Origin of the sequence: Bradyrhizobium niftali, from assembly GCF_004571025.1 — a bacterium.
Lineage (GTDB): Bacteria > Pseudomonadota > Alphaproteobacteria > Rhizobiales > Xanthobacteraceae > Bradyrhizobium > Bradyrhizobium niftali.
The window spans coordinates 111,522-167,101 of the sequence record NZ_SPQT01000009.1 but is presented as its reverse complement, the minus strand read 5'-3'; the positions used below and the strand labels follow the sequence as shown (position 1 = coordinate 167,101).

54 protein-coding genes, 1 tRNA gene and 2 pseudogenes (2 of these 57 cut by a window edge) are annotated in these 55,580 nt (G+C 64.7%); 33 read left to right on the top strand and 24 right to left on the bottom strand.

Annotated features, from left to right (window positions below; translation table 11 throughout):
• The 3 genes from E4K65_RS18190 to E4K65_RS18180 all read left to right on the top strand — a co-directional run.
• Positions 1–331, top strand: the 3' portion of a protein-coding gene (locus E4K65_RS18190) for a beta-1-3, beta-1-6-glucan biosynthesis protein (protein ID WP_135175334.1). It extends 266 nt beyond the left edge of the window; only the last 331 of its 597 coding nucleotides appear in the window; its start codon lies beyond the left edge, outside the window; the stop codon is at positions 329–331.
• Positions 332–549: 218 nt separating this feature from the next.
• Positions 550–3,219, top strand: coding sequence for a glycosyltransferase (locus E4K65_RS18185; RefSeq protein WP_135175333.1), 2,670 nt, complete (start codon positions 550–552; stop codon positions 3,217–3,219).
• Positions 3,220–3,545: 326 nt separating this feature from the next.
• Positions 3,546–3,621: transfer RNA gene (locus E4K65_RS18180), tRNA-Lys, on the top strand.
• Positions 3,622–4,058: 437 nt separating this feature from the next.
• Here E4K65_RS18180 and E4K65_RS18175 read toward each other — a convergent pair.
• Positions 4,059–4,727 (bottom strand): hypothetical protein, encoded by a 669-nt coding sequence (locus tag E4K65_RS18175; protein ID WP_167770929.1) that lies wholly within the window; start codon positions 4,725–4,727, stop codon positions 4,059–4,061.
• Between the two features lie 274 nt (positions 4,728–5,001).
• On the opposite strand from E4K65_RS18175, the gene E4K65_RS47320 reads away from it, so the two are divergent.
• The 3 genes from E4K65_RS47320 to E4K65_RS18165 all read left to right on the top strand — a co-directional run bounded on the left by E4K65_RS47320 (position 5,002) and on the right by E4K65_RS18165 (position 5,960).
• On the top strand, positions 5,002–5,172 hold the full coding sequence (locus E4K65_RS47320; protein WP_167770913.1) for a hypothetical protein: 171 nt from the start codon (positions 5,002–5,004) through the stop codon (positions 5,170–5,172).
• A 126-nt stretch (positions 5,173–5,298) separates the two neighbouring features.
• Positions 5,299–5,541, top strand: coding sequence for a hypothetical protein (locus E4K65_RS18170; RefSeq protein WP_135175332.1), 243 nt, complete (start codon positions 5,299–5,301; stop codon positions 5,539–5,541).
• Between the two features lie 158 nt (positions 5,542–5,699).
• A complete protein-coding gene (locus tag E4K65_RS18165; protein WP_135175331.1) occupies positions 5,700–5,960 on the top strand; it encodes a DUF3551 domain-containing protein in 261 nt (86 codons plus the stop codon).
• A 543-nt stretch (positions 5,961–6,503) separates the two neighbouring features.
• On the opposite strand, the gene E4K65_RS18160 is transcribed toward E4K65_RS18165, so the two are convergent.
• Positions 6,504–9,608, bottom strand: a complete 3,105-nt coding sequence (locus tag E4K65_RS18160) for a DEAD/DEAH box helicase (protein WP_167770928.1) — start codon at positions 9,606–9,608, stop codon at positions 6,504–6,506.
• A gap of 583 nt (positions 9,609–10,191) precedes the next feature.
• Between E4K65_RS18160 and E4K65_RS48745 the strand changes: the two are divergent.
• A pseudogene (locus tag E4K65_RS48745) lies at positions 10,192–10,433 on the top strand (hypothetical protein).
• Between the two features lie 311 nt (positions 10,434–10,744).
• Positions 10,745–10,921 carry a hypothetical protein gene (locus tag E4K65_RS50035; protein ID WP_430649032.1) on the top strand — a complete coding sequence of 59 codons (177 nt, stop codon included), beginning with the start codon at positions 10,745–10,747 and terminating at the stop codon, positions 10,919–10,921.
• Positions 10,922–11,072: 151 nt separating this feature from the next.
• On the opposite strand, the gene E4K65_RS18140 is transcribed toward E4K65_RS50035, so the two are convergent.
• The 3 genes from E4K65_RS18140 to E4K65_RS18130 all read right to left on the bottom strand — a co-directional run bounded on the left by E4K65_RS18140 (position 11,073) and on the right by E4K65_RS18130 (position 13,603).
• Positions 11,073–11,462, bottom strand: a complete 390-nt coding sequence (locus E4K65_RS18140) for an NUDIX hydrolase (RefSeq protein WP_027542915.1) — start codon at positions 11,460–11,462, stop codon at positions 11,073–11,075.
• A gap of 145 nt (positions 11,463–11,607) precedes the next feature.
• A complete protein-coding gene (locus tag E4K65_RS18135) occupies positions 11,608–12,705 on the bottom strand; it encodes an AI-2E family transporter (protein ID WP_135175329.1) in 1,098 nt (365 codons plus the stop codon).
• Between the two features lie 178 nt (positions 12,706–12,883).
• Entirely contained in the window at positions 12,884–13,603 is a 720-nt protein-coding gene (locus tag E4K65_RS18130) for an outer membrane protein (RefSeq protein WP_167770912.1), read from the bottom strand.
• A 260-nt stretch (positions 13,604–13,863) separates the two neighbouring features.
• On the opposite strand from E4K65_RS18130, the gene E4K65_RS18125 reads away from it, so the two are divergent.
• The 3 genes from E4K65_RS18125 to E4K65_RS18115 all read left to right on the top strand — a co-directional run bounded on the left by E4K65_RS18125 (position 13,864) and on the right by E4K65_RS18115 (position 16,978).
• Complete coding sequence (locus E4K65_RS18125) at positions 13,864–14,091, top strand: hypothetical protein (protein ID WP_027542918.1); 228 nt, start codon at positions 13,864–13,866, stop codon at positions 14,089–14,091.
• A gap of 444 nt (positions 14,092–14,535) precedes the next feature.
• Positions 14,536–16,584: an acetoacetate--CoA ligase gene (locus E4K65_RS18120; RefSeq protein ID WP_135175328.1), complete on the top strand. Its 2,049-nt coding sequence runs from the start codon at positions 14,536–14,538 to the stop codon at positions 16,582–16,584.
• 91 nt (positions 16,585–16,675) lie between these two features.
• Entirely contained in the window at positions 16,676–16,978 is a 303-nt protein-coding gene (locus E4K65_RS18115; RefSeq protein WP_135175327.1) for a hypothetical protein, read from the top strand.
• 5 nt (positions 16,979–16,983) lie between these two features.
• Here the strand turns inward: E4K65_RS18115 and E4K65_RS18110 are convergent, their stop codons facing one another.
• Both E4K65_RS18110 and E4K65_RS47315 read right to left on the bottom strand, forming a co-directional pair.
• Positions 16,984–17,202 (bottom strand): hypothetical protein, encoded by a 219-nt coding sequence (locus tag E4K65_RS18110; RefSeq protein ID WP_135175326.1) that lies wholly within the window; start codon positions 17,200–17,202, stop codon positions 16,984–16,986.
• A gap of 129 nt (positions 17,203–17,331) precedes the next feature.
• Positions 17,332–17,505 carry a hypothetical protein gene (locus E4K65_RS47315; protein ID WP_167770911.1) on the bottom strand — a complete coding sequence of 58 codons (174 nt, stop codon included), beginning with the start codon at positions 17,503–17,505 and terminating at the stop codon, positions 17,332–17,334.
• 261 nt (positions 17,506–17,766) lie between these two features.
• Between E4K65_RS47315 and E4K65_RS18105 the strand changes: the two genes are divergently transcribed.
• The 3 genes from E4K65_RS18105 to E4K65_RS18095 all read left to right on the top strand — a co-directional run bounded on the left by E4K65_RS18105 (position 17,767) and on the right by E4K65_RS18095 (position 19,367).
• Complete coding sequence (locus tag E4K65_RS18105) at positions 17,767–18,354, top strand: formyltransferase family protein (RefSeq protein ID WP_135175325.1); 588 nt, start codon at positions 17,767–17,769, stop codon at positions 18,352–18,354.
• Positions 18,355–18,526: 172 nt separating this feature from the next.
• A complete protein-coding gene (locus E4K65_RS18100) occupies positions 18,527–18,877 on the top strand; it encodes a hypothetical protein (protein WP_135175324.1) in 351 nt (116 codons plus the stop codon).
• Positions 18,822–19,367, top strand: coding sequence for a hypothetical protein (locus tag E4K65_RS18095; RefSeq protein ID WP_167770910.1), 546 nt, complete (start codon positions 18,822–18,824; stop codon positions 19,365–19,367). Before E4K65_RS18100 ends, E4K65_RS18095 begins: the two co-directional genes overlap by 56 nt.
• 52 nt (positions 19,368–19,419) lie before the next feature.
• Here E4K65_RS18095 and E4K65_RS18090 read toward each other — a convergent pair.
• A pseudogene (locus E4K65_RS18090) lies at positions 19,420–19,817 on the bottom strand (RidA family protein).
• Between the two features lie 147 nt (positions 19,818–19,964).
• Here E4K65_RS18090 and E4K65_RS18085 point away from each other — a divergent pair.
• Positions 19,965–20,840: a DMT family transporter gene (locus E4K65_RS18085; protein ID WP_135175322.1), complete on the top strand. Its 876-nt coding sequence runs from the start codon at positions 19,965–19,967 to the stop codon at positions 20,838–20,840.
• A gap of 201 nt (positions 20,841–21,041) precedes the next feature.
• Positions 21,042–22,475, top strand: coding sequence for a caspase family protein (locus E4K65_RS18080; protein WP_167770909.1), 1,434 nt, complete (start codon positions 21,042–21,044; stop codon positions 22,473–22,475).
• 58 nt (positions 22,476–22,533) lie between these two features.
• Here the strand turns inward: E4K65_RS18080 and E4K65_RS18075 are convergent, their stop codons facing one another.
• Positions 22,534–23,493 (bottom strand): LysR family transcriptional regulator, encoded by a 960-nt coding sequence (locus E4K65_RS18075; protein ID WP_135175320.1) that lies wholly within the window; start codon positions 23,491–23,493, stop codon positions 22,534–22,536.
• Positions 23,494–23,619: 126 nt separating this feature from the next.
• Here E4K65_RS18075 and solA point away from each other — a divergent pair, with 126 nt between their 5' ends.
• From solA to E4K65_RS18050, 5 genes are all read left to right on the top strand, one after another.
• Entirely contained in the window at positions 23,620–24,789 is a 1,170-nt protein-coding gene (gene solA / locus E4K65_RS18070; protein ID WP_135175319.1) for an N-methyl-L-tryptophan oxidase, read from the top strand.
• Between the two features lie 76 nt (positions 24,790–24,865).
• The gene (locus E4K65_RS18065) at positions 24,866–25,678 is read left to right on the top strand and encodes a transporter substrate-binding domain-containing protein (RefSeq protein WP_135175318.1); all 813 of its coding nucleotides are present in this window, start codon (positions 24,866–24,868) and stop codon (positions 25,676–25,678) included.
• Positions 25,679–25,776: 98 nt separating this feature from the next.
• Positions 25,777–26,520: an amino acid ABC transporter permease gene (locus E4K65_RS18060; protein WP_135175317.1), complete on the top strand. Its 744-nt coding sequence runs from the start codon at positions 25,777–25,779 to the stop codon at positions 26,518–26,520.
• Positions 26,517–27,359 (top strand): amino acid ABC transporter permease, encoded by an 843-nt coding sequence (locus tag E4K65_RS18055; RefSeq protein ID WP_135175316.1) that lies wholly within the window; start codon positions 26,517–26,519, stop codon positions 27,357–27,359. The genes E4K65_RS18060 and E4K65_RS18055 overlap by 4 nt, the downstream gene beginning before the upstream one ends.
• A gap of 11 nt (positions 27,360–27,370) precedes the next feature.
• Positions 27,371–28,123, top strand: coding sequence for an amino acid ABC transporter ATP-binding protein (locus E4K65_RS18050; RefSeq protein ID WP_135175315.1), 753 nt, complete (start codon positions 27,371–27,373; stop codon positions 28,121–28,123).
• Between the two features lie 61 nt (positions 28,124–28,184).
• Here the strand turns inward: E4K65_RS18050 and E4K65_RS18045 are convergent, their stop codons facing one another.
• Complete coding sequence (locus E4K65_RS18045) at positions 28,185–28,424, bottom strand: BrnA antitoxin family protein (protein WP_092181501.1); 240 nt, start codon at positions 28,422–28,424, stop codon at positions 28,185–28,187.
• Between the two features lie 3 nt (positions 28,425–28,427).
• Complete coding sequence (cysK, locus tag E4K65_RS18040) at positions 28,428–29,405, bottom strand: cysteine synthase A (RefSeq protein ID WP_135175314.1); 978 nt, start codon at positions 29,403–29,405, stop codon at positions 28,428–28,430.
• A gap of 223 nt (positions 29,406–29,628) precedes the next feature.
• Between cysK and E4K65_RS18035 the strand changes: the two genes are divergently transcribed.
• Positions 29,629–29,847, top strand: a complete 219-nt coding sequence (locus E4K65_RS18035) for a hypothetical protein (RefSeq protein ID WP_135175313.1) — start codon at positions 29,629–29,631, stop codon at positions 29,845–29,847.
• Between the two features lie 3 nt (positions 29,848–29,850).
• Here the strand turns inward: E4K65_RS18035 and tgt are convergent, their stop codons facing one another.
• Complete coding sequence (tgt, locus tag E4K65_RS18030; RefSeq protein ID WP_135175312.1) at positions 29,851–31,008, bottom strand: tRNA guanosine(34) transglycosylase Tgt; 1,158 nt, start codon at positions 31,006–31,008, stop codon at positions 29,851–29,853.
• A 241-nt stretch (positions 31,009–31,249) separates the two neighbouring features.
• Between tgt and E4K65_RS18025 the strand changes: the two genes are divergently transcribed.
• From E4K65_RS18025 to E4K65_RS18010, 4 genes are all read left to right on the top strand, one after another.
• Complete coding sequence (locus E4K65_RS18025) at positions 31,250–32,407, top strand: patatin-like phospholipase family protein (protein ID WP_167770908.1); 1,158 nt, start codon at positions 31,250–31,252, stop codon at positions 32,405–32,407.
• A 135-nt stretch (positions 32,408–32,542) separates the two neighbouring features.
• Positions 32,543–33,289: a TetR/AcrR family transcriptional regulator gene (locus E4K65_RS18020; RefSeq protein ID WP_135175310.1), complete on the top strand. Its 747-nt coding sequence runs from the start codon at positions 32,543–32,545 to the stop codon at positions 33,287–33,289.
• A gap of 253 nt (positions 33,290–33,542) precedes the next feature.
• A complete protein-coding gene (locus E4K65_RS18015; RefSeq protein WP_167770907.1) occupies positions 33,543–34,145 on the top strand; it encodes a PepSY domain-containing protein in 603 nt (200 codons plus the stop codon).
• 230 nt (positions 34,146–34,375) lie between these two features.
• Positions 34,376–35,413 carry an aspartate-semialdehyde dehydrogenase gene (locus tag E4K65_RS18010; RefSeq protein ID WP_135175308.1) on the top strand — a complete coding sequence of 346 codons (1,038 nt, stop codon included), beginning with the start codon at positions 34,376–34,378 and terminating at the stop codon, positions 35,411–35,413.
• Between the two features lie 112 nt (positions 35,414–35,525).
• Here the strand turns inward: E4K65_RS18010 and queA are convergent, their stop codons facing one another.
• The 5 genes from queA to coaD all read right to left on the bottom strand — a co-directional run bounded on the left by queA (position 35,526) and on the right by coaD (position 38,714).
• A complete protein-coding gene (gene queA / locus E4K65_RS18005) occupies positions 35,526–36,599 on the bottom strand; it encodes a tRNA preQ1(34) S-adenosylmethionine ribosyltransferase-isomerase QueA (RefSeq protein WP_135175307.1) in 1,074 nt (357 codons plus the stop codon).
• Positions 36,600–36,719: 120 nt separating this feature from the next.
• Complete coding sequence (locus E4K65_RS18000) at positions 36,720–37,184, bottom strand: peptidylprolyl isomerase (protein WP_135175306.1); 465 nt, start codon at positions 37,182–37,184, stop codon at positions 36,720–36,722.
• The gene (locus E4K65_RS17995; protein ID WP_135175305.1) at positions 37,181–37,591 is read right to left on the bottom strand and encodes a hypothetical protein; all 411 of its coding nucleotides are present in this window, start codon (positions 37,589–37,591) and stop codon (positions 37,181–37,183) included. Before E4K65_RS17995 ends, E4K65_RS18000 begins: the two co-directional genes overlap by 4 nt.
• Positions 37,592–37,603: 12 nt before the next feature.
• Positions 37,604–38,179, bottom strand: coding sequence for a peptidylprolyl isomerase (locus tag E4K65_RS17990; protein ID WP_135175304.1), 576 nt, complete (start codon positions 38,177–38,179; stop codon positions 37,604–37,606).
• 37 nt (positions 38,180–38,216) lie between these two features.
• Positions 38,217–38,714 (bottom strand): pantetheine-phosphate adenylyltransferase, encoded by a 498-nt coding sequence (coaD, locus tag E4K65_RS17985; RefSeq protein ID WP_135175303.1) that lies wholly within the window; start codon positions 38,712–38,714, stop codon positions 38,217–38,219.
• 268 nt (positions 38,715–38,982) lie between these two features.
• Here coaD and E4K65_RS17980 point away from each other — a divergent pair, with 268 nt between their 5' ends.
• Positions 38,983–39,240 carry a hypothetical protein gene (locus tag E4K65_RS17980; protein ID WP_135175302.1) on the top strand — a complete coding sequence of 86 codons (258 nt, stop codon included), beginning with the start codon at positions 38,983–38,985 and terminating at the stop codon, positions 39,238–39,240.
• 205 nt (positions 39,241–39,445) lie between these two features.
• Entirely contained in the window at positions 39,446–41,299 is a 1,854-nt protein-coding gene (locus E4K65_RS17975) for a potassium transporter Kup (protein ID WP_135175395.1), read from the top strand.
• Between the two features lie 169 nt (positions 41,300–41,468).
• Here E4K65_RS17975 and gyrA read toward each other — a convergent pair whose 3' ends face one another.
• The 3 genes from gyrA to E4K65_RS17960 all read right to left on the bottom strand — a co-directional run bounded on the left by gyrA (position 41,469) and on the right by E4K65_RS17960 (position 45,465).
• Positions 41,469–44,201, bottom strand: a complete 2,733-nt coding sequence (gene gyrA / locus E4K65_RS17970) for a DNA gyrase subunit A (protein WP_135175301.1) — start codon at positions 44,199–44,201, stop codon at positions 41,469–41,471.
• A 169-nt stretch (positions 44,202–44,370) separates the two neighbouring features.
• Positions 44,371–44,769, bottom strand: a complete 399-nt coding sequence (locus tag E4K65_RS17965) for a DUF2306 domain-containing protein (RefSeq protein ID WP_135175300.1) — start codon at positions 44,767–44,769, stop codon at positions 44,371–44,373.
• 201 nt (positions 44,770–44,970) lie between these two features.
• On the bottom strand, positions 44,971–45,465 hold the full coding sequence (locus E4K65_RS17960; protein ID WP_011087466.1) for a single-stranded DNA-binding protein: 495 nt from the start codon (positions 45,463–45,465) through the stop codon (positions 44,971–44,973).
• A 473-nt stretch (positions 45,466–45,938) separates the two neighbouring features.
• Here E4K65_RS17960 and E4K65_RS17955 point away from each other — a divergent pair, with 473 nt between their 5' ends.
• The 3 genes from E4K65_RS17955 to uvrA all read left to right on the top strand — a co-directional run bounded on the left by E4K65_RS17955 (position 45,939) and on the right by uvrA (position 50,873).
• Positions 45,939–46,706 carry an outer membrane protein gene (locus tag E4K65_RS17955; RefSeq protein ID WP_135175299.1) on the top strand — a complete coding sequence of 256 codons (768 nt, stop codon included), beginning with the start codon at positions 45,939–45,941 and terminating at the stop codon, positions 46,704–46,706.
• 222 nt (positions 46,707–46,928) lie between these two features.
• On the top strand, positions 46,929–47,618 hold the full coding sequence (locus tag E4K65_RS17950; RefSeq protein ID WP_135175298.1) for an outer membrane protein: 690 nt from the start codon (positions 46,929–46,931) through the stop codon (positions 47,616–47,618).
• Positions 47,619–47,897: 279 nt separating this feature from the next.
• On the top strand, positions 47,898–50,873 hold the full coding sequence (uvrA, locus tag E4K65_RS17945) for an excinuclease ABC subunit UvrA (protein ID WP_135175297.1): 2,976 nt from the start codon (positions 47,898–47,900) through the stop codon (positions 50,871–50,873).
• 18 nt (positions 50,874–50,891) lie between these two features.
• Here the strand turns inward: uvrA and E4K65_RS17940 are convergent, their stop codons facing one another.
• Complete coding sequence (locus tag E4K65_RS17940) at positions 50,892–51,110, bottom strand: DUF433 domain-containing protein (protein ID WP_135175296.1); 219 nt, start codon at positions 51,108–51,110, stop codon at positions 50,892–50,894.
• A 94-nt stretch (positions 51,111–51,204) separates the two neighbouring features.
• On the opposite strand from E4K65_RS17940, the gene E4K65_RS17935 reads away from it, so the two are divergent.
• Positions 51,205–51,855, top strand: coding sequence for an HAD-IA family hydrolase (locus tag E4K65_RS17935; RefSeq protein ID WP_135175295.1), 651 nt, complete (start codon positions 51,205–51,207; stop codon positions 51,853–51,855).
• A gap of 109 nt (positions 51,856–51,964) precedes the next feature.
• Entirely contained in the window at positions 51,965–52,885 is a 921-nt protein-coding gene (locus E4K65_RS17930) for a nucleoside hydrolase (RefSeq protein WP_135175294.1), read from the top strand.
• 170 nt (positions 52,886–53,055) lie between these two features.
• Here the strand turns inward: E4K65_RS17930 and E4K65_RS17925 are convergent, their stop codons facing one another.
• From E4K65_RS17925 to E4K65_RS17910, 3 genes are all read right to left on the bottom strand, one after another.
• Complete coding sequence (locus E4K65_RS17925) at positions 53,056–54,003, bottom strand: YVTN family beta-propeller repeat protein (protein ID WP_135175293.1); 948 nt, start codon at positions 54,001–54,003, stop codon at positions 53,056–53,058.
• Between the two features lie 2 nt (positions 54,004–54,005).
• Positions 54,006–54,572 carry an SRPBCC family protein gene (locus E4K65_RS17920; protein WP_135175292.1) on the bottom strand — a complete coding sequence of 189 codons (567 nt, stop codon included), beginning with the start codon at positions 54,570–54,572 and terminating at the stop codon, positions 54,006–54,008.
• A gap of 913 nt (positions 54,573–55,485) precedes the next feature.
• Positions 55,486–55,580 carry the final stretch of an AAA family ATPase gene (locus tag E4K65_RS17910; protein WP_135175291.1) on the bottom strand. It continues 673 nt past the right edge of the window, so the window shows 95 of its 768 coding nt (coding positions 674–768); its start codon lies off the right edge, out of view — the gene reads right to left on this strand; it ends in the stop codon at positions 55,486–55,488.

Genomic DNA, 55,580 nt, shown 5'->3' with positions numbered 1-55,580 from the left:
CGGCCGGCGCGTGGTGCGGCTGATGTGGCGGGACGATCTCGATACCGCGTTCCGTCATCTCGACCTCTACGACCGCTTCGGCTGCCCCGGCGGCCACATCCAGGCCGCCTTCCGCTGCCTGACCCGCTTCGGCGGCCAGATCGATCCCAAGGTCGCCGAGACCTTGGACAGCCGTGTGCATGCCTGCTGGATCAATCCGGCCTCCCAGCCGCAGCAGGCGGCCGCCCAAGCCTCCCAGCCGGCAGCGCCGACATCAGGCAATGCGCCGGCACCGCAGCCCGCCGCGAGCCCCTCGCCTGCGGCAAGTCCGACGCCGGCGCCCCAGAAATAGAAGCGGGTCGCTTCAGCCTCCGTTCAGGAATGATCGGCCAAAGAAACGATTGGCACTGCCGCGCGTTTTTCGAAAAAGGCCATGCCCTCGTAAGGACATGAGGCCATGACAGTTGTGAAACCGCGCGGCAGAGGTATGCTCCATTTGCCGCGGACTCGGTCGGATCTCGGGGTCGGATCCGCTGCCCTGCCACCTCAGCCCCTTTTGGTTTAGCCGCGATGCGCGTTGTCGCCGCCGTTCTGTTGCTCGTGTCAGTGCTCCACGCGGGCATCTGGGGAGTCTTGCGCGACAGGGAACCTGCGCCCGACTTCAGGGGGCTGCTCCCCAGCGTCTCCTACGCGCCGTTCGAAGGCTCGGCCCACCCCGACATCGACAACATCCCGACGGTGGAGAAAATCCGCGCCGACCTGAAGACGCTGTCGACCATGACGCGCGCGATCCGCCTCTATTCGTCGACGGGCGGCGTGGAACTGGTGCCGCCGATCGCGGCCGAGTTCGGCCTCAAGGTCACCGTCGGCGCCTGGATCGACAGGGACAAGGATCGCAACGAGCGCGAGATCAAGGCCGCCATCGAGCTTGCCCGCAAGAACAGCAACGTGAACGGCGTCGTCGTCGGCAACGAGGTGATCTATCGCGGCGAGCAGAAGGTCGAAGACCTCATCGAGATGATCAAGCGGGTCAGGAGCGCGGTCCGCGTGCCTGTGACCACCGGCGAGATCTGGAACATCTGGCGCGATAATCCGGAGCTCGCATCCAACGTCGATTTCATCGCCGCGCACGTGCTGCCCTACTGGGAAAACTTCCGCTCGGACCAGGCAGTCGACCAGGCCGTCGACCGCTACAACCTGCTGCGCAACCTGTTCCCGGGCAAGCGCATCGTGATCGCCGAGTTTGGCTGGCCGAGCGCGGGCTATAATTTGCGCAACGCCGACCCCGGCCCGTTCCAGCAGGCGCTGACCTTGCGCAACTTCGTCAGCCGCGCCGAAGCCATCGGCATGGAATACAACATCGTCGAGGCGATCGATCAGCCCTGGAAGTTCTTCGAAGGCGGCGTCGGTCCGTACTGGGGCATCCTCAACGCCAGCCGCGAGCCGAAATTCGCCTGGACCGGCCCGGTGGAGAATCCTGACTACTGGAAGCTGATGACGATCGCGCTGCTGGTCGGCGTGCTCCTGTCGCTGCCGATCCTGCGGCTGCAGCAGCCGACCGCCAAGCAGGCGTTCCTGCTGTCGGCGACCGCCAACGGCGTCGGTGCCTGGGCCGCCACCGTGTTCGCGTTCTGGAACGGGCACTATTTCATCTTCGGCTCGGCCTTCGCGCTGACGCTCGGCATGATCCTGCTTGTTCCGCTGGTGCTGATCGCGATGGCGCGCATCGACGAGATCGCAGCCGTGGCCTTTGGCCGGCCGCCGCAGCGCCTGCTCGCCAAGGGCAAGCCGGTCGAGAACGTTCCCGAGAATTACTACCCGAAGGTCTCGATCCACATCCCGGCCTACTTCGAACCGGTCGAGATGCTCAAGCAGACGCTCGATGCGCTGTCGCGGCTGAACTACCCGAACTACGAATGCGTGGTCATCATCAACAACACGCCGGATCCCGCCTTCTGGCAGCCGATCCAGGACCATTGCCGCGCGCTCGGCGAACGCTTCAAGTTCATCAACGCCGAGAAGGTGCAGGGCTTCAAGGCCGGCGCGCTGCGCATCGCGATGGACCGCACCGCCGTCGATGCCGAGATCATCGGCATCCTCGATGCGGACTATGTCGTCGACCCTGATTGGCTGAAGGACCTCGTGCCGGCTTTCGCCGACCCGCGCGTCGGCCTCGTGCAGGCGCCGCAGGAGCATCGCGACGGCGATCTGTCGATCATGCACTACATCATGAACGGCGAATATGCCGGCTTCTTCGACATCGGCATGGTCCAGCGCAACGAGGCCAACGCCATCATCGTGCACGGCACGATGTGCCTGATCCGCCGCGCCGCCATGGACATGGCCGGCGGCTGGTCGAGCGACACGATCTGCGAGGATTCAGATCTCGGCCTTGCGATCCAGGAACTCGGCTGGGTCACGCATTACACCAACCACCGCTACGGCCAGGGCCTGCTGCCCGACACCTACGAGGCCTTCAAGAAGCAGCGTCACCGCTGGGCCTATGGCGGCCTTCAGATCGTGAAGAAGCACTGGCGCCACTTCCTGCCCGGCCGGAGCCGGATGACGCCGGACCAGAAGCGCGAATATGGCCTCGGCTGGCTGAACTGGCTGGGCGCCGAAAGCCTCGGCGTGGTCGTGGCGCTGCTCAACCTCGTCTGGGTGCCGATCGTCGCCTTCGCCGACATCGCCATCCCCGACAAGATTTTGACGCTGCCGATCATCGGCGCCTTCGTCGTCTCGCTGGCGCATTTCCTGTCGATGTACCGCGCGCGCGTCGCGATCAAACCCGGCCAGATGCTGGGCGCGATGATCGCGGCGATGAGCGTGCAATGGACGGTGTCGCGCGCGGTGGCGCAGGGACTGATCACCGAGCACATCGCGTTCGCGCGCACCTCCAAGGGCGGCCTGTCCAGGATGTCGATCGAGTTCCAGGCGTTCTGGGAGGCCGTGATCGGCGCCCTGCTGCTGATCGGCGCCGGCGTGCTGATCGCCTCCAACAGTTTCAGGCAGATCACCGAGATCTACATCTTCGCCGGCGTGCTGGTGCTGCAAAGCCTGCCGTTCCTGGCGGCGGTCGCGATCGCCATCCTCGAGCTCAGCCGCATCAACTCGTTCCAGTTCTGGCGCGACAGCGCGATCCGCACCGCCGAGCTGATCGGCCTGCGCCCGGTCGCACTGCCGACCCCCGCCGGCACGTCGCAAGCCGTGCCGAACGAGGTCCGGCGCGAGGCGAACTGACGGTACGAACGGCCTGCCGACGCGGGTGAAACCTCCGCGCACACAAGCCACCGGCGCTGTTCGGCGTGGATAGCGGCCGCCAATCGGGATGAAAATTCCGGCTTAAGCTGCGGACACAGCGAGCAAATCCCCGCTCCTGCCAAGAGTTTCGGCAGCCACCCGCGCTATTGACCTCAGCGCCCCATCCCCCTACACAGCGCGGGCCGAAAGCATGATCCGGAAACAGCCGGTTTTTCCCCGCGACGCGAGCTTAAGCGCAGCGGCAAGACATGCTTCTCGAATGTCCGAAGACGATGGCGATCTCTTGAAGCCATCAGCGGCCATGGGAGCGCGTAGCTCAGCCGGTAGAGCACGTGACTTTTAATCACGGGGTCCTGGGTTCGAGCCCCAGCGCGCTCACCAAGCCGACATCCCACCCGCACTGAAGCCGATGGCCGGCCGGTCAAACTCTCACTTAGCGACATGCGCTCGAACGGCGTTCGCGCCCCAAGCTTGATCTCGAAAATGGCTCGGGCCGCAGCGGTTCCCTGTTGCGGCCATCCTGAGCCGGGCAGCCCCTCACGGATAACGTCTCGGTGAATGAAACCGTTTACCGCGTCACGCGAAGCATTCAGGAAACAATCCGCGCCCAGTCTCCCGTCATTCACGAGGGGATCTCAAAATGATCGTTCTCAAAGTCTTTGCACTTGTTGTTGGAGCTGGCATCCTTTTCACGATGTACTCAGGCGACCTGGGCGCCGACGTCGTGCTCGCCATCATGGCCTGCTTGGCATAACCAAAAGACCCGCCAGCGTGAGCTGGAAGGTCAGTCATCCCAAGCGCCTTGCCTGGCCCTATCCTCAGCTTTCCGGAGCTGAAACCGTAGCCGGCGTAGTCAGCGGAGCTCCACCCACCGAAACAGGCCCAACGGATTGCGGTTGCCGGACCATCCGTTTGCGCATCGCTGCGGACAGTCCATAGCGAGCATTCGCCCTTCGGATCGAGGACGTGACGTCGGACATCATTGCGCCTTGCAGCGAGTCGACCTTCGCAATCAGCGTGGACAATTGCGAAGATATCTTCCTCACATCGACCCGTTCGTCCGTGATGCTCTGTCGCAGCGACAGGAGCACCATTGAGTCCTGCTGCAGCAGAGCCGCATTTTGCTGCAAGGCCTGGCTGTTCTCCTGCAGTGACGCTGTGTGTTGCTGCTGGGCCGACTGGATATCCTTCAAGGCCGCGACAACCGGATCCGGTTTTGGCGCAGCAGCGTCCCGGTGCGGAAGCAGTTCGGCCAGACTGCCGATATTCAGCGACGAAAAATCGGATGGCGACGTATAGATCGCCGCCGAGCCGTTGATGGCGAGGGCGCACACCGACAATATCAGGAGCGATTTCCGGCCGGACTGCTTGATCGGTGCTGGAGCTTCCGCGGCTGCGGGCTTGGATGCTGCTGCGGCGGCTGCAAGTGCTGCAGGGTCGAGTTGTTCGACGAGGCCTGGCGCTTCGAATGTCGTGGTCACGTGTATCGACCTCAAATGAGCGAGCAAAAGGAAGCCGTCGCCGAAACGTCCTCGCGACGCCTCCTTTACGCAGCACCCATCTACACAACTGTCTCAAATTGTGGGCTTTTTGGATTAATTCCACGTTAGCGGCAGGGCTGGCTGGCAGGCCCGGCCACCCCGGCCGATTACGGGGTCCATGCGATGGAACGGGTCATGGAGGACCGGCATCGAAGCGCCACAAAGCCGCGAGACAACACCCTCAAACAGTGTAAGATTCAGCAAAACAGGAGGGAGCGGCATGTTTGAAATCAACGGTTTCGACACGGCAGGCGTCGTCAGCCTGAAGCGGCTGTCACTCGCGGCCGCCCTCAAGAAGGCCAGAGAGCTCGTCGAGGACGGGTGCTGGGACGTCCAGATCGTTGATCCGACCGGCCGCGTATACACCTCGTTTGAGGAGCAGGCCGCCTAGCCACTCCGCCTTCGCTACCCGATGGCACGAACCGGCGCTCAACGCCGGCGCGCCGCGCCGTTGCCAATCGACCCATTTGGGAGCACGCTCTCTCCAGGCGCTGAAGACGCCGCACGGGAGAGAGACATGAAGGAAACGGGCCTGGATGGCCGTCATCGGGACAAGGATGGCGGGATCAGCAAGAAGCACGGCAACACGCTGGTTGGCACGTTGCGCAAGATCTACGGCAAGGGTTTTGCGGCCGGCTATCCCGATGCGACCCAGCTCAGCGAGGTCCTGCTTCAGCTGAACGAGACGTCGCTGAGCCAGCTGCGCCGCGATCACGATACCGGGCATCTGGGGCACAAGATCGATCACGCCTTGAAGTGACGGACTTCACTTGGGTTACGGTGAAGTGCACTGTCACCGTAACTTGAGCGGCGATGGAATCACTCCTCCCTTGAACCGGAGAAAGCTACCGCCAGATTTCGGATAGCGACGCACGAAAGGCGTGGAGCGGTTTTCCGAAGACCGGAGGAAATTTGATCATGCGCACGATGCTGGTCATATTCGCCTTGCTCGCAACGGGGACCGCCGCCGTCGCCGGCTCCGCTGCTCCCGTCTCGTATGATTACCCCTGGTGCGTGTATGGTGGCGAACTCGGCCCTTCCGGCGACTGCTCTTATGAGACGAGAGAGCAATGCCTGGCGTCCGCGTCGGGCCGGTCGAACGTGATATGTTCGGAAAACCGGCGCCTTCTATTCCGGCAGCAAAGTGTGCAACAGCCTCAGGCACCCCGTAGTCGTTGATAGAGATCGCAGGCCCGCCAGCATGAACCGGCGGGTCCAATTTGCCGCTCGATGAACTACGGTGACAGTGCACCTGACCTTGTAGCGCTCGTCGCAATTGCCCAGGTGGGGCGCCATTCGGGTTGGGGCCTCGCTCAGCGTATTTTGTGCACTGTCACCGCAACCTGATGCGGCCATTCCGGCGCCGTGAACGCTGATCGTTGGCCGGATGAGATGCGACTGTCCGACATCGAGTCACGCTGCATCTGCGAGTCACGCTGCATCTGCACCGCTTGCGGCAGGCGCGGCGGCGAGGTTAGACCAGCCTTCGATGATGAACGACGGCCCCGGCCATGGGGGCATTCGGGGTGTGGGAGGCCGGGGCCGCTGGAGGTGCTTGGCCCCTTGGGGAAGGCCTGGCGCCCGTAGCTAGGATCATTCGGCGATCCGCTCTGTTCGCTTTCGGACGCTGGCTATCGGGGCAAACGGAGTAGCCCAACGTTGCGACAGGCGGGGCGCATGTGACAGTCGCGCTTGGCCAGGTTCATCCGGCGCGTCCGCCCCTCACGCCTCGTCCAGCACCTCGAACAACTCCTCCACCCGCTCGAACGGCGCATCGCGCATTTGGCTGTGATAGACGACGCGATCGCCGTCGCGCTGGAGTGACTTTCCTCTCGACTTCCGCAACCGCCCGGGCAGGAACGTTGCAGCCACCGCCCCGAGGCCGACGTCGAGGCGGATGATGCCCCTTCGCTTGCATTCGAGCCTGAGCTTCGCTGCGGCGAAGAAATCGCGCGCGACTTTCGGCAGCGGGCCGAAGCGGCGGGAGGTCTCCTCTTCGAGGTCGACGAGGTCGTCCTCGCTGCCGCATCTTGCGGCGCGCGCATAGAGTTCGAGCCGCACAGGCTCGGAGTGCACATAGGTCTCTGGCAGCATGTCCGCGACCGGCAGGTTCAGGTCGGGCACCCACACCGCGGCCCGCTCCTCATCGGCCTTCTCCGAGGCCATTTTCAGCAGGTGGCTGTAGAGCACGGGCCCGAACACCTGGACGTGGCCGGATTGCTGCTCGGAAAACAGGTCGCCCGCACCTCTGAGATCGAGATCGCGCTCGCTGATGGCAAAGCCGGCGCCCGGCCGGCTGAACTCCTCGAGCACGGCCAGCCGCCTCTCGGACTGCCCGGAATTCGTCTCGGTCAGCAAATGGGCGAACGCCCGGATGCCGCTACGGCCGACCCGTCCGCGCAGCTGATGCAGCTGGGCGAGGCCGAACTTCTCGGGCCAGCAGACCACGATGGTGTTCGCACGCGGAATGTCGAGGCCGCTCTCCACGATGTTGGTCGCGAGCAGGACATCGGCCCTGCCCTCGACGAAGCTCATCATCCGGTCGTCGATCTCGTCGGCAGCCAATCTGCCGTGCAGGCACACGATGCGAAGATCGCCGGCCACCGCCTGCACCCGCGCCAGCATCGGATCCAGATCCTGGATGCGTGGACAGATCAGAAAACTCTGGCCGTGGCGCCGCTGCTCGCGCAGCAACGCCGACGCAATGGCCGCATCCGACAGCGGCGCAATCCTGGTTGCGACCGGGAGCCGGTGCACCGGCGGCGAGGCGATGACGCTGAGGTCGCGAAATCCGGCAAGGCCGGCGGCCAGCGTGCGCGGGATCGGCGTCGCGCTCATCATCAGCACATGGACATTCTTGGCAAGGCTGGAAAGCCTGGCCTTCTCGGCCGCGCCGAAATGCTGCTCCTCGTCGATGATGACGAGGCCGAGATCGTCGAACTTCACGTCCTTCGCGCCCAGCGCCTGCGTTCCGACCACGACCTTGATGCGGCCGCTGCGCAGTCCCTCCTTGGTCTCCCGCAGCTCCGCGCCGGAGGTCGCCCGCGACAGGTTCCCCACCTCGATGCCGAACGGGGCGAAGCGCTTCTGGAACGTCGCGACGTGCTGGCGTGCCAGCACCGTCGTCGGCACCGCGATCGCCACCTGCTTTCCCGACAGCACCACGGCGGCGGCCGCGCGCAGCGCCACCTCGGTCTTGCCAAATCCCACATCGCCGCAGATCACCCGGTCCATCGGATGGCCGGATGCAAGATCACCCAGCACGTCGCGGATCGCCTTGGCCTGATCGATCGTCGTGAAATAAGGAAAACGCGCGACGAACTTCTCATAGGCCGATCCCGGCGGAACCAGCTTTTCGGCGCGCCGCCTTCGGCGCTGGCTGATGTGCTTGGCCAGCGCCTTGCCGGCGATCTGGATTTCGCGCTCGGCCTCGGTGCGGCGGGCCCACCAGGAGCTGCCGTCCGCCTTGTCGAGCGCCAGCTTGCCGGGCTCGGTTGCGTAAGGCCACATCAGGGCCAGATCGGGCGGCGGCACGAGAACCGCGTTGTCGCCCGCGAACACCAGGCGGATCATCTCGCGCAGCGCGCCGCCACCCGTGTTCACGGTCTGCAGGCCGTCGAGCACGGCAAGGCCGCGCTGGAGATGCACGACCACCGTGCCCTGCTCGGGCACGTCGGCATGGTCGAAGGCCGCGCTCCAGGCCCGCGCCATCGGCTGCGGATGATGCGCCCGGCTGCCGAGCACGTCGGACGCGGTCACGACAACGAGAGACTTTTTCCCCGGCACGACGAAACCCGCATCGAGATCGGCCAGGAGCGCCGCCTCGCCGCCCCGCCCGCGCGCCGCCGTGTCCCAATCCGCGCAGCGCGGCGCCTTGACGCCGCTCATCCGCTCCATCACGCGCAGGTCGTCCTCCTGCGCCGCGACCAGGATCAGCCGCGATCCGGCCCGCCGCGTCTCCTCGACGAAGGCACGAAGCGCCTTCCTGGCGGAAGTCAGCTTTGAAAACTCCGGGATGGGCTGGAAGGACGCCGTCCGCGGCAACACCTTCATGCCCCTGGAGAGCTGCTTCCAGTCGCGCCGACCGATGTATTCGCGCTCTCTCTCCGCACGAGGCGCGGCCTCCTCGATCGTGCTCAGCCAGCCGTCGACGTGCAGCGGGACGCCTGCATCGGCGATCCATTTGGCGCGCCCGCAATAGTCGAACAGCGTCGCGCGCTTGCCGCGTTTGCCGGCGAAGCCAAGCCGCTCCGACATGGGATCGACGAGAAGCTCGCTGGTCTCGAAGATGATGTCGTGCTCTTTCGGGTCGAACGCCACGATCCGGCTGATCGCGCGGCCTGAATGCTCGATCCGGAACGGCCCCAGCGCGCCCGCGGGAAATATCTCGAAGGTCTGTCCGTGAAACAGGGCTCCGCCCGGATAGTCCGGCTCGTCCTCCAGATCGTATCCCAGGGCTTCGAGGCGTCCGCGCAGGTCGCGCTCGGAAAACGCGCCGCCCACCTTCAAGCTCACGCTCAGGCGCGACAGGCTCGCAGGCGGCGGCAGGCGCTCCATCACGGCTTCCGCCGTCGAGACCAGAAAGAGCGGTTTCCTGGATTTTGCGAGGCGTCGCAGCACGGAGGCTCTGCGCCCTGCGAGTTCGTGGGACGGCTCGAGCTGATCGAACGGCAAAGTGTTCAATCGCGGAAACACCAGGACCTCGCAGGAGGGATCGAGCGCGTGAATGACGCTGCCGAGCCGCTCTGCCCTGTTCTCGCTCTCGGCGAGAAAAACGATGCCGCTGCGTCCGGACTGCTTCCATTGTGCAAGCAGATGGAGCGCCATCGAACCGAGGGGCGACGAAGACGAGATCGTGGCGCGCTGCGACCCTTTGCCTTTCTTTGGCGATGTCTTGGTCGCCTTCGCCTTTTTGGTAAGCCTCACTTGAATCCGTCTCTGGTCGTAGACTGTCACCCACCGAACGCGAGCCGCCGCATTGTCGATTCGCTGCTCGCCGCCATGCATATGGGATTTGCCCTGCCAACGCACGCCTCGTGGCAACGTTCGGGACGCCATTGCGCTCCCGAAATCTTTGGCTGTTGATCGCCCTACGGACGGGGAACTCGCCGCTTCCGACGCGGCGCAGGATCGGCTTCTTTGGATGCAAGGGCTGCTGCGATCGAGCGCGCCCTGCTCGCATGGCCGGCACGAAAAACCCCAGCGCCTGGACGCTGGGGTGTTTCGTCAAAATATTAATTGGTCTGGCAATGACGCTTTCATAGCAGCGAATGCGCCGCGCGCGTGTGAACTGGTTCACACGCCTTGTTGGTTGTTGGCGCGGCCCGACCAATGCGGAACGGGGTACCGCGCCTCCGGTTTGAACCTGCACACGCCGCGCGCTAGGATGCCCCATTTTACGGAGGCTCATTTGAAACCATTCATTTTCATCGCCGCCATCGCACTCCTTGTGACGGCCCCCGCCCGCTCGCAACCGCTGGTCGATCCGAACAAGGTTGCTCCTGAATACCGCGAGGCGGCCGAGAAGCGCGCCGCGCCGAGCAGTTGCGGCAACGCGAATGCGCGATGAAGGCGGATCTGGAGAAGGTGCTGCCCAGGGATCGCACCGCCTTTCTCAACCATTGCCTGGACATGATGGCGGCTAAGCAATAGCGGCTGGCTGATTGACAGCTCCAACGAGCTCCCACCGCCGCCAGTCGCGACGGGCCGATGACGCCTGGCCGCGTTTTGCGAGCATCGCGTTCGTGCGCGCGACATCGGCTGCGACGAGACCTCTCGGAATGCCGCGAAAGCCTTCAGGCTTTCTTCAGACATTTGCGATCACCTGACCACCCATTTCCATCGGTCATTGTCGGTCGCGTATGAGTTTCGTCCAGATTCAGTGCACGCGCTGCAAGTCCGTGTTCCGCGATCGCGCCGGACGGTTGCAGGACGGCTATTCCAGGCAATGTCCGAGTTGCGAGGTGGTGCTGTTCTTCGCCGAGGATTCGCAGCACCCTTTCGTCAAGCGCGCGATGCGCAATGCGCGCAAGGCCCGCAAGGAGCAGCGCGAGGCCGAGGCGGCCAGGCGCGTCGCGCCGGAGCCGCGCGCGGCGCGATCATTCGCCGGGCGGGGCCGTTCGGTGGACCGGGAGGACTAAAGCGAAACGGCCATAGGTTGAATTGATTGGCCGCAGGCTCGTTCGACCTTCCCCGCATCTGCCGTCGCCAAGACTTCGGCGGACAAGAGCGGGAGAGCGAGCGCACCTCCGTTGTCGCAGCAATCAAAACCTCATCTCGTCGTGCTTTGGCTTACCGCTGCCGCTTCCGCGGAAACAGGCGGTCGCGGATATAGCGCGAGGTCGGGGTCAGGCGGATGCCGCGCGGCTTCTGCCAGGCGGCGCGGTCGATCTCCTTCTTGTCGCCGATCGCGAGCCTGCCCTTGGCGCCTTTGGCGATGAAGATCGCATCGCTCATCTTGCGGCCGGAGCGCTTGTTCCTGGCCTTCACTTCCTTCCAGAGGCTGATCCTGCCGAGCTTCAGCTCGGGCAGCTCCTCCTTGATCTCCCGCCGCAGGCAGTCCTTCTCGGACTCGCGCGCGCGTTTGCGGCCGCCCGGGAACATCCACAGGCCGTCCGACCGGCGTCTGACCAACAATACCTTGCCGCGCTTGGCGGCGACCAGCTTGGAAGACTTCGCCATTACTGCCGCAATCGAAAATAGAATCGTCCTGATCGTAACTTGTCTAGTCGGATAGACAAGTTCGGGACGCGCCTTGATCACAGGCCGCGGGCCGTCGGACCAGCTGCGACACGGCGGGCAGATCGCGCCGTTCGAGGGCGCGAGATCAACCTTTGCTCGCCCTCGCGCCCGCCTCCGCCCGGTCCTCTGTCCTGATCCAGGCCATCATCATCTCCCAGGCCACGGACAGGATGATCGGCCCGATGAACAGGCCGACGATGCCATGGGCGAGCGTGCCGCCGATCACGCCGACGAAGATCACGATGGTCGGCGTGGTCAGGCCACGCCCCATCACGAGCGGCTTCAACATCGTGTCGATGAAGCCGACCAGGACGAGAAACACCGTGAGCAGCAGCGCCGTGGTGACGTCCTTGGCGGTCCAGATCCAGATGATCACCGGCAGCAGCACCAGGAAGGCGCCGATCTGCACGATCGAGAGCAGCAGCACGAGGAAGGCGAGAAGGCCGGCGCTCGGCACGGCCGCGAGCTTGAAGCCGATGCCGGCGAGCAGTGCCTGCACGATCGCGACGCCGATCACGCCTTGCGCCACGGCGCGGATGGTCGCGCCGGCGAGCCCCAGGAAATGCTCGCTCTGTTCGGGCACGATGCGAAACAGGAAGCCGCGGCCGGCCGCAACCAGCCTCGGTCCATGCGGGAACAGGAAGCCGGCCACGAACACCGAGACCAGAAACTGGAGCGTGCCGACGCCGGCATCGCCCGCGAGCGACAGAAGCGGTCCCGCCAGTGGCTGGAGATACGGCGCCACTTCCCGCAGTACCGCGCGGATGTTGGTATAGGCCTGGTCCCAGAGTTCGTAGAGCCACGGGCCGACGATCGGCCACGACTTCAGCTGCTCCGGCGCCGACTGGAGCGCGAGGTCGCCGGTACCGAGCTGGTGCGCCAGTTCGCGCGCGCCGTCCACCGCACTGATGCCGAGCCAGGTTGCAGGGCCGATGACGATGCCGAGCGTGATCAAGGTGAGGATTGCCGCTGCGGTCTTGGGCCGCCCGCCGAGGATTTTCGCGACCCAGCTGAAGGCCGGGTAGAACGCGACCGCGAGCACGCCACTCCAGGCCAGGATCGGCACGAACGGGCGGATGATCAGGAAGGTCCAGATGATCAGCAGGGCGAGCAGGCCGAGCCGGATCACGAGCTGGATGATGTCCTCTCCCGTCAGGAGCTGACGGAGACTTTTCACGGGCACGACCTTCCTTGCGGCATCGACGCGGGTTCCGGCTCTTGCACGGGCAAGCCGTTATTGCCAGCCCCGGGCCGGGCGTCAAGACGAGGCGGACTCGCGCCCGGCGCCGTACCCGGGACACTTGACCGGGACAAGCGGCCTGACCAGACCTGCGACTGATCCTGCGGCGACGCCGGCGCGGCTAGAAGTGGTAGTTCACGCCCACCGTTCCGGTCTGGATGTTCAGCTTCACGTTGGCGGGCGTCGCCACCAGATTGCCTGTCGTCACCGGCTGTTCGGTGATCGCGCCAAAGCTCATGTAGTTGTACTCGGCCCTCACCGACCAGTTCGGCATGAACATCCACTCGACGCCGCCGCCGGCGAGCCAGCCGGTGCGGTTGAAGCTGCCCGAGGCGGAACCGGCGAGCGCGCCGGCAAGGCCATTGTTCACGTAGTATTTGTCCCGGGTGAAGGCCGCACCGCCCTTGGCGTAGAGCAGCACGCGGTCGAAGGCGACGCCGAAGCGGCCGGCCACCGTGGCGATATAGTCGTTCTTCAACGAGAAGATGAAGCCGGCGCCGCCGCCGAACGGGCTGTTGCTGGAGAGCGTGACGCTGGACCAGGCGCCGGTGCCCTCAAGGCCCAGCACGACATTGCTGATCTGGTAGTTGCCGCCGATCTGGCCGCCGACCACGCCGCCGCTGGCCGTGACCGAGCTCCAGGTCGCCGTCGGATCGGCCGGATCGATACCGGTCCACCTGCTCCAGGCGCCGCCACCATGCGCGCCGATGTAGAAGCCGGTCCAGCTGAAGATTTGAGCCGCCACCGGCGCCTTCACCGGCGCGGGCGCGATGATATCCGCGGCGAATGCCGGCGTTGCCAGCGACAACAGCGCAGCCGTCAGAACGAGCTTCGTCCCCATGATCTCACCCCCATTGATGCGCCTTCCAACCGAGGCGACCCGGGTGAAATCTAGCTGCCGGATCAGGCGCGCGCTTGGACCCGTCGGCGGCGCGACTTGGACTGACCGGCGCTCCGCGACCCGGGAAAATCCTGCAAGATCTGCGTCCGAAGACGGGTTTGGCTAACGGTGATTAACCGGATTTCCGCCGACCGGTTTACGCCGGTGCAAAGGCTCGCTCGTACCCTTCTCGCCAAGCATCTGGGGACACTGAGTTTGCAATGGCCAACAGCATCTGGACGACCGAAGAATTCACCTGCGCGGGTTGCAGCATGAACTACACCGCGACCAGGGAAGAGCACAGCGAGGCGCATTCCGGCAGCTTCAAGTGCAGAATCTGCAGCGGCGTGGTGCACGCATGGTCCGGCAAGCATCACTTCTTTGGCTGGCAAGCCGTGAAGACGAAGCCGCCGGTATTCGGCCGGCGCTGGGCCGGCGTCGGCTGGTAGGCGACAGCCTTACAGGTGTGTCGTAGCCCGGATTGAGCGCAGCGCAATCCGGGAGCGCTGTCGCCGCATTGCTCGACCTCCCCGGATTGCGCTGCGCTCCATCGGGGTTACGAGACCCTCGTAAAACGCGCAGTGCTTAGTAGACATGGCTGACACCTTTGCCAGCTTGCGAAGACGGCCGCGAGAGCGCGAAGGTGCGTCCAGTGTTTGAAGAATCGGATCGAGGTTATCCGTGCCCCGGACGCAGCGCAGCGTCTCTTCGACGGTGCGCTGCTGAGCCGGGGCCCATCTTTCAGAGCCCTCGCTGAGCATGGGTCCCGGCTCTGCGCCGCAACGTGAAGGACGTTGCAGCGCGTCCGGGACACGAGACTGAGCGAGCCGCCACTTCTGCTACGCCGCGTCGCCGGCTAAACTTCCCTTCCCCGCAATCGAAGCCGACACGCAATGACCGCACCCTTCGTTCCCCAGATCGCCCTCTATCGCAACTGGCTCGCCGCGCAGCGCGGCCTCAGCTTCGGCAGCTACGAAGAGATGCGGCAATGGTCGGTGCGCGATCTCGACGGTTTCTGGCGCAGCATCTGGGATTATTACGATCTGCGATCGCCGACGCCGTTTGCGGCGGTGATCACCGAGCGCAAGATGCCCGGCGCGGTCTGGTTTCCCGGCGCACAGGTCAACTATGCCCGGCAGGTGTTCCGGCATGTCGAGGCGGCCGACGCCGCCGGCCTGCCCGCGATCGTCAGCGGCGGCGAGGACGGCAGGCTGAGGGAAACGAGCTGGCCGGAGCTGCGGCGCAAGGCCGCCGCGCTCGCGCTGCATCTGAAGGATAACGGCATCAGGCCCGGCGACCGCGTCGCGGCCTATCTGCCCAACATCCCCGAGACCATCATCGCGTTTCTCGCGACCGCCAGCATCGGCGCGGTCTGGAGCGTCTGCGCACCCGATATGGCCGCGCCCGCCGTGATCGACCGCTTCAAGCAGATCGAACCCAAAGTGCTGATTGCCTGCGACGCCGTCACCTATGCCGGCCGGCAGCACGACCGGCGCGACATCGTCGCCGAGCTGCGGCGATCGCTGCCCACGGTCGAGCATGTCATCCTGCACAGCGAGGCTGATGCTGCCGCCGCACCTGATGCCCTGCTCTCCGAGATTGTCGCAAGGACCAGCGCTGCGATCGACGCGTTCGAGCCGGCCTGGCTGCCGTTCGATCATCCGCTCTGGATCGTCTATTCCAGCGGCACCACCGGCCTGCCCAAGCCGATCGTGCACGGCCATGGCGGCATCGTCATCGTGGTGCTCGCGCTGCTCGGCCTGCACAACGACATCGGCTGCTCCTATCAGCAGAATTCCTTCGGCGAGCGCTATCACTGGTACTCTTCGACCGGCTGGATCATGTGGAATTCGCAAGTCGGCGGCCTGCTCAGCGGCACCACCTGCTGCATCTTCGACGGCAGCCCCGGTGGCACGAAGGACAAGCCGGACTGGACCACGCTGTGGCGCTTCGTGGCGCAGTCGAAGGCGACCTTCTTCGGCGCCGGCGCGGCGTTCTTCGCCAACTGCGCCAAGGCCGAAATCGATCTCGCCGCCGCCGGCGATCTGTCGCGGCTGCGCTGCCTTGGCTCGACCGGCTCGCCGCTGAGCGCCGACACGCAAGCCTGGTTCAACGACCGCTTCGCCGCACTGTCGAAGACCAATGGCAGCAAGGCGCAGGCGGACCTCTGGTGGGCGAACATTTCCGGCGGCACCGATTTCGCCGGCGCGTTCATCGGCGGCAACCGCGAATTGCCGCAGACGCCCGGTGCGATGCAGTGCCGCCTGCTCGGCGCCGCCGTCGAAGCCTTCAGCGAACAGGGTCGCGCCGTCACGGGCGAGGTCGGCGAGCTCGTCTGCACCGAGCCGATGCCGTCGATGCCGCTCTACTTCTGGAACGACGAGAACGATGTGCGCTATCGGTCCAGCTATTTCGAGACCTATCCGGACAATTTCGACGGCAGCGGCCGCGGCCCCGTGTGGCGGCACGGCGACTGGCTCAAGGTCGATCCGGACGGCTCCTGCATCATCTATGGCCGCAGCGATGCGACCATCAACCGGCACGGTCTGCGCATGGGCACGAGCGAGCTCTATTCCGCCATCGAGGCCTTGCCCGAGGTGCTCGACTCCCTCGTCGTCGACCTCGAATATCTCGGCCGCGACAGCTACATGCCGCTGTTCGTGGTACTGCGCGACGGCGTCGCGTTCGACGACGCGATTCGGGCCAAGATCAACAAGGCGATCGAGGCCGGCCTGTCACGCCGCTTCCTGCCGAACGAGATCTTCGCCGTCGCCGAGATCCCGCGCACGCTGTCGGGCAAGAAGCAGGAGCTGCCGATCAAGAAGCTGCTGCTCGGCCACCCCGTCGAGAAGGTCATCAACAAGGAGGCAATGGCCAATCCCGCCTGCCTCGACTGGTATCTCGCCTTCGCGCGCGACTATCTGGCGCGGAACGCGGCCTGAAGGGGATCGCCCCAATTGCGCCAATGCCGTTTGCACTCCGTTCACCGATCGCCGCTAGATCAGGATAGATCTTCCGCAACGAACGTGCGCCATGGCCGACCTCAACGCCATCCTCACCAGGCTCAACGACCGCCTGCTCCGCCTCGAAGGCGAGCTGTTCGTGCTGCGCTCGCTGGCCCGCGCGACGCTGACCGCGGGCGACGACCATGCCGAGCGCATGCGCAAGCTGGTCGAGGCCGCCAAGGTCGCGCTCGACGACGAGGCGCTGAGGCCCCTGGACAAGCCGACACGGAAGTATGTCGAGGCCGCGAGCGCCATGGTCGACGAACTGCTGGTCGAACCGACCAAGGCCCGGCCATGGTTCACGGTGATCGACGGCGGGAAGCGCTCCTAGGCGCGCTAAAGCGCCGCAGGATTCGCCGCCTTCAGCCGGCTGAGGCCCGCCTCGATGATCGCGATCTCCTCGTCGATCTGGCTGATCGGCAGGCTGAAATCATAGCCGGACCTGCTCTTCAGATCGACCGCGAGCCGTTGCCTGTGCATCATCAGCTGGTCGAGGCCGCGCCGGTTCTTCAGTCGGACATAGATGTCGACGATCTGCTCAATCGCGCTCGGCATGAAATCGGTCCCGGCGAAAAGGCCCGCGCGGCGCACCCACGCCGGCGGGACATTTTCGGTGTCGCGGTACGCAATACAAATCCGCGACGGATTCGTCGATACGCCAGGCTGGTTGAGAACGTATTACCGTCAGACGATTTCTCGATCGCCGAGCATGAAAAGGCCGCTGGCGATGAGACCAGCGGCCAAAGCCGGGTTCGAAAATGGATGCGGGTTGAAATGTCGCCAGCCCCGGTATGACCACTCTAACGGCGGGATCGATTCCTTCTGTTCGAAATGAAACACAGGAACCGTCTCATCCATCACTTCCGGCCGACCGTGGCCGTACGGCAACGCTGGTCGGTAACGCAGAAATAGGTCCGCGGCACTTTGCGATCGGCGCTGTAGCGGTCATACGGCCGGCAGGCCGTAGCCGCGGAACGGCCGGCCGCGCAATCGTGCAATTCATCGTGTCCCGCGCCCGGCGCATTGTTGATAACCAGCGCAAATGGCCCGCGGGTGGTGACACGGCGCCCTGACGTGTTATCGGGGGTATGACGCAGTTGCGAGACAGATCGGACACCCATGCGCATTACCCTCGTCGGCTCCCGCCATTTCGGCGTAACCACCCTGAACATGCTCCGGGAGCACAGCGTGTCGATCGCGCGGGTCGTGGTGGCCGATGCCGAGGACCGCCTCGCCGCGACCGCCAGGGCGGCCGGCATCGAGGTGGTGGTGCAGGCCAATCCGAAGCTGGTGGTCGCCTCCGAGATCGCGCCCGACACCGATTTGATCATCACCGCTCACAGCCATGCCCGGATCGGAAAGGACGCGCTCGCGGCGGCCAGGTTCGGCGGGATCGGCTATCACCCCTCGCTGCTGCCCCGTCACCGCGGCAAGGCCGCCGTGGAATGGACCATCAAGGAAGGCGATCCGATCGCCGGCGGCACGATCTATCATCTCGCCGACCGCATGGACGCCGGCGCCATCGCCGCGCAGGAATGGTGCTTCGTCAGGAAGGGCGAGACCGCCCGCGAGCTCTGGGAGCGCGCGCTCGCCCCGCTCGGGCTCAAATTGCTGGCCGACGTGATCGATTACGTCAAAGTCCACAAGGCGTTGCCGGCCAAGGTTCAGGACGAGCAGTTCGCGACCTCCGCACCGAGTCTGTCCTGACGTTTACCCTTAACGTGAAGCCGCATTGATTCTGCTTGAAAAATTGGAGCCAAAAACACAAATAAACCATTGTTTCCACAGGAACAATTTTCGATTTGGCATCGCAACAAATTTCCGTCACATTTCGCCCCAATAAGCGTCAGCATATCAGACAAATTCAAGGACGGAATTCATGCGTTTTGGTCGCATCGCGGCGTTCTGTGCCGCTTCAGTTTTCGCCGGCACCCTCGCCGCATCCGCCTTCGCCCAGACCCCCTATGACGGCAACTGGCAGGTCACCATCGTGACCAAGTCCGGCTCCTGCGAGCCGACTGCGAGCTCGATGCTGACGGTTTCCGACGGCAAGATCACCGCGCCCGGCGCTAACGTTTCCGGCACCATCGGCCGGGAGGGTCTTGTGAAAGTTTCGATCAATGGTGCATATGCCAACGGTCAACTCAGCGGCAACGCCGGATCGGGGAAGTGGAATGGAGCATCTGGAGGCATACCGTGCAGCGGGCGGTGGGAAGCATCGCGCCAATAAACCAATTGAGGCTCGCGCCGGAGGCCGGCGGCTGCTGATCGCGGCCGCCGTTTTGCTTTCGGCAGCGTTCGCGAACACTGAAAGCAAGGCTCAGTCCGGCCCGTTTGCCCCGCTCGCGGGCAGCTGGAGCGGCGGCGGCACCGTCACCCTCGATGACGGCTCCACCGAACGGATCCGCTGCCGCGCCAAATACACTCCGATCGGGCCTACGATGGAGATGTCGCTGACCTGCGCCAGCGACGCCTACAAGTTCAACCTTGGAGCCAACCTCAGGGCCGAGGGCAGCGCCATCACCGGAAGCTGGAGCGAAGCCAGCCGCAATATCAGCGGCTCGCTCGAGGGCCGCGGCAGCGGCGGGAATTACGAGCTGCTCGTCAGCGCGGCCGGCTTCAACGCCAACCTCGCGATGAGGACGAGCGGCACCAAGCAGACGGTCTCGCTGAGGGCCGACAGCCAGTTCCGCGGCGCCAACATCTCGCTGTCGCGCTAAGCCGATACAGCCACATCACAATCGATCCGACGCCCACGCCGGATCGATTTTTTTATGTGCTCGGAACGAACGCCGTCACCTCGATCTCGACCTTGGCCCGGTCGTCCACGAGGCCTCCGATGTAGAGCAGCGTCGAAGGCGGAAAATTGCGCCCCAGCGTCTCCTTCCAGGCGGCGCCGATGCCGGCACCTGCAGCTTCATATTCGCTGCGGCTGGTCAGGTACCAGGTCAGACGGACGATGTGCTCGGGGCCGGCGCCGGCCTCGCCCAGGAGCTTGATGATCCGCTTCAGCGCAGCCCGACCTGCGCCGCCATGTCAGGGGCGTAGTCGCCCGCCTCGTCGCCGCCGGTCTGTCCGGCCAGCACCACCCAGCGGCCCGGCCCTTCGACCACGACGCCATGGGAAAAGCCGCGCGGTTTTTTCCATTCGGCCGGCTGCAAGATACGCATGAGCTGTTTCTCCCATTTCGCTCGTTGAGCTTCCCTTAGCACGCACCTGCGCATCGCTGCATCCGCAGTTTTGGCCGTTGCAAACCGTATTGATGTCGCGGATACCAGCCTGCCCTCCAACGCCCTTGCCTTCTGCATCCCGCGCCAATGACCACCCCTCCGTCAAAAACGATGGCTGCATTGTGGATGACCGGCTGGCTGTCGCTGACGCTGGTGATGGCGGTCGCGGGCCGCGAGGCCGTGCGCGAGATGAACGTCTTCCAGGTCCAGGAGGTCCGCTCGCTGATCGGCCTCTGCTTGCTCTATCCGATGATCCGGCGCGCCGGCGGCTTCGCGACGCTCAAGACCACGCGCCTGCCCCAGCACATCGCACGCAATCTGATCCACTACGTCTCGCAGCTCGGCTGGTTCTTCGCGCTGACGCTGATTCCGATCGGCCAGGTGGTGGCGATCGAGTTCACGATGCCGATCTGGACCGCGATCCTCGCCGCCAGCTTCCTGTCCGAGCGCATGACGTCGTGGAAGATCGCCGCGATCGTGCTCGGCCTCGTCGGCGTGATCGTCATCGTGCGGCCCGCGACCGGCGAGATCAATCAAGGCCAGTTGATCGCGCTCGGCGCGGCGGTCGGCTTCGGCGTGTCCATGGCGCTGGTCAAATCGCTCACCCGCACCGAGAGCGCGCTGGCAGTCCTGTTCTGGATGCTGGTCGTCCAGTCGGTCGCAGGCTTCCTGCCGACGCTCTATGTCTGGGCCTGGCCGCCCACTTATGTCTGGGGTTGGGTGGCGGTGATCTCGGTCTGCGGCACGTTCGCGCATTATTGCCTCGCCAGCGCCATGCGCTACGCGGACGCGACGGTGGTCGTCCCGATGGACTTCCTGCGGGTTCCCCTCACCGCCGCCGCCGGCTGGCTGCTGTATTCAGAGCGGCTCGACGGCTGGACCGTGCTCGGGGCGGCGCTGATCCTGTTCGGCAACCTCCTGAATCTGAAACCGGCGCCCCCGGCTCCGGCCCGCGCGCCGTGAACCTGCGGGCTGCCTCGCGCGACAAAAACAAAGTGGCCGAGAGTGATCTGGATCACGTTGGAAGGGGGCTTCCATCGTGCACATTCGGCCGCGAAGCAATGGGTTGGGCGAACCGTCGTTTCGCTAGCGCGAAGCCGGGCGTTTTCGTGTAGGTTCGCCGCCAATTTGTTGCTGCCTGCAATTCGATTCTGGGGATTTCAGATGCGCTATCTCACCTTCATCGCCGCGCTGATGTGCATGGCACTGTCGGTCAGTGCCGCGAAGGCCGACCGCCGTGTTGCTTTCGTCGTCGGCAACGGCTCCTACAAGAACGTCGCGCAATTGCCGAACCCGCCGATCGACGCCAAGACGATGGCCGCGACGCTGCGCAATGTCGGCTTCGATGTGATCGAAGGGTCCAATCTCAGCCGCGACCAGATGACGGAAAAGCTGCTCGACTTCGGCCGCAAGGCGCAGGGCTCCGACATCGCATTGTTCTACTATGCCGGTCACGGCATCGCCGTCGGCGGCACCAACTACCTGCTGCCGGTTGACGCCGACATCAAGTCGGAGATGGATGTCAAGCTGGGCGCTGCCATCAACATCGACCTGACACTCGAGCAGACCATGGGCGATGCCAAGGTCAAGCTCGTCTTCCTCGATGCCTGCCGCGACAATCCGTTCGCCGCCAAGATCAAGTCGAACTCCGCGACCCGCAGCGTCAACGTGCAGAGCGGCCTTGCCGAGATGAAGTCCGGCGAAGGCACGCTGATCGCGTTCGCAACCGGCCCCGGTCAGACCGCGCTCGACGGCCAGGAGGGCAACAACAGCCCGTTCACCCGCGCGCTGATCGACAACATCACCAAGCCCGGCATCGAGATCCAGCAGGCGATGACGTCGGTCCGCGCCCAGGTAAATGAAGAGACCCACAAGGGCCAGCTTCCCTGGGGCCACACCAACCTGATCGGCGCCGTCTATCTCAACCAGGCTCCGACGAACCAGGTCGCCACTGCCGCCCCGACCGCTTCCGGCAGCGTGCCGGCGGCGACGGCCGGCAGCTCCGATGGTGTCGAGCTCGAATACTGGCGCTCGGTGAAGGAATCCAACAAGCCGGAAGAGCTCAACGCCTATCTCTCCGCCTATCCGAACGGCCAGTTCAAGGCGCTGGCGCTGGCGCGGCTTGCGGCGATCAAGAGTGGACCGTCGACGACGACCCGCACGCTCAACGCAGGCGTCGATCCCGCCACCTTCACCGACGATGCCAGCCAGCTCACCGAGGATCAGATCGGCCTCGACAAGAACCAGCGCCGCGACGTGCAGCGTCGTCTCTCCGGGCTCGGCTTCGATACCAAGCAGACCGGCGTCTTCAGCGACGAAACCCGGTCGGTGCTCAAGCGCTGGCAGGCAGCGCGCGGCTATCCCTCGTCCGGCTACCTCAACAAGCTTCAGCACAAGGCGCTGCTCTCGGAGGTCGTGGCTGGCCCGCCGACCGCGAGCGACAACAGCCAGAAGGCGGCACGGCGCGCCGCCAGCGCCCCCGCAGCCAGCACCGCGCCGGCACCAGCTCCCCAACGCAACAACGCCGGCGATGCAGCCGGCGCGGCCTTCGTCGGCGGCGTCGTCGGCGGCATGATGGGCGGCATGTTCCGCCGCTGAGGCGAGATCAGACCCCGAATACAAAAGCCCGGCTCGCGCCGGGCTTTTTCCTGCCGGTCTAGTAATCCTGGGTGAACCAGGGCACGAGCGTCCGGATACGCGGCATCGCCTGCGTCGTAATGCTCGTCCGAGCCATCTCTGCGATGCGCGGCGCCAGTGACGAGAGATCTCCCCGGCGGGTCACCAGAAGCACTTCACGAAAAAATCCAGGGCCCGGCAGGGGGAGCGCGCTGACCTGGGCAGCGTGAGCGAGCCCCTGCAACAGACAGAGCGGCGTGGTGATCGCCACGCCCATACCGGTCGCGACCATCGCGACCAGGCTGTCCGAGGTGTCAAACTCAAAGGCCCGTGGCGGGCGAATCCCCAGGCGGCTCAGATGACGCTCGACCTGAGCGCCTGCATAGGAGCGTTCGCTGTACCGGACCAGGCGATGTCGAGCGAGGATCTCCCGCAGATCAAGGCCGGCAAATTCGGCCTCCATGCCGCGCGGCACCACCAGCAGATTTGGCTCGCGATAGAATGGGAAGCGCTCGACATCATACAGGTCATCCATCGCATCGCATGTGATCGCCGCGTCGATCGTTCGGTGAACCAGCGCCTCGGCATGCGAGTGAGCAAGGCCTGACCAAACGGACAGACTCAGTGCGACCTCGCCCGTCATGAGCTCCTTGACGAGGTGTGCGCCGACCGTGGCGGCATAGGAGTCGATGAGGCCGAGCCTCAGATCGACACGCTCAGGCAGTTTCGCTGCCTCCCGGAGTGCGCCGAGTAATGCGTCAAAGTCACGATTCAGATCGCGAACCCGGCCAGCAAGGATGCGGCCCGCCCGCGTCAGTGTAAGCGGCCTCCGGCTGCGGTTGAAGAACGCGACGCCGAGCGCGGCCTCGGCCCGCCGCACGGCCTGAGAGACCGCTGATTGCGTCATCCCGAACTGACGGGACGCCTGAAGCATGCTGCCGGACTCCGCGACGGCAGCGACAATCTGCAAGCTTCGCAAGTCTGGAATGGGTGGCGTCATATCCATAGCTTAAGCAGAAGTCATATTAACATGCAAATTGACTTCATTATATGAATTATCCTTGTAGGAGAGCCGCATCCGAAAGCAGACTTCGGATCGTCCTAACAATTAAGCAGTTCCCGATCGATGAGCGAGAAAGCGGATATTCTGGTGATCGGCCTCGGTGCCATGGGCAGCGCGGCCCTCTATCAACTGGCCAAGCGAGGGGTAAAGGCGGTCGGCCTCGATCGCTTCGCCCCGCCCCACACGATGGGATCCAGCCACGGCGAAACCCGCATCACCCGGCAGGCGGTCGGTGAAGGCCGCGATTACGTACCCCTGGTGCTGGATACCCACCGGATCTGGCGTGAGCTGGAAGCCGAGACGTCCGCCGAGCTCCTCACCTCATGCGGCCTCGTCGTCATGGCGCCCGGTGTCGGCGAGACGTCGCACCACGGCAAGCCGGACTTCGTCGCACGTTCGATTGGAGCCGCGCGTGACTTCGGCATCGCGCATGAAGTGCTCGACGGGCGAGAGGTGGCTCATCGCTTCCCGCAATTCCTGAACCTCGAGGGCAACGAGAAGGCCTATTACGAACCCGGCGGAGGATACGTTTTTCCGGAGCGCTGCATCAAGGCGCAACTGACGCGCGCGGAGCAGCTCGGCGCAACGATACGCACGGGAGTCGAGGTTCTCTCGATCGTGCAGAGAGGCTCCGCCGTTCGGGTGGAAACGTCTTCAGGCACATTCGAGGCGGAACAGGTGGTGGTGTCGGCAGGCGGCTGGAATGCCCACCTGCTCGGCGCGCCGTTCGATCGCGTGCTTACGGTCAAGCGACAGGTGCTGCATTGGTACGAGCTCGACGATACCAGCGCGTATCGCGCCAACGCCCCTGTGTTCATCTGGATGCACGGCGCGACGGATGTCGACTACCTCTACGGCTTTCCGCCATTGCCTGGCGATGGTCGCCTCAAAGTCGCGACCGAGCAGTACGAGACCAACACGACGGCCGACACCATCGACCGCACAGTCGATCCTGCGGAATCGGCTGAAATGTACCGGAAGCACGTGGCGGGGCGGCTCGCCGGCGCCACACCGCGCGTCGCGCAGGCGGCTGCCTGCATCTACACGGTGACGCCCGATCGGGGCTTCATCATCGACCGCCATCCCGACCAGGACAGAATTTGCGTCGTCTCGGCGTGCTCGGGCCACGGCTTCAAGCACTCCGCAGGTATCGGCAATGTCGTGGCCGGGATGGTGACCGACGGTCGAAGCGCGATCGACCTCAGCCCATTCTCCATCTCCCGCTTTTCGTGACGTTTGGCACGAGCCTTGTATCTTGAAAAAGCACGCGCAACGCGCGTCGTGATTTAAATCCTGGAGGCTTCATCCGATGAGAGACATTGTCCGTTCCATGATGACAGGAGTCGCGGCGCTGCTGATGCTTGGCAGTGCCCAAGCAGCCGATGGCGTCGATGCCATCAAGCAGCGCGGCACGTTGAACGTCGGCGTCAAGGCTGACTACAAGCCCTTCGGCTTCCGCGATCCCACCGGAAACGTGGTCGGCATCGAGCCGGATCTCGCCGCAGACATTGCCAAGCGCCTCGGCGTCAAGCTCGAGCTCGTTCCGGTCGCGGCGTCCAACAGAATCGAGTTTCTTCAGCAGGGAAAGGTTGATCTGCTGATCGCGACCATGTCGGACAGGCCGGAACGCCGCCGCGTCGTTCAAGCCATCGAGCCTCTGTATTATTCCGACTATGTGAACATACTTCTCAACAAGAAGGCCGGCATCAAGGACTGGGCCGAGCTCAAGGGAAAGCCCGTATGTGCAACGTCGGGGGCCTGGTACAACAAGGACGTTGCCAAATCCTACGGCCCCGAGATCGTTGCGTTTGACGGCTCGGAGAAGCCTCTGTTCGCCATGAAGCAGGGCAATTGCATCGGCTATGTCTATGATCAGACCTTTCTGCAAGGCAAGTTGCTGGAGGATGAGTGGAAGACGGACTACGACTTGCCCCTGAAAGGTGTTCTGCCTTCACCGTGGATGATCGCCGTTGCGCTCGAGAATACCAGCCTTCAGAAGCTGCTCGAAGATACGACAAAGGACTGGATGAAGACGGGCTTCATCGTGGCTGCGGAAAAGAAGTGGGGCATTACGCCGACCGAGTATTCACTCCTCATGCACGAGCAGTACAAGGACAAATAGACGCGTGAAGCGGAGCGCCGGATCCATCTCGCGCTCCGAAGAGGTCAAGCCAATGCACTGATCCGAGGTGATTGCCTCAACAATTCGGTGTCGCGCAAATGCAGGCAATCGGCAACTGGTTTCAGCGCCTCTATGAATCGACGGGGCTGAATTTCTCCGTATTCTACGATGCGTACGACTGGGATCGTTATCTCGGCGGACTGAAGATGACGCTGTTTCTGAGCGTCACGACCATCATGCTGAGCCTGGTCATCGGCGCGGCAGGTGCCTTGATGCAGGGTAGCCCGTCCAGATTGTTGCGGCTGGCCGTCAATATTTTCGTCGTGGTCTTCCGCAACACGCCACCGCTGGTCCAGATCTTCTTTTTCTATTTCGGGCTCGGCACCATGCTTCCGGCCGTCGAGACGGCGGGCATGCGCGTTCCACTGCTGAGCAACGTTCAGTGGGCCATCATTTCGCTGTCACTGTTTGCCGCCGCCTTCAACGTGGAGATCTTCCGCTCCGGCATCGAGGCCGTGCCGAGGACGACCGTGGAAGCCGCCGAGGCGCTGGGATACACGCGCTTCAAGGCCTACATCCACATCGTTCTTCCGCTGGCCATTCGCGTCTGCCTTCCCGCACTGAACAACAACCTCGTCAACCTGCTCAAGACGACCACGCTTGCCTACGCGATCGCCGTTCCCGAGACGCTGTATGCGGTCAAGCAGATCTGGTCGGAATCACAGAACGTTTTCGAAATGATGGTCGTGTTGCTTGCGACCTATGGCATCCTCGTAGGCGTCCTCGTCTGGTTGATGCATCGCTGGGAGCGGGCAATGCGCATTCCGGGGTATGCACGATGAAGACCGCCGAGCCCGTGCACAGGCTTGCCGTCCTTCTGCCGTATCGTCTCGCGCCGACCCGGATGTCCGTTCGGATCAGCCCGCTATCCGCCGCGATCCTCTGCTTCTGCGCCGTGATGGCTGCGTCCACGGCATGGGCGCAGACCGCACCGACGATGCTGTCCCCGCTTCAGGTCATCGTGAAATGGTCGCCGCTCCTGCTGCGAGGGTTCGCGTTCAACATCCTGATCTCCTTGCTCGCCATGCTGCTGGGCACCGTCGCCGGTCTCGGCCTGGGTCTGGCCCTGTTGTCACAGTACCGGTTGCTCGCCACCGCCAGCTGGTTCGTGACTCAATTCTTCCGCAACGCGCCCTGGCTGGTGCTGCTGTTCTTCGTCATGTTTCTGGTGCCCTTCCAGATCACCATCTTCAACACGACCGTCCCTTTGCCCGACTGGATCAAGGCAACCGTGGGCTTCGCCCTGCCCGTCATGGCGAACGTCGCCGAGGTCGTACGCGGAGCCGTGCGGTCCGTTCCGTCGACGCAATGGGAGGCGGCTGAATCGCTGTCATTCACGCGACGCCAGACCATGTGGCTGATTATGCTGCCGCAATGCATCAAGCGAATGCTGCCGCCCTGGATGAACATCTATGCCCTTGTCGCGATGGCGACGGTGCTTGCATCGATCGTGGGCGTCTCGGAAATGCTGACGCTGACGGCGCAGGTGCATGCTGCCGAAGGCGGCAGACCGGAACTGTTCGCGCCGCTCTACGGCTTCGCACTGCTGTGCTTCTTTCTCTATTGTTATCCGATCAACCTCTGGACCGCTCGTCTTGAGCGTCGATTCCGCGTGCGCTGAGGGAGTAGAGCATGGTCGCGACCTGGACTCCGGATCAGCCCATCGTTCAATGCGTCGAAGTCAGAAAATCGTTCGGCGCTCTCGAGGTTCTGAAAGGCATCAGCCTGTCGGTGAGGAAGGGCGAGGTGATCTGCATCATCGGCCCGTCGGGATCGGGTAAGTCCACGCTGATCCGCTGTATCAATGCCCTCCAGCCGATCTCGTCCGGCAGCATTCAGATCGAAGGCATCGAGGTCACCGATCCCAGGCTCGACAAGCTGGCGCTTCGGCGCAAGGTCGGAATGGTATTTCAGCAGTACAACCTGTTCCCGCACAAGACGGCGCTCCAGAACGTGATGATGGCGCCGATCCATGTTCTCGGCCAGAAACGTGCCGAGGTCGAAGCGCGCGCCCGAGCGCTGCTCGCCAAGGTGCGGCTCGCAGGAAAGGAGGACAGCTATCCTGGCGAACTCTCTGGCGGACAGCAGCAGCGCGTGGCCATCGCCCGTTCACTGGCGATGCGGCCGGACATCATGCTGTTCGACGAAGTCACGGCCGCCCTCGACCCGGAAACCGTCAAGGAGGTTCTGGTGACCATCCGAGAGCTTGCCGAGGATGGAATGACGTGCCTCCTCGTCACCCATGAAATGAACTTCGCACGAGAGGTCGCCGATCACGTCTACTTCACCGATCGCGGTGTGATCGTCGAGCACGGGCCGCCGGAAACATTGTTTACGGCGGCCAAGGACGAGCGCACGCAGCGGTTTCTGTCCCAGGTCCTCTGAGCTGGCTGCGCGGATCCTGGGCGCATCGGCCTTCGCACGACCAACCGGATCCGGCGGTAGCCTACTTGCCCGCCGCCTTCCGCAGCGCCTCGTTGATGCGGTCCTGCCAGCCGGGGCCACCCTCCTGGAAGAACTCCAGCACGTCCTGGTCGATGCGCAGCGTGACCTGCTCCTTGACCCCCGGCGCCACGTTCTGCTTCGGCGGCGCCGCGGCGACCTTGGCCGTCACCTTCTTGAATGCCGCCTCGGCCTCGGTCCTGGCGTCGCCAAGCGTGCGCGGCCGCCTCGGTAGATCCGCCATGTCCTAGATTCCCTCAAACAGAGCCGTCGAAAGATACCGCTCGGAGAAGGACGGCACCACCGCCAGAATGGTTTTTCCCGCAGCTTCCGGCCGCCTGCCGATCTGGAGCGCGGCGGCGATCGCAGCGCCCGAGGAGATGCCGCCTGGAATGCCCTCGTGCCGCGCCAAGGCGCGCGAGAGCTCGATCGCCGTGGTCGAGTTGATCTTGACGATCTCGTCGATCACGGAGCGGTCGAGGATATCAGGGACGAAGCCCGCGCCGATGCCCTGGATCTTGTGCGGCGTATGCTGGCCGCCTGACAGCACCGGACTTTCCTCCGGCTCGACCGCCACCACCCGCAAGGAGGGCTTGCGCGGCTTGAGCACCTGGCCGACGCCGGTGATCGTGCCGCCGGTGCCGACCCCGGCGACGAAGACATCGATGTTGCCGCCGGTGTCGTTCCAGATCTCCTCGGCGGTGGTGCGGCGGTGCACCTCGGGATTGGCGAGGTTCTTGAACTGCTGCGGCATCACCGAGTTCGGCGTCGTCTTCACAAGCTCCTCGGCGGCGGCGATCGCGCCCTTCATGCCTTGCGCGGCCGGCGTCAGCACCAGTTCGGCGCCGAGAAAGGCCAGCATCTTGCGCCGTTCGATCGACATGGATTCCGGCATCACCAGCTTGAGCCGGTACCCGCGCGAGGCGGCGACGAAGGCGAGTGCGATGCCGGTATTGCCGGAGGTCGGCTCGATCAGCACGGTATCCGGCTTGACGATCCCGGCCTTCTCCATGGCGATGATCATGGCCGCGCCGATGCGGTCCTTCACGCTCGCGGCCGGATTGAAATATTCAAGTTTTGCCAAAATCGTCGCGTTCACCCCGTGCATGCCCGGCAGCCGGCGCAATCGCACGATCGGCGTGTCGCCAAAAGCGTCGACAATCGAATCATAGATCCGGCCGCGGCCGGGTTGGTGCGTTGCACCCGCGGTGGACGATGCGTCCATGATGAACTCCCTGTGACGACAATTGGCGCGCTGATCGCAGCTCTTACGCAGTTAGAGACAGCTTGCGGCGACACGCAAGCAGCAATGCGGCACATGTTAAATACGCTGCATCGCAAAATCACGTGAGCTACAAATATCAGAAAACCAACGCTTTTGTGTTGCGACCTCGTCAAGTGATTCTGCTTATGTTAGACTTACGTCTTAAAGCAGGGAGGTCACCACGATGTCAGCAGTTGCTGAAGTGTTGTCGACCGTCGCGCAGACTCGCGATCCGCGTTGCAGTGAGTTGCCCACCTGTCCGGTCTGCGCCGACTCCATGGTCGCCGCCGAAGCATCCGCCTACGTCTCGGACCACATGATCAGCTATCTCTGGACCTGCGACAATTGCGGCTACGGCTTCGTGACCAAGCATGCCGTCAAGCACCGGATCGTGTGCAACTGATCCTCAGTCGACCTGGCGCGGGGCGATGTCGCCCCTCGCCCAATCCTCGCGCGTACGCTGATAGAACTCGTCGAACGTTCCGTGTGCGATCGCGTCCCTGATGCCCTGCATCAGGGCCTGGTAGTAGGCGATATTGATCTCGGACAGCAGCATTGCCCCCAGCGTCTCGCCCGCCTTGACGAGATGATGCAGGTAGGCGCGCGCGTAGCTGCGCGTCGACGGCCATGAGCTTTCCTCGTCGAGCGGACGCGGATCGTCGGCATGGCGCGCGTTGCGCAGATTCACCTGACCGAAGCGGGTGAAGGCAACGCCGTGCCGGCCGTTCCGCGTCGGCATCACGCAATCGAACATGTCGATGCCGCGCTTCACGGCTTCGAGGATGTCGTCGGGCGTGCCGACGCCCATCAGATAGCGCGGCCGCTCTGTCGGCAGCATCGGTGCGGTCTCGTCGATCATCGCCAGCATCACCGCCTGCGGCTCGCCGACGGCGAGGCCGCCGATCGCATAGCCGTGAAAGCCGATCGCGACGAGCCCTTGCGCGCTCGCATGACGAAGCTGCGGCACATCGCCACCCTGCACGATGCCGAACAGCATGTAACCGTCCGGCGCGCTCTCGAAGGCGCGCTTGCTGCGCTCGGCCCAGCGCAGCGACAATTGCATCGCGCGCTCGATATCGGCGTGCTCGGCGGGCAGCCGCACGCATTCGTCCATCTGCATGGCGATGTCGGAGCCGAGGAAACGCTGCACCTCGATCGAGCGCTCCGGCGACAGCTCGACCTTGGCGCCGTCGATATGCGAACGGAAGGTGACGGCGTGCTCGCTGACCTTGCGCAGATCCGCCAGCGACATCACCTGGAAGCCGCCGGAATCCGTCAGCATCGGTCCGTTCCAGCCGGTGAACCGCTGCAAGCCGCCGAGCGCCGCGATCCGCTCGGCGCCGGGGCGCAGCATCAGATGATAGGTGTTGCCGAGCACGATGTCGGCGCCGGCATCGCGCACCTCGCGCCAGTGCATGCCCTTCATGGCGCCGGCGGTGCCGACGGGCATGAAGGCCGGCGTCCGCACCACGCCATGCGGCGTGGTCAGGCGCCCGGTGCGCGCCGCGCCATCGGTGGCGAGCAGTTCGAAATGATTGGGAAGAGCTGCGTCAGGACGATTCATGGCGGTGCTTATTGCGTGTCGGAGAAGGCCGATCAACCCGCAGGACCGCACTTCGGCCGGCCTGTGCCTCAGACTGGGACACAAATGGCCCCCGCTATCGTCTCCGCCACCTTGTTAAACAAAACGATACCGTATAGTTTTAGCGTGGGGGCTGGACGAGATGCCGCGGCGAGTTTGCCGGCGGCGGTAGATGTGTGATCGCCAGCCACCGACGATGCCCTTCCCTTCATATTCGACTGAAATGTCCGTGCCTTCACATGGCCGGGGCAGGCAGACAGGCGCCCGCCTGATCGGCTTCCTGGTCCTCGCCTGCAGCCTGGCGCTCGGCGCCTGCACCTCCCTGCCCCGTACGCCCTATACCGCCGCCGAGGCCAGCACGTCGCGCGTGCTCGATATCGACGGCCTGCGGCGTTACGCCGACGACCCCGTCACGAAGTTCAGCTTCGAGAAGGACAACAGCAACGCGGCGAAGTCCTATCTGGCGCTCTCCGGCGGCGGTGCGGATGGCGCCTATGGCGTCGGCGTGCTCAACGGCTGGACCGCGGCCAGAACCCGTCCCACCTTCTCGGTCGTCTCGGGCGTGAGCACCGGCGGCCTGATCGCGCCCTTTGCGTTTCTCGGCTCGCAATATGACGACACGTTGAAGGAGGTCTACACCAGCGGCATCGCGGAGAGCCTCCTGAGCGATCCCAGCATCATACGCGTGCTGTTCGGATCCGGCCTGTTCGGCAATACACGCCTGCGCGAGCTCGTCGCCCGCTATGTCGGGCCGGAGATCATGGCACAAGTCGCGCGCGAAAACGCCAAGGGCCGACGGCTGCTGATCGTGACGACCGACCTGGACACCCAGCGGACCGCGATCTGGAACATGGGCAAGATCGCGGAGGTCGGCACGCCCGAGGCGCTCAAACTGTTTCGCGACGTGATGGCGGCCTCCGCCAGCATTCCCCTGGTGTTTCCACCGATCATGATCGACGCCGAAGGCCAGGGCCGCAGGTTTCAGGAGATGCACGTCGACGGCGGCGTGACCGCCCCGGTGCTGACGCTGCCGGAAGCCTTGCTGTTCCAGGGCAGCCGCCTGCCGGGCAGCGCGAAGATGGACATCTACATCCTCGTCAACAAGAAGATCGAACGCAACTTCGAGCTCGTGTCCAACAGCACTGTCGATGTCGCCTCGCGCAGCCTGTCGGCAATCACGCAGTCGCAGACCCGCTCGATCATCTTCTCGACCTATGATTTCGCCAGGCGCAACCACCTCGGCTTCCATCTCTCCTACATCGCGCGCGACTACCCCGCACCGCCCTCGGAAGGATTCGACACCGCCTATATGCGGGCGCTGTATCAGTACGGATATGAGAAGGCGGCCGCAGGCCAGGCCTGGACTTCGGCGCTGCCATGAGACCCCGGTGGCGGAACGAGGTCGGATCGAGACCGTTGACGATACGGCCAATTCGGCCAGATTCGCGATGACGCCCCGGCTGCTGCGCGTTATAGAGCAATGACGATTGGAACGACCGCGCAGGAATCATCGGGCATGGGATTGACTGCGACCAAGACAAGACCGGCAGCAGCACGGCGCGAGGTGCCGAAATCGCGCGGCGGCCGGCCGACCAAGACTGCCGCGATCGAGCGCGATCAGCGGTTGATCGAGGTCGCAACCCGCCTGTTCCTGGATCGCGGCTTCGACGCCACCTCGCTCGATGCGGTTGCGGAAGCGGCGCGGGTGAGCAAGCCCACCGTCTATTCCCGTTACGGCGACAAGCGCGGCCTGTTTGCCGCCGTGCTGAGGCGCGAGATCGCGCGCTGGCTTGCGCCGCTGTCGGCGGCCGCCGAGACGCAGCTCAGCAGCGCCTCGGACATCCCCGTCGAGCAGCGGCTGGTCGAGATCGGGCGCGAGATGCTGAGCTTCACCTGCGGGCCCGATGCCGTCGCCTTCAGCCGCATGATGACGTCACAGGCCATCAACTTCCCCGATGTCGCCAAGCTCGGCATGGAGGAAGGCTGGCTCAAGGCCGTTGCCACGACGGCGCGCTTCTTCGACCATCTGGCGGCGCAAGACGCGCTCGACGTCGACGACACCACCATCGCAGCGGAAGTGTTTCTCGACGTCGTCGTCGGTCACACCCACCGCATGGCGACGTTCGGAACGGCACTGGAGTTGAAGTCCGCGGAAAAGCGGATGCGCACGGCGATCAAGCTGTTCCTAGCCGGTGCGCTGGGCCCCGCCGACCGCGTCCAGGACGCCCCCAAGGGCACGCCGCGGCGACGCTCCCCCCGCTGACAATTCCGTGAGCTGGCCATCTATCCCCAAGGGGGCCATCGCACCGCCATTGACCGAAATAAAACGATACGGTATTGTTTCGTTATAAGTCGGTACGGGCCGCTTTTTTCACCAGCCCCAAAAGAGGTCCATACCGCTTCGATCGCCGCGACGGGTACCGCCCGCCACGACGCTCGGCGGCCGGCCGATGCCCAAGGCCGGCCGCGAATTCTTTACGATCATCCGGCACACTCGCTGGCCGAGGGTTTCGAGCATGACGACAGCCAAACGATGGACCTCGCGATTGTTTGCGATCGCATTGCCCGCGCTGCTCCTTGCAGCGCCCGCACGAGCGATCGTGACCACGGGCACACCGACCGCGCTTCACAGCGACAGAGATGGTGACGCCGAGGCGGACCGCCAAGCGGTCAGCCGCGAGATCGAGCGCTTCCGCGGCTCGCCCATCTCGATCAGCCAGGCCATGGCCATCGCGGAGTCCCGCCACGTGGGCGCCACGACGGCGGACGTGAGTTTTGACGGTGCCTCCGGCGTGCCGGTCTACCGGGTGAAGACCCTGCACAACGACCGGATCTGGCGCCACACCATCAACGCCGCGACCGGCGAGCTCGTCGGCGGCGAGGCCGCCCTCCCCCTCGCCGAACTCGACCACGACGATCGCAGCAACCTCGCTGCACTCGGCGCGATCCGGCACCGCCTTGCGGATGCCGTACGCGTCGCTGAGCAGGCAGCGTCCGGCAAGGCGATCAGCGGCGGCCTCGTGCGCGAACGCGGCCGGCTCAATTTCGCGATCGTCGTGATCAGCGGCGACGACCTCAAGGAGGTCATCCTCGAGCCGCCGGGCGCCCGGACGAAGTAGACACGGCTCCCGGCCGACGGTCACAATCCCGCCGAAAAGCCATTGACGGGCGCAAGACTCTCCCGCATAAGTCGCCGCCATGTTCACGACCACCAAACGCACGACCAAAACCACCACGGCCTTCGGGGCCCGGGGAGGCGTGCGCGCGTAGTCGTCGACTGAAACGCATCAGCTCTACCGAAGCCCCGCCCCCTGGTCCGGGGCTTTTTTATTGTCTGGATTTCAACGCAATGGAGGACAAAGTGAGTAACGATCCCGTCGTCGCGATTGTCGGCGTCACCGGTGCGGTGGGCGCCGAATTCATCGCCACCATGGACAAGCGTGGTTTCCGCGTCGGCAAGCTCAAGGCGCTGGCAAGCGCCCGCTCGGCCGGCAAGACGGTGTCGTTCCGCGGGCAAAACGTCGTCATCGAGGAACTGACCGAGCGCGCCTTCGAGGGCGTCGATATCGCCCTGTTCTCCGCCGGCGGCAGCATCTCGAAGAAGTATGCGCCCGTTGCGGTCAAGGCCGGCGCGGTCGTGGTCGACAACTCCTCGGCCTTCCGGATGGATCCGAACGTGCCGCTGGTGATCCCCGAGATCAACGCCAACCGCATCCGCGACCACAAGGGCATCATCGCCAACCCGAACTGCGCCGCGATCACCGCGCTGGTGCCGCTCTGGCCGATCCATCAGAAGAACCGCATCAAGCGCGTCATCATCTCGACCTACCAGGCGGCCTCCGGCGCCGGCGCGGCCGCGATGGAGGAGCTCGTCGAGTCCACCCGCGCCAATCTCAACGGGCAGGTCTATACGCCCAAGGTGATGCCGCACCCCTACGCCTTCAATCTCTTCAACCACAACACCGCGGTCGACCCCGAGACCGGCTACAACGACGAAGAGACCAAGGTCATCAAGGAAACCCACAAGATCTTCGAGGACGAGACCATCGCCGTCGGTGTCACCTGCGTCCGCGTGCCGGTGCTGCGCGCCCATTGCGAGGCCATCACCTTCGAATGCGAGAGGCCGATCAGCGAGGACCAGGTCCGCGCCATCATGGCGCAGGCGCCCGGCGTGAAGATCGTCGACGACCGCGTGAAGAACTACTTCCCGATGCCGATCGACGCCTCGGGCCAGGATGATGTCCTGGTCGGCCGCATCCGCAAGGACCTCAGCGATCCCAGTGGGCATTCGATCTCGATGTTCGTGGCGGCGGATCAGCTGCTCAAGGGCGCCGCGCTGAATGCGGTGCAGATTGCCGAGCTCCTGCCGCAGCGGGTGATGGCGTAACGAAGCATGGTGGGTTAGCCCGCGGCTGCGCGAAGCGCAGTCCGCTGGCGTAACCCACCTCTTTCGCTTCCGCGAAGATAGACCTTGGTGGGTTACGCTTCGCTAACCCACCCTACGGCTCTGCGCGAAACAGCAGGCAGGCGTCGCCATACGAATAGAACCGATAGCCCTGCGCGATCGCGTGCGCATAGGCCTGCTTCATCGTCTCGAGCCCGGCGAACGCCGACACCAGCATGAACAGCGTCGACTTCGGCAAGTGGAAATTGGTCAGCAGAATATCGACGGCGCGGAAGCGATAGCCGGGGGTGATGAAGATCGACGTCTCGGCCGCAAACGGCTGGATGGTGCCGTCCTCGCTTGCTGCGCTTTCAAGCAGCCGCAACGACGTGGTGCCGACCGCGATGATGCGCCCGCCGTTCTTCCGCGCAACGTTCAGCCGCTCCGCCGTCTCGGCCGAGATCGTGCCCCACTCGGCATGCATCTTGTGGCCTGCGGTGTCGTCCACCTTCACCGGCAGGAATGTCCCTGCCCCGACATGCAGCGTGACGCTGACGATGCCGACGCCGCGCTCGCGCAGCGCCTGCTCCAGCGCGGGCGTGAAATGCAGCCCTGCGGTCGGCGCGGCGACAGCGCCCTCGTTGGCCGCGAACATCGTCTGGTAGTCGGCGAGGTCCTGATCGTCGGGCGTGCGCTTGGAGGCGATGTAGGGCGGCAGCGGCGGGCTGCCGAGATCGGCGATCGCCTGGTCTAGCGCGGGGCCATGGAACGAGAACGACAGCGTCACCTCGCCCTCGCTGCCCTTGGCCTCGACCTCGGCGTCGAGATGGCCGAGCAGGCAGACCTTGCCCTCGTTGCCGAAGCGGATGCGATCGCCGGCCATGAGCTTCTTGGCGGGCTTCACCAGCGCCTGCCAGCGCGAGCCGTCGAGCCGCTTGACCAGCGTCGCCTCGATCTTCGGCTCGGTCTCGCGGCCGATGCGGCGGCCCTTGAGCTGCGCCGCGATCACCTTGGTGTCGTTGACAACGAGCTGGTCGCCGCGCTTCAGCCATTGCGGCAGCTCGGAAATGATCTGGTCGCGCAGCGCGCCATGCTCCACGACCAGCATCTTCGCGGAGTCGCGCGGGCTCGCCGGGCGCAGGGCGATGCGCTCGGCGGGCAGGTCGAAATCGAAGAGGTCGGTGCGCATACCCAGAACTTGTCATCGCCCGCGCAGGCGGGCGATCCAGTACTCACGATCTTTGTTGTAACCACCGCTGGTGATTACTGGATGCCCCGCCTGCGCGGGGCATGACACCGGCAAAGCCGCTTACTCCGTGTCCGCCGCCATCCGCGCCTTGACGATCTTGTCCGGGTTCTGCACCGGCTCGCCGCGCTTGATCTTGTCGACGTTCTCCATACCCTCGGTGACCTTGCCCCACACGGTGTACTGGTTGTCGAGGAAGCGGGCGTCGTCGAAGCAGATGAAGAACTGGCTGTCGCCGGAATCCGGGCTCGCAGCGCGCGCCATCGAGGTGGTGCCGCGCACATGCGGCTCCTTGTTGAACTCGGCCTTCAGCTTCTTGCCGGAGCCGCCGGTACCGGTGCCGTGCGGGCAGCCGGTCTGCGCCATGAAGCCCTCGATCACGCGGTGGAACACGATGCCGTCGTAAAAGCCTTCGCGGACCAGCTCCTTGATGCGCGCGACATGGCCGGGCGCGAGGTCGGGCCGCATCTCGATGGTGACGGGGCCCTGCGTGGTCTCGAGGATCAATGTGTTTTCGGTGACACTCATGCTGGTCTCTCTTGCGTTGGAGGTGAAGTCTTCCGGTTGCGGAACTGGATCGCGAATGGACGCCCTGCGGCGGCGCCGGCCATTGCATCGGTAAATGGCATCGGCGTGCAGCGTTGCAACGCCTCCATCACCGCGATCCGGTATTGCAGCCGGTCATTGTCGGAGGCCTCCGCGGATTCATAGGTAATCCTCGGATGGCCCAGAATGTTTCCGGTCCGGTTAAAGCTCACGACGACGGTGATGTCGATAGGGCGAGCTTTGGCGGGCGGCGGCGGCTTCCAGCAGGTGCGCAGATGCCGGAAGATGTCCTGGATGGTGTTGACCTGCGCATCCTCGGCGGCCGCGCCGGAGATGCCGAGAAACAGCACCGCGGCAGCCAGCAGCAGCTTGTTGCCGCAGCGCGCCATCGCCCCGTCCTCTTATTTGACGTCGGAGGCGACCTGCACCTTCACCATCTTGTCGGGATCGGTGACGGTGCCGCTGCTTGATCCGGGCGGCGCCTTCTTCAGCTTGTCGACGACGTCCATGCCCTGCACGACCTCGCCGACCACGGTGTACTGGTTATCGAGGCTGCCGCCGTCGGCGAACATGATGAAGAACTGCGAGTTGGCGGTGTCGACGCTGTCGCCGCGCCGGGCCATGCCGACGATGCCGCGTGCGAAGTGCACCTTGGAGAATTCCTGCTTCAGGTTCGGGTATTTCGAGCCGCCGGAGCCGTTGAAATTCTGGCCATCGCCGGTCTGCGCCATGAAGCCATCCATCACGCGATGGAACGGCACGTTGTTGTAATAGCCCTCGCGCGCGAGCTGCTTGAGACGCTCGGCGTGCTGGGGCGCAAGGTCGGTCCTGAGCTTGATGACGATGCGGCCCTTGGTGGTGTCGATGACCAGCGCGTTGGCCTTGTCGAGGTTCGCCGGTAGTTGCTGCGCCACCGCCGGGACCGCGCTGAAGAGCGCGGCAAAGATCGTGGCAAGAATTGCGAGACGACGGATCATGAAAACTCCGGATCAGGTGAGATGAAGAGGTGCGCCGTTATCCGGCGAATTTGGCCTCGAGCAGACTTGCGACCAGCGGCGGCACGAAGGTCGAAATATCTCCGCCCATGGCGGCGATCTGGCGCACCAGTGTGCCGGTAATTGGGCGGACCGCCGGAGAAGCCGGCAGAAAGACGGTTTGCACGTCGGGCGCCATAGCGCCATTCATCCCGGCGAGTTGCATCTCGTAGTCGAGGTCGGTGCCATCGCGCAGACCCCGAATCATGACAGTCGCGCCGTGCCTGCGCGCCGCGGTGACCGCGAGATCGTCATAGGTCACAGCCTCGAGCGTGCAGCCGACTTGGGCCGCGACCGGCCCGCAGACGTCATGGAGCATCTTGAGCCGCTCCTCGGTTGAGAACAGCGGCTTCTTGCCGGGATGGACGCCGATCGCGACCACCAGCCGATCGCACAGGGAGACACTGTTCCGGACCACGTCCAGATGGCCGTTGGTGATGGGGTCGAAGGAACCTGGGTAGAAGGCAATGCGCGGCATGGCCCCGTCCTACCGCGCCCGGCCCGGCCCGGCAAGCCGGGCCGGTTCCATGTCCGTTTCCCTGCCATTTCCCGAAAAATGTCCCGCCTGCCACGTCGGCGACGGCCGCTTTGTTTCGTCCTCGGGGCGCCACGAAACAAAACGGAGCGCGAACGAAACCATTTCCCGCGTCCGCGAAGACGTCCGGAAACTGGCCATGGTTACTAATCCGGCCAACAAATGACGGGCCGCATACTGGGCGTAGCGGCCGCATCACAGGGGACTGTCAATGATCAAGGCTCTTTCAGCGATCGCCATCGCTGCGTGTGTTGCCGCAGCCCTCACCCTCCTGCCCGGCTTTGCCCCGACCGTCGAGGCCAGCGTGCCGCAGCCGCTCGCCAAGGCTGATCGGCTCGATATCCGCTCCATCGGCCGCGATTGCTCGCAGCAGGCCTGGCCGAATTTCGAAGCGTCCTGCCTCCGCCGTGCCGGCACCAAGGCTGACATTCGCGTGGTTCGCCTCGTGACGGCCGACCGCACCCCGTAGTCCGGTCTGTCAGTTTCGCGTCAGGCAAGCTTCCAAGATCGACGACAAGATAAACCCCATGGATATTTGCGACGTCTCGTCGCAGACTGCGTGATGCTCGCGCCCGTCGGAATGGCCCGCCGGGCGCGATCCCATCAGGGGGTCGCCATTGTCCAGTACGCCCGCAGTCGCTTCCGGCCATCATCCTGATCCACTGCCGCTTGCCATGACCATGGGCGCCCTCGGGGTGGTCTATGGCGATATCGGCACCAGCCCTCTCTATGCCCTGAAGGAAGCCGCCAAGGCGGCCGCCCGTGGGGCTACCCTCGCTCCCGATGCTGTCCTGGGGATTGCGTCGCTCATCCTCTGGGCGCTGCTGCTGATCATCTCGCTGAAATATGCGCTTTTGATCCTGCGCGCGGACAACCGCGGCGAAGGCGGCATCGTCGCCCTGCTGGCCCTGCTCCACGCCCGCAACGCCCAACCCGGCACCTGGCGCGCGCATCTTCTGGTGGTCGGCCTCGTCGGCGCCGCCCTGCTCTACGGCGACGGTGCGATCACGCCGGCGATCTCCGTGCTGAGCGCCATCGAGGGCCTTAAGGTTGACGCGCCCTCGCTTGCGCCGGTGGTGGTGCCCGTCACCGTCGTCATCCTGGTCGGGCTGTTCATGATGCAGAAGCAGGGCACCGGCTTCATCGGCCGCATCTTCGGACCAGTGATGCTCGCCTGGTTCTTCGTGCTCGCCGCGCTCGGCATCCACGGCATCGTCCAGGCCCCCGCGGTGCTGGCCGCGCTCAGCCCGCTCTATGCCTTCGACTTCCTGATCCACCAGGATTTCCATGTCTCATTCGGCATCCTGGGCGCCGCCTTCCTCGCCGTGACCGGCGGCGAGGCCATGTACGCCGACATGGGACATTTCGGCCGTTTCCCGATCCGGCTGGCCTGGTTCGCCATCTGCCTGCCCGCGCTGGTGCTGAACTACTTCGGCCAGGCCGCGCTCCTGATCACCGATCCCTCCATGATCGAGAACCCGTTCTTCCAGCTCTGCCCAGACGCGTTGCATTACCCGCTGGTCGCCTTCTCCGCGGTCGCGACAGTGATCGCGTCGCAGGCCATCATCTCCGGCGTGTTCTCGCTGACGCAGCAGTCGATCCAGCTCGGCTTCCTGCCGCGGATGCAGATCCGCCACACCACCAGCCACGCGATCGGCCAGATTTACGTGCCGCTGGTGAACTGGCTGCTCGCGGCCGGAACGCTCGGCGCCGTGCTCTCCTTCGGCACCTCCGATGCGCTGGCCGGCGCCTATGGCATCGCGGTGTCACTGTTGATGGCGATCACCACGCTGCTCGCAGCCCTGGTCGCGATCCAGTGGGGCTATTCGCCGTGGCTCGTGGTTGCCGTGAACGGCTTCTTCTTCGTGATCGACGTGATCTTCTTCTCGGCCAATTCGATCAAGCTGTTCGAGGGTGGCTGGTTTCCGCTGCTGCTCGCGGCCCTCGTCGCGTTCCTGATGCTGACCTGGCGCGCCGGCGTGAAGCTGGTCGAGGCCGCGCGCGGAAAACTGCGCCAGCCCGAGGAGGATTTGATTGAGACCGCGGTCAACAAGTGCAGCGCCAGGCTGCCCGGCACGGCGGTGTTCCTGGCATCCGCAGCGAGGGGCGTGCCGTTGGCGCTGACCCAGTTCGTCAATCACAACCACGTGCTGCATGAACGTATCGTCCTCGTCACCGTCCTGATCGAGGAATCGCCGCATATCAGCGACGAGGACCGCACCGAGGTGATCGAGATCATCCCGGGCATCACCCGGGTGGTCCTGCATTACGGCTTCATGCAGAACCCGACGATCTATGACGGGCTGACGCTCGCCTGCCGCCAGGGCAAGCTGCCCGGCATCGACCTCTCCGACATCACCTATTACGTCGGCCGCGAGACCATCATCCCGCGCGAGGACGTCCCGGGCATGTGGGTCTGGCGCGAAACCGTGTTCGCCTTCCTGCAACGCAACGCCGAACGCTCGGCCGCGTTCTTCGGCGTGCCGACCAAGCAGGTGGTTGAGTTCGGGACGGAGCTGGAGATTTAGGGAAGTTCGTAGCCCGGATGGAGCGCAAGCGTAATCCGGGATTCTTGCCAGGCGCACAGAGGTCCCGGATTTCACTGCGCCCCATCCGGGCTACGGGTACAAACCTGGTCCCGGATTGCGCCGTCAGTCGGCGCTTCGCACCGACCTCCTGCCCCATCCGGGCTACGCGTTACTCGCCGTTCGTCCCGTTCCCGCTCTCCGCCTCTTCCGTGATGTGCTCGACCGAGACGACGTGCTCGTCCTCCGCGGTGTCGAACACGATCACGCCCTGCGTCGAGCGGCCGGCGATGCGGATGCCTTCGACCGGGCAGCGGATCAGCTGGCCCTTGTCGGTGACCAGCATGATTTGATCAGCGTCCTCCACGGGGAAGGACGCAACCAGGTTGCCGTTGCGGTTGTTGACGCTCATGGCGACGATGCCTTTGCCGCCGCGGCCCGTGGTGCGGTACTCGTAGGACGAGGTCCGCTTGCCATAACCGTTGACGGAGACGGTGAGCACGACCTGCTCGGCCGCCGACATCTCGACATAACGCTCCTGGGCAAGCTGGAAGCTGCCGGAGGTCTCCTCGGCCTCGGCGTCCACCGCCGGCTCCTCGGCCGTGGCTTCGCCGGCCACCGCACGGCGCATCTTCAGGTAGGCCGAGCGTTCGTCCGAGGAGGTCTCGACATGGCGCAGGATCGCCAGCGAAATCACCTTGTCGCCCTCGCCAAGCGCAATGCCGCGCACGCCCATCGAGGTACGCCCGGTGAACACGCGCACGTCGGTGACGGGGAAGCGGATGCACTGGCCGCCGGCGCCGGTCAGCAGCACGTCGTCGTGCTCGGTGCAGATCTGCACGTCGACGATCGACTCGTTCTCGTCGAGCTTCATGGCGATGATGCCGGAGCGGCGGACGTCGACGAAGTCGGACAGCTTGTTGCGCCGGACATTGCCGCCTGTCGTCGCGAACATCACGTCGAGGTTGCCCCAGGTCGATTCGTCCTCGGGCAGCGGCATGATGGTGGTAATGCGCTCACCCTGCTCCAGCGGCAGGATGTTGATCAGCGCCTTGCCGCGCGCGTTCGGCGCGGCCATGGGCAGGCGCCAGACCTTTTCCTTGTAGACCTGGCCGCGCGAGGAGAAGAACAGCACCGGCGTGTGTGTCGAGGCGACGAACAGTCGGCTGACGAAATCCTCGTCGCGGGTCTGCATGCCGGCGCGGCCCTTGCCGCCACGGCGCTGCGCCCGGTAGGCCGACAGCGGCACCCGCTTGACATAGCCGGCGTGCGAGACGGTGACGACCATGTCCTCACGCTGGATCAGGTCCTCGTCCTCGACCTCGCCTTCCTGCTCGATGATCACGGTGCGGCGCGGGGTGGCGAACTCGGCCTTCACCTCGGCGAGCTCGGTCTTGATGATGCCCAGCACGCGCTCGCGCGAGCGCAGGATGTCGAGATAATCGGCGATCTCGCCGGCGAGCTTGTCGAGCTCGTCGCGGATCTCGTCACGGCCGAGTGCGGTGAGGCGCTGAAGGCGCAGATCGAGAATGGCCCTCGCCTGCTCCATCGACAGCCGGATCGTGCCGTCGGCGCTGATGCGGTGGCGCGGATCGTCGATCAGCGTCAGCATGTCCTCGACGTCCCGGGCCTGCCAGTCGCGCGACATCAGGGTGTCGCGGGCGGTGGTCGGGTCGGGCGAGGTCCGGATGACGCGGATCATCTCGTCGATATTGGCGACCGCGATCGCGAGACCGACCAGGATATGGGCGCGATCGCGCGCCTTGGCGAGCAGGTACTTGGTGCGCCGCGTGACGACCCGCTCACGGAAGTCGACGAAGATGGCCAGCAGGTCCTTCAGATGCATGATCCGCGGACGGCCGCTATCGAGCGCCACCATGTTGACGCCGAAGCTCGTTTGCAGCGGCGTGAATCGGTACAGCTGATTCAGCACCACGTCCGGCACGGCGTCGCGCTTCAATTCGATGACGACGCGGTAGCCGTCGCGGTCCGATTCATCGCGCAGGTCGCCGATGCCCTCGATCTTCTTTTCCTTGACCAGTTCGGCGATGCGCTCGACCATCGTCGCCTTGTTCACCTGGTAGGGAATCTCGGTGATGATGATCGCCTCGCGCTCCTTGCGGATGGTCTCGATCGCGACCTTGCCGCGCATGACGATCGAGCCGCGGCCGAGGTGGTAGGCGGCGCGGATGCCCGCGCGTCCGAGAATGACGCCGCCGGTCGGGAAATCCGGTCCCGGCACGATGTTGATGAGCTCGTCGATGGTGAGCGCAGGGTTGTCGATCAGGGCGACGCAGGCGTCGATGACCTCGCCGAGATTGTGCGGCGGGATGTTGGTCGCCATGCCGACCGCGATGCCGCCCGCGCCGTTGACGAGAAGGTTCGGGAACTTGGCCGGCAGGACCGATGGTTCGGTCTCGTTGTTGTCGTAGTTCGGCTGGAAGTCGACGGTGTCCTTGTCGATGTCGGCCAGCAGAGCCAGCGCCGCCTTGGTCAGGCGCGCTTCGGTGTAACGATAGGCGGCAGGGGGATCGCCGTCGACCGAGCCGAAATTGCCCTGGCCGTCGATCAACGGCACGCGCATCGAGAAGTCCTGCGCCATGCGGACCATGGCGTCGTAGATCGACTGGTCGCCGTGCGGATGATACTTACCGATGACGTCGCCGACCACGCGGGCGGACTTGACGTATTTCTTGTCGGGTGTGTGCCCCTGCTCGTTCATCGAGTACAGGATGCGGCGATGCACCGGCTTCAGACCGTCGCGCGCATCGGGCAGCGCCCGCGCCACGATCACGCTCATGGCGTAGTCGAGATAGGACTTCTTCATCTCCTCGAAGATGGAGACGGGGCGAATATCCGAGGGTTGCGCCGGCTGGTCGCCGGGCTTGTCGTCGTCGTCAGCCAAGGGGAAATCCGGTGAGGTTTTATCTGGGAATCATATAGCGCATCGAGCCCCTGATAACCACCCTTGCGGGGGTAAAGGGAAGCGCTTTTTCCGACTGTTTTTCCAGAGACTTACGCCCTCTCCGGCACCGCCCTGGGCGGGGCCCGGACGAGCCGCCCGAAACCGCCCCTTACGCCCCGAAAATCACGCGGTGCATGATGCGCCCCGGCAGCAACGTGAACAGGCCCGCCACCACCAGCGCGCCGGCGAAAATGAAGATCATCATGCGCCGGTGATCGGCCACGCGATGGGTGTGCGCCCGCCATACCGCGAGCGGCAGCACCACCAGCGTGAAGATCGACAGGACATGGATCGGGCTGAACGGTCCGACCAGGCGGATCTGGTGGATCCAGAACGAGGAGGCGGCCACGACCGCCATCAGCACCACCCAGATCCAGCCGATCGTCCGGTGCGGCAGCGTGCCTTTGGGAGCGGCGAACTGGACGAGGCCGAGCACCAGGGCGGCCATGGCGGCAAAGGCATGCAGCGGGATCGCTGGAGCAGCCTGAAGCAGCGGCGCGAGGCTCATGCGGGGCTTCCTCCGATCGACAGGCGGACCATGTGAATGGGATTAACATCAAGTTAATACCATTCACATGCTGCCCGGTCAAAGGCTTGAAGCAGCACGCGAGGCACGCCCGGAAAAACCGAGCTTTACGAGCCGTTTGGTAAGAAATCCTGTCGCTTTACGCGAGCAAGACGACATTCGGGGCGAAGCGCCCCGCCCGACTCAGAACGGGATGTCGTCGTCCATGTCGCTGTTGCGGCCACCGCCGCCGGCAGCAACGGCGCGGCGCGGCGCACTGCTGACGGGACCGGAGGAGCCGAAATCGCCGCCCGGCTCCTCGCCGAAGCTGCCGCCTCCCCCGCCGCCACGGCCGTCGAGCATCGTGAGCGTCGAGTTGAAGCCCTGGAGCACGACTTCGGTGGAGTACTTCTCCACGCCGCTCTGGTCGGTCCATTTGCGGGTCTGAAGCGCGCCCTCGATATAAACCTTGGCGCCCTTCTTCAGGTACTGCTCGGCGACCTTGCAGAGGCCTTCATTGAAGATCACGACGCGATGCCACTCGGTCTTTTCCTTGCGCTCGCCGCTGTTCTTGTCGCGCCAGGTCTCCGAGGTCGCGATGCTCAAATTCGCGATCGGCCGCCCGTCCTGGGTGCGGCGGATTTCAGGATCCTTGCCGAGATTTCCAACCAGAATGACTTTGTTGACGCTTCCCGCCATCGCCGCTCTCCACTCCGAATGCCGCTGAATTCATAAGGCCCGACCGCGCCCCGCGGTCGTCTGCAACCTGTTGAGGCGACCCTATACGCTTGCGCGGACCGATCAGCCCATCAGCCCTCAGGTTATCCCCATATATAGCATCGGCCACCGGTCTGTTCCAGATTTGTTCCTGCTCGTGCGCGTGCAAAATGTTTGGGCCGGACGGTACCTGCGTGCTGCCCAAATAGTTTGCGCTGGATGGAACCATGGTTTGCGCTGGATGGAACTTTTCCCGGTTCCCGCAAACGACCAACAGCACTTAACATTCATCAAGTTACACACGTTGCAGTTGCCTTGCGACTGTTGCATTTCGGCGACGGACTCTGCCTCCCGCTTAAGCTACGTTTGCCTTGGAATTAAGTTCATATGGGCGTCGCGCCTGATTGGCCGCTTCGGGGAATTTCAAGAAGCGGATCGAAACTGGGGAGACTGCAGTGAATAAGATTTTGATTGGTACAATCGGTGCAATGGCGTTGAGCCTGGCGGCTCCCGCAAGCGCGGCGGATCTCGCTGCGCGTCCCTATACCAAGGCTCCGCCGCCGATGGTCGCCGCCATCTACGACTGGAGCGGCTTCTACATCGGCATCAACGGTGGTGGCGGTTGGAGCCACAAATGCTGGGACGGTGATCTCGGCGGTGGCATCTTCGTCGGCGAGGGCTGCCACAACGCGACCGGCGGCACGGTCGGTGGCCAGGTCGGATATCGCTGGCAGTCGGCGAATTGGGTGTTCGGCGTCGAAGGCCAGGGCAACTGGGCGGACTTCTCGGGTGACAACATCAGCGCGATCACCGGCCTGCGCGATCGGTCGCAGATCAATGCCTTCGGCCTGATTACCGGCCAGGTCGGTTACGCCTGGAATAACGTGCTGGTCTACGTGAAGGGCGGCGGCGCCGTCGTCAGCGATCGCTATCGCACCTTCGACGTCGTGTCCGGCCTCGAAGTCGACCGCGCCAACGAGACCCGTTGGGGCGGCGCCGTGGGTGTCGGAGTCGAGTTCGGATTCGCGCCGAACTGGACGGTCGGCTTCGAGTACGACCACCTCTTCATGGGCAACCGCACCATCAATTTCGCCGGCTCCGGCAATTTCGCGATTGCCCCGCTCGGTGCCTTCACGCGCGCAGATCGCATCAGCCAGGACGTCGATCTCGCCTTGATCCGCGTGAACTATCGCTGGGGTGGCCCGATCATCGCGAAGTACTGATATCTCGTTGATATCACTGAAGATTGAAGGCCGGCCCTGTGCCGGCCTTTTTTTGTGCGACGGTAGGTCAATGACCGTTACGTTTTGCGACCGTTGTGGCATTTGAGAGACACAACTTGCAGCTTTGCTGGTGTAAGCACGACGTCAGTTGGACCGCAGCGTCCGATGCCCTTCCCGATCGTGGAAGGCACAACAGAAACTGGGACTGGGATTAGGTTGAAAATGAAGAAGGTTTTGTTGGCTTCGGCCTGTTTGTTCGCTCTGGCCGCCCCCGCGTCGGCTGCAGATCTTGCGGCTCGCCCGTACACGAAGGCTCCGGTGGCTGTGGCCTCGGTCTACAACTGGACCGGCTTCTACATCGGTATCGTTGGCGGCGGCGCCTGGGAAAACGCTTCGGGCGACCCGAAGATGAAGGGTGGCTTCGTCGGCGGCACCGCCGGCTACAACTGGCAGACCGGCAACGTCGTGTTCGGTGTCGAGGCCGATGGCGCCTGGGCTGACGTCAGCGCTACGGCGACCGGCGCCTCTGTCGTCCCCGGCTTCGGCGTTGTGACCGCGACCGCGACCTCGAAGACCGATGCGATGGGCACCGTGCGCGGCCGCATCGGCTACGCCGTCGACCAGGTCCTGTTCTACGGCACCGGCGGCTACGCCTGGATCGACAACAAGATCAGCCTCTCCGCTCTCGGCGTGACCGCGTCGGACAGCAAGTGGCACTCCGGCTGGACCGTCGGTGCGGGCGTCGAAGCGTTCTTCGCGCCGCAGTGGTCGGTCAAGGGCGAGTACCTCTATCGCAGCCTCGGCGGCGAGACCTACTTCTCGGGCGCCCTCCCCACCGGCACGCTCAACTTCCACACCGTGCAGGTCGGCGTGAACTATCACTTCGGGGGCCCGGTGGTGGCGAAGTACTAAGCTTCGCCACCGACGTCACATCGTCACGAAAGGCCGGCCTCGCGCCGGCCTTTTTTGTTTTGGCGGTAACGTTCAGCCCAGTTCCGCACACCCAGCTGCTGCCAGATGCCGCCAGCACGCCAACAATCCGTTGACGATTCGCAACTCGCACTGGAAATCCGTCGCTGTTCTTCCTACGTTCGCTGACAACCCCATCGGCGCCGATCCCGGTTCCGGGCAAAGCGCGCCTTCACCCTTGGCGCGGTTGCGCGTCTTTGGGATTCCCTAGGGACCACCGGGATGGATGAAGTGATCAAGGCGAAGCGCCAACAACAGAACGCGGGCTCCAGCCTGCGCGCAATTACGATCCGTGGCGCGCGCGAGCACAACCTCAAGAACATCGACGTCGAGATTCCCCGCGACAAGCTCGTGGTGTTCACCGGCCTCTCCGGCTCCGGCAAATCCTCGCTCGCCTTCGACACCATCTATGCCGAGGGCCAGCGCCGCTACGTCGAATCGCTGTCGGCCTACGCACGCCAGTTCCTGGAGATGATGCAGAAGCCCGACGTGGACCAGATCGACGGCCTCTCGCCGGCGATCTCGATCGAGCAGAAGACGACCTCGAAGAATCCGCGCTCCACCGTCGGCACCGTCACCGAGATCTACGACTACATGCGCCTGCTCTGGGCCCGCGTCGGCGTGCCCTATTCGCCGGCCACCGGCCTGCCGATCGAGAGCCAGACCGTCTCGCAGATGGTCGACCGCGTGCTGGCGCTGCCCGAGGGCACGCGCCTCTACCTGCTCGCGCCCGTCGTGCGCGGCCGCAAGGGCGAGTACCGCAAGGAGCTCGCCGAATGGCTCAAGAAGGGCTTTCAGCGCGTCAAGATCGACGGCACCTTCCACGAGCTCGCGGAAGCGCCGACGCTGGACAAGAAGTTTCCGCACGACATCGACGTCGTCGTCGACCGCATCGTGGTGCGCGCCGACATCGGCCAGCGTCTCGCCGAAAGCTTTGAGACCGCGCTGAAGCTCGCCGAGGGCCTTGCCGTCGTCGAATTCGCCGATGCGCCCGCGGCGGCGCCGGCCGAGGAAAAGAAGAAGACCGCAAAGATCCACGACAAGAGCGGGCCCGAGCGCATGCTGTTCTCGGAAAAGTTCGCCTGCCCGGTGTCCGGCTTCACGATCCCCGAGATCGAGCCGCGCCTGTTCTCGTTCAACAATCCCTATGGCGCGTGTCCTGCCTGCGGCGGCCTCGGCGTCGAGCAGCATGTCGACGAGGATCTCGTCATCCCCGACAAGGAGCTCGCCATTGGCAAGGGCGCGATCGCGCCCTGGGCCAAATCGTCGTCACCCTACTACGTGCAGACGCTGACGGCGCTCGGCAAGCACTACAAGTTCACGCTGACCGCCAAGTGGAAGGATCTGCCGAAAAAGACGCAGAACGCGATCCTCTACGGCTCCGGCGAGGACGAGATCAAGTTCTCCTACGAGGACGGGGTGCGCTCCTACGACACCAAGAAGCCGTTCGAGGGCGTCATCACCAACATCAACCGCCGCTACCGCGAGACCGAGAGCGAGTGGGCGCGCGAGGAGCTGGCGAAGTATTTCCACGACGTGCCCTGCGGCGCCTGCAACGGCTTTCGGCTCAAGCCCGAGGCACTCTGCGTCAAGGTCGGCACCAAGCACATCGGCGAGATCTCCGAGCTGTCGGTCAAAAAGGCCGGCGAGTGGTTCGAGACCGTGCCGGAGGCGCTGAACAAGCAGCAGAACGAGATCGCCGGCCGCATCCTCAAGGAGATCCGCGAGCGCCTCACCTTCCTGCTCGATGTCGGCCTCAACTACCTCACCCTCTCCCGCTCCTCCGGCACGCTGTCGGGCGGCGAGAGCCAGCGCATCCGCCTGGCCTCGCAGATCGGCTCGGGACTGACCGGCGTGCTCTACGTGCTGGACGAGCCCTCGATCGGCCTGCACCAGCGCGACAATGCGCGCCTGCTCGACACCCTCAAGCGCCTGCGCGACCTCGGCAACACCGTGGTCGTGGTCGAGCATGACGAGGACGCCATTCGCCTCGCCGACTACGTGCTCGACATCGGCCCCGGCGCCGGCATGCATGGCGGCCACATCGTCGCCGAAGGCACGCCCGCCGAGATCATGCGCAATCCGAAATCGCTGACCGGAAAGTACCTGACCGGCGAGCTCGAGGTCGAGGTGCCGGAGCGGCGTCCGCCGAACCATCGCCGCACCATCAAGGTGGTCAACGCGCGCGGCAATAACCTCAAGAACGTCACCGCCGAGATTCCGCTCGGCCTGTTCACCTGCGTCACCGGCGTCTCCGGCGGCGGCAAGTCGACGCTCCTGATCGACACGCTCTACCGCGCCATCGCCCGCAAGCTGAACAATGCCAGCGAAGGCGCCGCGCCGCACGACCGCATCGAGGGCCTCGAGCACATCGACAAGATCATCGACATCGACCAGTCGCCGATCGGCCGCACCCCGCGCTCGAACCCCGCGACCTATACCGGCGCCTTCACGCCGATCCGCGAATGGTTCGCCGGCCTGCCCGAAGCCAAGGCGCGCGGCTACGAGCCCGGCCGCTTCTCCTTCAACGTCAAGGGCGGCCGCTGCGAGGCGTGCCAGGGCGACGGCGTCATCAAGATCGAGATGCACTTCCTGCCCGACGTCTACGTCACCTGCGATGTCTGCAAGGGCAAGCGCTACAACCGCGAGACGCTCGAAGTCCTGTTCAAGGGCAAGAGCATCGCCGACGTGCTCGACATGACCGTCGAGGAAGCCGCCGACTTCTTCAAGGCGGTGCCGCGCGTGCGCGAGACCTTCCAGACCCTGCATCGCGTCGGCCTCGACTACATCCATGTCGGCCAGCAGGCCACCACGCTGTCAGGCGGCGAAGCCCAGCGCGTCAAGCTCGCCAAGGAGCTGTCAAAGCGCGCCACCGGCCGCACGCTCTACATCCTGGACGAGCCCACCACCGGCCTGCACTTCCACGACGTCAAGAAGCTCCTGGAAGTGCTGCACGAGCTGGTCGCGCAGGGCAACACGGTCGTCGTGATCGAGCACAATCTCGAAGTCATCAAGACCGCAGACTGGGTCATCGACCTCGGCCCCGAAGGCGGCGACGGCGGCGGCGAGATCGTCGCCTGGGGCCCGCCGGAGGACATCGCGAAGGCGCCAAGGAGCTATACGGGCAAGTTCCTGGAGCCGGTGCTGAAGAAGGCGCGGAAGCCGAAGCGCGGGAGGACGAGCGAGGCGGCGGAGTAGGCAGCCCCGCCGCTACTGTCAAAGAAGCCGCAATATCTGTTCGCGAAAAGCAGGAGCGAGCACTGCGTCGATATCCGCCTGCTCCAGATACGGATAGTCCTCGATAATGCTGTCGCGCGACTGTCCGGCGGATAGCAGTCCCAGGACGTCGGCGACCGTGATGCGAAGATCGCGAATGCAGGGGCGTCCATGCATCCGCTCCGGATCGACTGTAATTCTTGCCAGTAGCTCCGACATCTGTCACCTCTGGGCGCTAATATAGCATCTCCGATAGCATCTGTCGGCGCGTCGCCTGCGGACCGGATGCGCAGGTCCACCCGTCCACTCCCCCATGCCCTACTCCCTCGCCATCTTCGATCTCGACGGCACCCTCGCCGACAGCTTCCCCTGGTTCCTGCGCACCATCAACGACGTCGCCGATCGCTTCAATTTTCGCCGCGTCACCGATGAGGATGTCGAGGAGCTGCGGCACGCCTCGTCGCGCGAGATCCTCACCCGGCTCGACGTCCCGCTGTGGAGGCTGCCAGCCATCGCGCGGCATGCGCGGCGGCTGAAGGCGGAGGCAGCCAGCGAGATTTCGCTGTTTGCGGGTGTCGAGGCGATGCTGCGGACGCTGGCCGAGAACGGCGTGCAACTCGCGCTGGTGACCTCCGACAGCGAAGCCAATGCGCGCGAGAAGCTTGGTGATGCCGCGGCCCTGTTCGCGCATTTCGACTGCTCGGCGTCGCTGTTCGGCAAGGCCGCGAAATTCCGCCGGGTCGTCCGCCGCGCCCGCGTCGACCCAAGCCGCGTCATCGCGATCGGCGACGAGGTCCGCGACATCGACGCGGCGCGCGCCGCGGGGATTGCCTGCGGCGCGGTATGCTGGGGCTATGCGGCACCGGCAGCGCTACGGGCGCTAGCGCCCGATCACGTGTTCGAACACATGCGCGACATTGCCGAGACATTATGCGGAAACGTAGGGTGGATTAGCGAAGCGTAATCCACCACTGTGCGTATCCGCAGAGACAAAAGAGGTGGGTTACGCTGGCGGACTGCGCTTCGCGCAGCCGCAGGCTAACCCACCCTACGAACTGTTCGGGGAGACGGTGATGACACTCACGGACGCAAGCCGCCTCAAGCTCCTGGAGCCGCCGGTCGGCCGGTTGCGGGTCGTGCTCGACACCGACACCTATAACGAGATCGACGACCAGTTCGCGCTGGTGCAGATGCTGTTGTCGAAGGACCGCTTCGAGGTCGAGGCGATCTACGCCGCGCCGTTCTTCAATGCGCGCGCGGACAGCCCCGGCCACGGCATGGAGCTGAGCTATCAGGAAATCCTGCGCCTGCTGGACCGTCTGAACGTCGCGCCGGAAGGCCTGGTTCACCGCGGCGTCACCGACTATGTCGGCCCCGGCAAGACGGCGCAGGCGGCGCCCGCCGTGAACGACCTCATCGCCCGGGCGCGCGCGGGCTCGCCGGACAATCCGCTCTACGTCGTCGCCATCGGCGCCATCAGCAACGTCGCCTCCGCACTGCTCGAGGCGCCCGATATCATCGACCGCATCATCGTGGTCTGGCTCGGCGGCCATGCGCTGGAATGGCCCCACACGGTCGAGTTCAATCTGAAGCAGGACGTCGGCGGCGCGCAGGTGCTGCTCGACAGCGGCGTGCCGCTCGTCCTCGTCCCGTGCATGGGCGTCACCTCGCGCCTTCACGCGACGGTGCCGGAAATCGAACGATACGTCGAACCCCACGGCAGCATCGGCGCGTTTCTCGCCATGCGCTTCAAGGAATATTCGTCCGACCACATGGGCTGGGCCAAGGAAATCTGGGACATGGCGCCGGTCGGCTGGCTGCTGAACCCCGTGTGGGCACCGAGCGTGATCATCCCCGCTCCCGTCCTCACGGACCAGATGACGTGGAGCATCGACCGACGGCGGCATCCGATCCGCTACGTGACCTATGTGGATCGCAACCCGATCCTGAAGGATTTCTTCGTGAAGCTGAAGGCGTTTGCCGAAGCGAAATAGGGCTCAGTGCCGTAGCCCGGATGAGCGCAGCGATATCCGGGACCTTCAGTGCTGAAACGAGTCCCGCATGTCGCTTCGCTCATGCGGGCTACAGGCTGGCGTAACCCACCGCCTTGCTCACCGCGAGAAAGCGGTGGGTTACGCCTTCGGCTAACCCACCCTACGCGTCCCTACTCCGTCCTGCGCAAGAACGCCCCGAATGCGCGCGGGCCGTCGCCGGTCTTGACTTCGCCGATCACCTTCAGCTCGGCAGCATCGATGATAACAAGCGTGTTGCTCTCCCAGCAGGCGACGATGACGCGCTTGCCGTCGGCGGTTGCATTGATGCCTTCGGGGTAGTCGCCGACAGTGATGCGCTTCACCGGTTTCAGTGTCGCAACATCGAACACGCTGACGGTGCCACCATACTGGTCGGTGACGAAGCCGCGCCCCTGCGCCAGCGCCACCGCATAGGGACGCATCCCGACCGGCACGCGGCCGATCTCGGACCCGGCGGCGATGTCGATCACGGAGACGTCGTTGGAGCCGACATTGGCGGTGTAGGCGCGCTTGCCCTCGGCATCGATGGTGACGCCGAACGGACGCGTGCCGACCTTGATGGTCACCTTGCGCGCGCGCGTCGCCGTGTCCACCACCGAGACGCTGTCGTCGTCGCGGTCCGCCGAGAGCAGCAGCTTGCCATCAGGCGTCACCGCCAGGCCCGACGGCGAGGCGCCGACCGCGATGCTGGCCGTGAGGCTGCGCGTCGCCGCATCAATCACCCGCACCGCCGCGGCGTACCAATCGGCGACATAAACCGTCTTGCCGTCAGGCGCCACCGCAATGCCGAGCGGGCCGCCGCCGACCTCGATCCGCCCCACGACCTGCCGCGTTGCTGCCTCCACCACCGTCACCGCCTTGGCATCCGGGCTCGTGACATAGGCAAAGCGGCCGTCGGCGCTGACGGCAATGCCGGCCGGCTTGCCGCCGATCGGGATGGTTGCCACCGCACGTGCGGTGGCGAGGTCCACGACCATCAGATCGTCGCTGAGCTGGTTGGTGACGAACGCCTCTTCGGCGAAGGCGCAGCCGAAGCAGGCAAGGCTGGCGGCCAGCGCCGCCAGGACCAGGGCCCGCACGGTCAGCTTCCGCTCTCGACCTTCTTCTTCAGCGCCCCGAGGCCGGCCTGATAGAGCCCCTTCACCGCCTTCACCGCGGCCTCGTCGCTCAGCTCCGGCGGCGGATCGTTGTTGGGAAAGCCGCGATAGAACGCGCCGGCCCATTCCAGCGTCGAGGCCTTGCCGTCGGCGCTCGGCGTCACCGTCAGCGTCGAGGAATAGTTGGTGACCGGCAGCACCTTCACGTCGACGGTGGTGATCCGGTAGGAATAGGTCATCGCGGCCGCGTCGAACTTGTAGAGCTCCTCGTCGACCGTGGCCCCGCCGGTCAGCGTCAGCCGCCGCGTCGCGCCGATCTCGTTGCCCTTGTCGCCCTCGGTCTTGGTGACGGGCGGAAGCCAGCTCATGTCCTGGAAATTGCCGATCACCGCCCACACCTTGGCCGGGGCGGCGTTGATCTCGATGGATTCGCGCACCTTCTGCCGGGTCGGCCCGTGCGCCCAAACCGGCTCAAGCGCGGCCGTCAGAGCCATCCCCGCCACCGCCAGCGCCGCCACCCCGGCGACCGCCGTTCCGATTCTCATCCTCATACCGTTTCCTCACTCCTGGATCTGCGCGACTTGAGGCGCGCTGCGACCACCGTAACGCATTTTCGGGCCGTCGGGAGACCGGTTCGTGGCACGGCTGTGGCGGCGATCGACGCCATCCCTTGCGCTGCCCGACGGGCAAGACACACAAGAGAGGGGTCAATCCGCCCCGATCAAAACAATTCGCTTTACGCGAATTCGGAATTATCGCATGTTTCGACCATCCCAACCCGGCCGAGGGGCGTATCGCGATCGTCACGACATGCGGGATGGGACGTGGTGGACGCAGGCGGCGTCGGCGCGAAGGTGGTTTGCAGGGCGGCTCATGCCGTGAGCAACTGCCTGCGCGCACACGACCGGTGCAGCCTGCGTACGGCAAAATCGTGTGGTCCTGGCATCCGGGGTCTGTGTGCCAAGCCTTGCGGTGACGTGCGCTGCCCAACCGGGCGGGCGCGTCAGCCATCCGCAAGGTGACGGGGGCAATAGTGCATCGCTCCCCGGGGAGATCACGACATAAGCCGTAAAACCACTGCGCAGGGAAGGCCGGATGTTTGGCTTCACCTGTATGCCGCTGTGCGTCTGCTTCCAGCGCATTTCGCGCACAGCGGACCGCGGGTGCCAGCCGGCACCCGGCCTTCCCTGCGCCCTCGGCACTTGCGAGGGTGGCGACGACAGCAAAGCTCGGGCAGTTCATGCCGCGAGAATGCGGAGCCGCGCGTAGGATGTGGGTAGCAATGCAAGATGAATTCGGGCTCGCGCCCCGGACGCAGCGCAACGCCCCTTCGGCGGTGCGCTGCAGAGCCGGGGCCCATGCAGCGGGAAACGGCACGGCTTCTGGGTCCCGGCTCTGCGCCGCAACGCTCACGCGTTGCAGCTTGTCCGGGACACGAATGTGAGCGTCGGCTGCGCCCCTCACCTACTCCGCCAGCGTCGCCTCCACGAAGCCCCGCGGGTCGGCGCAAAACTCCCGCATCAACCGGTAATGGTCGGTCTCCTCCACCGTCACCGGCT

What these genes read in the sequence shown, in the direction of transcription:
- E4K65_RS18105 (WP_135175325.1), top strand. Translation starts at nt 17,767, where the DNA reads ATGCGCATTACCCTCGTCGGCTCCCGCCATTTCGGCGTAACCACCCTG.
- E4K65_RS17920 (WP_135175292.1), bottom strand. Translation starts at nt 54,572, where the DNA reads ATGAGGATGAGAATCGGAACGGCGGTCGCCGGGGTGGCGGCGCTGGCG.
- solA (WP_135175319.1), top strand. Translation starts at nt 23,620, where the DNA reads ATGAGCGAGAAAGCGGATATTCTGGTGATCGGCCTCGGTGCCATGGGC.
- E4K65_RS18065 (WP_135175318.1), top strand. Translation starts at nt 24,866, where the DNA reads ATGAGAGACATTGTCCGTTCCATGATGACAGGAGTCGCGGCGCTGCTG.
- E4K65_RS18095 (WP_167770910.1), top strand. Translation starts at nt 18,822, where the DNA reads ATGGAGCATCTGGAGGCATACCGTGCAGCGGGCGGTGGGAAGCATCGC.
- E4K65_RS17980 (WP_135175302.1), top strand. Translation starts at nt 38,983, where the DNA reads ATGATCAAGGCTCTTTCAGCGATCGCCATCGCTGCGTGTGTTGCCGCA.
- E4K65_RS18020 (WP_135175310.1), top strand. Translation starts at nt 32,543, where the DNA reads ATGGGATTGACTGCGACCAAGACAAGACCGGCAGCAGCACGGCGCGAG.
- E4K65_RS17940 (WP_135175296.1), bottom strand. Translation starts at nt 51,110, where the DNA reads ATGTCGGAGCTACTGGCAAGAATTACAGTCGATCCGGAGCGGATGCAT.
- E4K65_RS18170 (WP_135175332.1), top strand. Translation starts at nt 5,299, where the DNA reads ATGAAGGAAACGGGCCTGGATGGCCGTCATCGGGACAAGGATGGCGGG.
- E4K65_RS47320 (WP_167770913.1), top strand. Translation starts at nt 5,002, where the DNA reads ATGTTTGAAATCAACGGTTTCGACACGGCAGGCGTCGTCAGCCTGAAG.
- E4K65_RS18025 (WP_167770908.1), top strand. Translation starts at nt 31,250, where the DNA reads ATGTCCGTGCCTTCACATGGCCGGGGCAGGCAGACAGGCGCCCGCCTG.
- E4K65_RS18165 (WP_135175331.1), top strand. Translation starts at nt 5,700, where the DNA reads ATGCGCACGATGCTGGTCATATTCGCCTTGCTCGCAACGGGGACCGCC.
- E4K65_RS18185 (WP_135175333.1), top strand. Translation starts at nt 550, where the DNA reads ATGCGCGTTGTCGCCGCCGTTCTGTTGCTCGTGTCAGTGCTCCACGCG.
- E4K65_RS47315 (WP_167770911.1), bottom strand. Translation starts at nt 17,505, where the DNA reads ATGGATGAGACGGTTCCTGTGTTTCATTTCGAACAGAAGGAATCGATC.
- E4K65_RS18035 (WP_135175313.1), top strand. Translation starts at nt 29,629, where the DNA reads ATGTCAGCAGTTGCTGAAGTGTTGTCGACCGTCGCGCAGACTCGCGAT.
- tgt (WP_135175312.1), bottom strand. Translation starts at nt 31,008, where the DNA reads ATGAATCGTCCTGACGCAGCTCTTCCCAATCATTTCGAACTGCTCGCC.
- E4K65_RS18080 (WP_167770909.1), top strand. Translation starts at nt 21,042, where the DNA reads ATGCGCTATCTCACCTTCATCGCCGCGCTGATGTGCATGGCACTGTCG.
- cysK (WP_135175314.1), bottom strand. Translation starts at nt 29,405, where the DNA reads ATGGACGCATCGTCCACCGCGGGTGCAACGCACCAACCCGGCCGCGGC.
- E4K65_RS18100 (WP_135175324.1), top strand. Translation starts at nt 18,527, where the DNA reads ATGCGTTTTGGTCGCATCGCGGCGTTCTGTGCCGCTTCAGTTTTCGCC.
- E4K65_RS18000 (WP_135175306.1), bottom strand. Translation starts at nt 37,184, where the DNA reads ATGAGTGTCACCGAAAACACATTGATCCTCGAGACCACGCAGGGCCCC.
- E4K65_RS18010 (WP_135175308.1), top strand. Translation starts at nt 34,376, where the DNA reads ATGGAGGACAAAGTGAGTAACGATCCCGTCGTCGCGATTGTCGGCGTC.
- E4K65_RS18160 (WP_167770928.1), bottom strand. Translation starts at nt 9,608, where the DNA reads ATGGCGCTCCATCTGCTTGCACAATGGAAGCAGTCCGGACGCAGCGGC.
- E4K65_RS18120 (WP_135175328.1), top strand. Translation starts at nt 14,536, where the DNA reads ATGACCGCACCCTTCGTTCCCCAGATCGCCCTCTATCGCAACTGGCTC.
- E4K65_RS17990 (WP_135175304.1), bottom strand. Translation starts at nt 38,179, where the DNA reads ATGATCCGTCGTCTCGCAATTCTTGCCACGATCTTTGCCGCGCTCTTC.
- E4K65_RS17960 (WP_011087466.1), bottom strand. Translation starts at nt 45,465, where the DNA reads ATGGCGGGAAGCGTCAACAAAGTCATTCTGGTTGGAAATCTCGGCAAG.
- E4K65_RS17975 (WP_135175395.1), top strand. Translation starts at nt 39,446, where the DNA reads ATGACCATGGGCGCCCTCGGGGTGGTCTATGGCGATATCGGCACCAGC.
- E4K65_RS18110 (WP_135175326.1), bottom strand. Translation starts at nt 17,202, where the DNA reads ATGCCGAGCGCGATTGAGCAGATCGTCGACATCTATGTCCGACTGAAG.
- queA (WP_135175307.1), bottom strand. Translation starts at nt 36,599, where the DNA reads ATGCGCACCGACCTCTTCGATTTCGACCTGCCCGCCGAGCGCATCGCC.
- E4K65_RS18125 (WP_027542918.1), top strand. Translation starts at nt 13,864, where the DNA reads ATGGCCAACAGCATCTGGACGACCGAAGAATTCACCTGCGCGGGTTGC.
- E4K65_RS17965 (WP_135175300.1), bottom strand. Translation starts at nt 44,769, where the DNA reads ATGAGCCTCGCGCCGCTGCTTCAGGCTGCTCCAGCGATCCCGCTGCAT.
- E4K65_RS18050 (WP_135175315.1), top strand. Translation starts at nt 27,371, where the DNA reads ATGGTCGCGACCTGGACTCCGGATCAGCCCATCGTTCAATGCGTCGAA.
- E4K65_RS18045 (WP_092181501.1), bottom strand. Translation starts at nt 28,424, where the DNA reads ATGGCGGATCTACCGAGGCGGCCGCGCACGCTTGGCGACGCCAGGACC.
- uvrA (WP_135175297.1), top strand. Translation starts at nt 47,898, where the DNA reads ATGGATGAAGTGATCAAGGCGAAGCGCCAACAACAGAACGCGGGCTCC.
- coaD (WP_135175303.1), bottom strand. Translation starts at nt 38,714, where the DNA reads ATGCCGCGCATTGCCTTCTACCCAGGTTCCTTCGACCCCATCACCAAC.
- E4K65_RS17935 (WP_135175295.1), top strand. Translation starts at nt 51,205, where the DNA reads ATGCCCTACTCCCTCGCCATCTTCGATCTCGACGGCACCCTCGCCGAC.
- E4K65_RS17995 (WP_135175305.1), bottom strand. Translation starts at nt 37,591, where the DNA reads ATGGCGCGCTGCGGCAACAAGCTGCTGCTGGCTGCCGCGGTGCTGTTT.
- E4K65_RS17950 (WP_135175298.1), top strand. Translation starts at nt 46,929, where the DNA reads ATGAAGAAGGTTTTGTTGGCTTCGGCCTGTTTGTTCGCTCTGGCCGCC.
- E4K65_RS18075 (WP_135175320.1), bottom strand. Translation starts at nt 23,493, where the DNA reads ATGACGCCACCCATTCCAGACTTGCGAAGCTTGCAGATTGTCGCTGCC.
- E4K65_RS18055 (WP_135175316.1), top strand. Translation starts at nt 26,517, where the DNA reads ATGAAGACCGCCGAGCCCGTGCACAGGCTTGCCGTCCTTCTGCCGTAT.
- E4K65_RS18060 (WP_135175317.1), top strand. Translation starts at nt 25,777, where the DNA reads ATGCAGGCAATCGGCAACTGGTTTCAGCGCCTCTATGAATCGACGGGG.
- E4K65_RS17930 (WP_135175294.1), top strand. Translation starts at nt 51,965, where the DNA reads ATGACACTCACGGACGCAAGCCGCCTCAAGCTCCTGGAGCCGCCGGTC.
- E4K65_RS18115 (WP_135175327.1), top strand. Translation starts at nt 16,676, where the DNA reads ATGGCCGACCTCAACGCCATCCTCACCAGGCTCAACGACCGCCTGCTC.
- E4K65_RS18015 (WP_167770907.1), top strand. Translation starts at nt 33,543, where the DNA reads ATGACGACAGCCAAACGATGGACCTCGCGATTGTTTGCGATCGCATTG.
- E4K65_RS18140 (WP_027542915.1), bottom strand. Translation starts at nt 11,462, where the DNA reads ATGGCGAAGTCTTCCAAGCTGGTCGCCGCCAAGCGCGGCAAGGTATTG.
- E4K65_RS18085 (WP_135175322.1), top strand. Translation starts at nt 19,965, where the DNA reads ATGACCACCCCTCCGTCAAAAACGATGGCTGCATTGTGGATGACCGGC.
- E4K65_RS18130 (WP_167770912.1), bottom strand. Translation starts at nt 13,603, where the DNA reads ATGGGGACGAAGCTCGTTCTGACGGCTGCGCTGTTGTCGCTGGCAACG.